Origin of the sequence: Halorussus marinus (assembly GCF_004521895.1) — an archaeon.
GTDB lineage: Archaea > Halobacteriota > Halobacteria > Halobacteriales > Haladaptataceae > Halorussus > Halorussus marinus.
This window is the reverse complement of record NZ_SBIR01000015.1, coordinates 55,669-103,420: the sequence shown is the minus strand read 5'-3', so window position 1 is coordinate 103,420 and position 47,752 is coordinate 55,669. Positions and strand designations below refer to the sequence as shown.

The following is a 47,752-nucleotide window of genomic DNA, read 5'->3' as shown; positions in this document are numbered from 1 at the left end:
GAGACCAACACCGAGGAGCGCTTCGAGTTCAAAAAAGAGGAGAGCTCCGCGCTCAAGTCCGGCAAGGGCCTCACCGAGGAGGTCGTGCGGCTGATCAGCGAGGACAAAGACGAGCCCGACTGGATGCTCGACCGGCGCCTGCGTGCGCTCGAGCACTACCAGAACATGCCGTTGCCCACCGACTGGCCCGGCCAGCCCGACCTCACCCAACTCGACATCGAAGAGATCGTCCCCTACATCCGCCCCGACGTCGACAAGCGCGAGGGCGCCGACAGCTGGGACGACCTCCCCGAGGACATCCAGGACACCTTCGAAAAACTCGGCATTCCCGAGGCCGAGCGCAAGGCCCTCTCCGGGGTCGGCGCTCAGTACGAGTCGGAGGTCGTCTACCAGAACATGCAAGAACAGTGGGAGGAGAAAGGCGTCGTGTTCTGCAACATGGACGAGGCCGTCCGCGAACACGAAGAGTTAGTGAAGGAGTACTTCATGACCTCCTGTGTCCCCCCGTCGGACAACAAGTTCGCCGCGCTCCACGGCGCCGTCTGGAGTGGCGGCAGTTTCGTCTACGTTCCCGAGGGCGTCACCGTCGAAATGCCCGTCCAGGCGTACTTCCGCATGAATTCGGAGGGCATGGGCCAGTTCGAACACACCCTCATCATCGCCGAAGAGGGAAGCGAGGTCCACTACATCGAAGGCTGTAGCGCGCCCAAGTACGGCAGTCACAATCTCCACAGCGGCGGCGTCGAGGTCTTCGTGGGCGAGGACGCTCACGTCCAGTACTCGACCGTCCAAAACTGGAGCAAGAACACGTTCAACCTCAACACCAAGCGCGCGCTCGTCGAGAAGGGCGGACGCATGGAGTGGGTGTCCGGAAGCATGGGGTCGAAGGCGACGATGCTGTACCCGTGTTCGGTGCTGAAGGGCCGAGGCGCGTCGGCGAACCAGATTTCGATCGCGTTCGCGGGCGAAGGCCAGAACATTGACACCGGTGCGAAGGTCTATCACAACGCGCCGCATACGAACTCGACGATCGAGTCGAAATCCATCAGCAAGGACGGCGGGCGCACCAACTACCGGGGGCTGGTCCACATCTCGGAGGGGGCCGAACACTCCTCGACGTCGGTGGAGTGTGACGCTCTGATGTTCGACAACGAGTCGACGTCGGACACGATGCCGTACATGGAGATCGACGAGTCGAAAGTCGACGTGGCCCACGAGGCGACGGTGGGGAAGATCGGCGACGAGGACGTCTTCTACCTCCAGTCTCGAGGGCTCGACGACGACGACGCAAAACAGATGATCGTCTCGGGGTTCATCGAACCCATCACTGAAGAACTCCCGATCGAGTACGCGGTCGAACTCAATCGGCTCATCGAACTCGAAATGGAGGGGAGCCTCGGATAGTCTCCGAGTCGGCCTCGTCGCCCGGTTTCCTCACGCGGTACGAGGACGTTTCGCTTCTTCTACGGCCAGTTACGCGCGTGTTTCTCGCTCGGGTGATCGCCGACAGAATGCGATAACCGTTTAGGCGAGAAAGAATTTGAGTCGTGTATGCCAGACGACCCCGCCACCGACGAACCCGAGCAGACCGACGGCGGGGCGGACCTCGAACTCGACGAGATCCTCTCGTTACTGAGCGAGCGTTACCGCCGCCACGCGCTCGCGGTCGTCGACGGCCAGCCCGAGCCGATACCCATCGAACGGCTCACCGATCAGGTCGCCGGCCGAGAGTTCCAGCGGCCGCCCGACGACGTCTCGATGATAACTCGGACCCAGATCGCCACCGCGCTCCACCACAACCACCTCCCGAAGCTCGAGGAGTCGGGCGTGCTCACCTACGACAGCGACGAGGGAGAGGTGACGGCGGTCGCGGTGAGCGGCACGCTCGCGAGCTTCCTCGACAAGATTCGGCGCCACGAGGGGTGAAAAGCGGGGTCGGGACGCCCCAACCCCAAAGTCACTCTCGTCCGTGGGCTACGACATGGGAGATCAGACCCACGACGAGGCGGGACGCTCGTCGGTCGGCCGACTGCTCGCGCTCGCGCTGGCGTTCGGGATCGGATACGCTGTGGGATCCCGGAGCACCGGCGACGCCGGAACGCGAGACCGCGCCGCGCGGGAACCGACCGAGATCACGATCGACGGGGACGCCGGGGAGCCGGCGGGCGACGAGGAGGCGGGCGTGTAATCAGTAGCCGGACGCAGAGCCGTCTTTTCTCGGTTCGGTCGCGCCCGACAGCGTCTCGCCCTCCCGGCGGGTGATCTGGGCGCCGCCGAACGAGACCGGCGGGAGCACCCGCACGTCGTGGCCCATCCGGGCGAGCTTCGACTGGACGTTGCCGTCCATTCGTCCTTCGACCGCGAGCGAGCCGTCCTCGCGGTAGCGCCACCGGGGCTGGTCGAGCGCGGCCTGCAGGGGCATGTCGTAGTCGACGATGTTCGAGATGACCTGAACGTGGCCTTGGGGTTGCATGTACCCGCCCATCACCCCGAACGCGGCCCAGTCGTCGTCTCCGAAGTCGGCGACAGCGGGGATCAGTGTGTGGAAGGGTCGCTTGCCGGGTTCGAGGCTGTTGGGGTGGTCGGGGTCGAGCGAGAACGACGAGCCGCGGTTCTGGAGCGCGATGCCGGTGTCGCCCGCAACCAGCCCGGAGCCGAAGCCCGCAAAGCGGGAGTTGATGTACGAGACCACGTTGCCCTCGTCGTCGGCGACCGTCAACAGGACCGTATCGGCGTCCTCGGCGTTGGCGTTCGGAACCCCGAACGAGACGTCCGAGGCGGTGTCGTCGACGTCGGCCGCGCGCTCGGCGGCGTACGACTTCGATGCGAGCGGCGGGATCTCCTCGTACTCGGGGTCGGTGATGTAGCGGTGGCCGTCGTGGAAGGCCCGCTTGGTCGCCTCCGCGAAGTAGTGGACGCGCTCGGGCGAGTCGATCGGGTGCTCGCCCGCTCCGAGCTCCTCGGCGATGTTGAGCGCCTCTAAGGCGATCAGGCCCTGATTGTTCGGCGGGAGCTCGTAGATCTCCGCGCCGTTGTACGTCGTCGACACCGGATCGAGAAACTCCGGCTCGAAGGCCGCGAGGTCCTCGACGGTCATGAACCCGCCGTGGGACTGTATCTCGTCGGCGATCTGCTCGGCGATCTCGCCCTCGTAGACGGCGTCTGCGCCCTCCTCGGCGATCCTGCGCATCGACTCGCCGAGCTTCGGGAGCCGAGCGGTCTCGCCGACGCTCGGGGCCTCCCCGTCGAACAGGTAGGCCTCGCGGGCGTTCTCGTCGGTGAAAAGCTCCTCGGCGCCCTGCCAGTAGGAGGCGATGACCTCCGACACCGGGTACCCCTCGGTGGCGTATCCGATCGCGGGTTCGAGCGCGTCGGCGAGCGTGAGCCGGCCGAGCTCTTGGACGGTCGCCTCCCACCCCCGGGCGGTGCCGGGGACCGTGACCGCGTGGGGGCCGTAGAAGGGCATTCCGGCCTCCTCGGTGTCGTCGACGGCGTAGCCGCCGTCGTCGGGGTAGTACGAGGAGATGTCGTCGGCCTCGCGCAGCGACTCGCGGACGTTCTCGATGGTGGCGTCGGCGGGCGCGCCGCCGCACGAGCGCATCGCGCCCACCTCGCCGTCGGCGGTCCGGTAGAGCGCGAACACGTCGCCGCCGAGGCCGGTGCTGGTGGGTTCGACTACGTTCAGCGCCGCCGCCGTGGCGACGGCGGCGTCGAAGGCGTTGCCGCCCGCCCGGAGGATCTCGACGCCCGCCTCCGCCGCGAGCGGTTGACTCGTCGCGACGAGGCCGTTGGGCGCGTACGTCGTCGATCGTCTGGACGCGAATCTGTCGAGATCGGGGTCGGACATGGGTAACGATTAGCGAGACGGGGCTAAAAACGACCGGGAAGGGGCAGAGAACGAGTCGCCGGGCGACTCAGACGCGCCGGAGGACCGCGAGCGACCCCGGAACGTCGGTGTCGTTGGTCTCGAACCGAACCTCACGCAGGTCCCGGACGCGCCACCCGTCGGCGAACGCCTCGCGAACGTCGGCGCCGGCGACGGGGGCCGGCCCCCAGTCGGCGGGCGCTCGCTCGGCGAAAGAGAGGACGTACGCGCGCCCGCCGGCCGGGAGCACGCCCGCGAGGCTATTGGGCGTAGGCGTCGCGCTGGACCGGATCGAGCGCGTGGAACAGGCCGCAGTCGAACGCCGCGTCGAAGGGTCCGAGGTCGGGGTCGAGGTCGAGCGCGTCGCCGACCCGGAAGGTCGCGTCGAGATCGCGCTTGCGGGCCGTGGGGCGCGCCCGCTCGACCGCGCGCTCCGAGACGTCCACGCCGACGACCGAGCGCCCGCGCGCGGCGAGATAGCAGGCGTGGGTACCGGCGCCACAGCCCGCGTCCAGGATCCGGCCGTCGAGAGCGCCGGCCTCGACGAGATCGACGAGCGCCGGTTGCGGGCGGCCGTTCTCCCACGGGGGGTCGCCCTCGTACGCCTCGTCCCACCACGTCGCGGGATCGTCGGTCATGTCGCCGAAACGTTTTCCGAGCCACTAAAGCCGGGCGATCACGCGGCGCTCGGTCGGTCTGGCGCGCGGTCGTTGTCGGCGAGGGTGAGGTCGGTCGCGCCGAGCGCGGAGACGCAGACGAGGTTGTCCGCGATAGTGGCATTCGGGACGGTCGCCGAGCCGTGCTCGACCGCGACGCCGGTGGTGTGGCTCTCGGCGCGGCCATCGAGGACGTGGCCGCCGCCGTCGAACGTCACGTCGGCGACGCGGATCTCGACGCACGACTGGGAGATGGCGGTGTCGCCCGCGCGCTCGACGTCGGCGGTCAGCAGGTACGTGCCCGAGTGGGTGATGGTGGTACGGGAGTCGACGGTCAGCTGGGTCGGCGCGGCCGCGTCGGGGCCGGAGACCGAGAGGGCGTGTCCTAACGACGACCCCGCCGAGGCCGAACGGTGAGTCGGGGTTAGCGCGGGGTACGGGAGCGTCTCGGCCGCAGGACGCGAGCGGGGACGACGGGTCGGTGCGATCGACCGGTGTTAGAGGAACTCTCGAGCGCGGTCGCCGAGCGAGCCCGCTCACCGGCCGTCAGTGCGACACGACTCGCAGACGGCGACCGACGCGGAGATCTGGTCGTTGCCGGCCGCGACTTCGACGACGGTTATCGGCACCCACTCTCGGCAGTACGCACACCGCTCGATGGCCGCAGTTCCCGTTTCCATACTGGCTCACTCAAACTCGGGGTATTCAAATGTTACCCTGACTGTCAGCTAGTATATATAAGCCTTGTGGCCTCGTGTCGGCGAGGCAACGGGCGGATCCCCGCGACGGTTCGGAAGCTGAGACGGCCGGCGACGGCCAGAGCGCAAGCCGTTTGTCCGTGCCGGCCCTACCGCGTGCCAGTGACCGACACCGGAGACGAGGCCGGCGGCGAAGTCGCCGACGGGGACGAGAGCGCGGTGGACGATGCCGAGGGCGAGCGCGCCGAGGCGGTCGACGTCTCGGCGTTCCACGACGCCGTCGAGGAGTTCGGACGCCCGGTCGTGACCGCCGAGGAGGTCGCGCGGGCGCTCGATCGCACGCAGGCCGAGACCGCCGAGGAACTGGCAGGGTTGGCGGGCGAGGAGGGCGTCGAGCGCCTCGACGTCTCGACCGACCCGGTGGTCTGGTATCCGACCGACTGGGGGGCGGTCGCCGACCGCGAGCGCGTGGTGGTGTTTCCGAAGCGCCGCGAGCTGGTGGTCGACCAGCCGACCCAGTTCACCCGGGCCCAGCTCTCGCAGTTCGCCCACCTCGTCGAGACGACCCACGAGGGCGGGTACCTCTATCGAATCCGACAGGAGGACGTCTGGGCCGCCCCGTACGACGACCTCGACGCTCTGCTCGGGACCGTCCGGGACGTGGTTCCCGAGCGGTCGGCCCACCTCGAAGACTGGATCGAGAGCCAGTGGAAGCGCGCCCGCCAGTTCGTCCTGACGACCCACGAGGACGGCTACGTCGTCCTCGAAGCCGCAAGCGAGGACCTGATGGGCAACGTCGCACGCCAGAAGCTCGACGAGGGCCAGCTCCGGGCGCCGATCTCGGACACCGAGAGCTGGGTCGCCGAGGGGGCGGTCGCCGAGATCAAGCGCGTCCTCTACGAGGCGGGCTACCCCGTGCAGGACGAGCGGGACCTCGAAACCGGCGAGCCCCTCGACGTGGCGCTGACTCTCGATCTCCGGCCGTACCAGCGCGAGTGGGTCACCGAGTTCGTCGAGACCAAATCGGGCGTGCTGGTCGGGCCGCCCGGGTCGGGCAAGACCGTCGCGGCGATGGGCGTGCTCGAAGCGGTGGGCGGCGAGACGCTGATCCTGGTCCCCAGCCGGGAGCTCGCCACCCAGTGGCGCGAGGAACTGCTCGCACACACCACCCTCGACGAGAGCCAGATCGGGGAGTACCACGGCGGCACCAAGCAGGTCCGGCCCGTCACGATCGCCACCTACCAGACCGCGGGGATGGATCGGCACCGCCAGCTGTTCGACAAGCGCGAGTGGGGGCTGATCGTGTACGACGAGTGCCAGCACATCCCCTCGAACGTGTTCCGGCGCTCGGCGGACCTCCAGAGCAAACACCGGCTCGGGCTCAGCGCCACGCCCGTCCGGGAGGACGACCGCGAGGAGGAGATTTTCACCCTCGTCGGTCCGCCGATCGGCACCGACTGGGACGCGCTGTTCGAGGCGGGCTACGTTCAGGAGCCGGAGGTCCAGATCAGATACGTCCCGTGGGACGACGAGACCTACCGGAACGAGTACGGCACCGCCCACGGCCACGAGCGCCGCCGGGTCGCGGCGAGCAACCCCGCGAAGTTCGACGAGATCCGCCACCTGCTCGCCCAACACCCCACCTCGAAGGCGCTGATCTTCGTAGAGTACCTCGACCACGGGACGGCGATCGCCGAGGCGCTCGACCTCCCGTTCATCAGCGGCGAGATGCGCCACGCCCGCCGGGAGCTGTTGTTACAGGAGTTCCGGACGGGAGAGCGCGACGCGCTGGTGGTCTCGCGGGTCGGCGACGAGGGGATCGACCTGCCCGACGCCGAACTGGCGATCGTGGCCTCGGGGCTCGGCGGGTCGCGCCGGCAGGGCTCCCAGCGGGCCGGCCGGACGATGCGCCCGACCGGCAACGCCCGGCTGTACGTGCTCGCGACGCTGGGCACCACCGAGGAGGAGTTCGCGCGCCAGCAGATGTCTCACCTCTCCTCGAAGGGGGTCCGGGTGACCGAGCGCGACGCCGAAGCGGTCGGCGAGCGCGACCGGACCGAGTAGCCCGCCGGCCACCCCCGACCGTACGGCGCGGTTACCGAGCCGGTACGCGCGGCGTTCGATCAGTTCTTGCAGGAGCTACTCGCGCGTAGCCGATGCCAAATTCTCCGACAGCAAGTCCATAACAAAGGGAAACAGCGGAATACGGTCGGTATCATCGCATGCGCGTAGATAAGATAGCGAGCGTCGCACTGACACTGCTGGTCGTCGCGTCCGTCCTCCCGACGGGCATGGTCGGAACCGCGGGCGCACAGGAGGCTTCGAACCGGTACGTGATCACACAGGGCGACGAGTGCTGGGAAGTGACACCGTTCGAACCGGGCGATCAGAACCCCGAGTACCCCGAGGAGACGATCCGACCGCACGTCGAGATCGTCGACGAGACCGAGGAGTTCGGCTACGTGCCGAACCGAAGCTGGGACGGCTCGCCGACGATCGAGTCCGTGATGGACTACCGGTACCGGGATCCCGAGGGCAACGTGAGCGACAACGGTCAGGCGTGGGGCCAGATACCCCACTACGCGCCGTGGCTCTCCGAGCCCTACTGGAAGGAGCCGTGGGCGTACGGCACCTACGGACTGTGGAACTGGTCGACGAACCAGGAGAGCCACATGTTCTTCTACGACGGCCCGGAGGGCGACAGCCTCGTCGTCCGCCACGACAAACTCTACGACGACACCGGGATCGGATCCCACGGCCCGTACAACGGGGAGCACTTCCATAGCACTCGCGAGGGGTTCATGAGCCCCCAGCCGGGCGGCGGGGCGGTGTCGTTCGTCTTCCGCGACCTGCCCGCGGGCGAGTGGGCGTACATGGACGACCTCTACCCCGAGGACATGGACGCGCTCTACTACGACTCGGGCGAGTTCGACTACGACGAGGACCGCCACACCCGCTACGGCCACCGCGACAACAACTACGGAGCCGTCCCGATCGAGAGCTACGACGGCAACAGCGACTTCACCGCCCACTGGCGGTGGGGCGATCACGGAACGGACGGCGGCGCGTACCGCGGGCTACAGAACCTCGGATACGGCGAGAGCATCACCATCGAACCGTACTTCAACGAGGAGTCGTACCACTGGAGCAACTACTGGTGGCGCTACGACGAGCAAAACGACACCGTCACCGACTGGGTCGTCCGGCGGAAAGGCGACGACAACGTCCGCCTCGACATGGACGAACCGGTCACCATCACCCGCGGGGGCGAATGTACGAACGCGGACCTGAGCGCCGACTACGACGACCCGGAGGTCGGCGGGCCAGTCACGTTCGACGCGGGCACGGACGCCGCCGAGTTCTACTGGGACCTCGACGGCGACGGCGAGTACGAGCGAAACCGGACCGACCGAACGATAACCCACCGATACGACGCGAACCGGACGGGCGAACGGACCGTCGAGGTGCTGGCAGAGTCCGCGGAGGGCACCGAGAGCACCGACTCGATACCGATCACCGTCCGACCCGCCGAACCGCCGACCGCGGCGATGAGCGTGGCGTCCGGAGACGTCGGCCTCCCCGACTACCACGTCGAGGGCGAACGGCTGGTGTTCGACGCGAGCAACAGCACCGACAACGGCCGCATCGACCAGAGGTCGGTGACCTGGACCTTCGGCGACGACAACTCGACGGTGACCGGCGAGACGCGCACCGCCCATCGGTTCGACCAGAACGGGAGCTACGAGGTGTCGCTGACGGTCGCCGACCGCGGGGGACGCGAGGCCACCGTCGAGCGGACTATCGAGATCGAGGCGCCCGACACCGCGGACCCCGAAGCGTCGCTCGACGCCTCGCCGACCGCGTTCGAGGCGGATACGACGGTCGAGTTCGACGCGAGCGCCAGCGACGACAACCGCGGCATCGCCGAGTACCGGTGGGACCTCGACGGCGACGGCGAATACGAGAACGCCACCAGCGACCCCGTGACGAGCGCCGTCCCGCCGTACCGCGCGAACGGCACCTACGAGGCCGCCGTCGCGGTCGAAGACGGCAACGGGAACACCGACAACGCGACGGTCGCGCTCGACGTGACGCCGGCCGAGGACCCCACGATCGGGAACGTGACCGCCGACGGCGACGCGCCCGCCGCGGCGACGATCACGGCGGGCGACGTGGTGGACCTCTACGCCAACGCCACCGACAACGTCGGGATCACCGAGTACGCGTGGGACCTCAACGGCGACGGCGAGTACGAGCGGACCACCGCCGGCGCGACGCTCTCGCGGGAGTTCGACGCCGGGACGTACGACGGGAGCGTCCGGGCGAGCGACGCCGCGGGCCACGCCGCCACCCGCGGGTTTTCGTTCACCGTCGACCCCGGTCCGGACGCCGAACTGGCGGTCAACGCGAGCGAGGTGAACGCCACCGACCCGCTCCGGTTCGACGCGAACGGCTCGACCGCGCCCTCGAACGTGACCGAGTACCGGTGGGACTTCGACGGCGACGGCGACCCCGAGCGGACGACGGGCGCGGGCGAGGACGCCGTGATCCACCGCTACGACGCGAGCGGGACCTACACCGCAACGGTCACCATCGGGACCGAGCGCGGGAACGCCAACGAGGCCGCGGTCGAGGTCACCGTGAACGAGGGCGAGCGCGCCATCGACGACGAGGACGACGGCGGCTCGACGGGCGGCTCCATCGGCGGCGGTGGCGGCGGTGGCGGCGGTGGCGGTTCGGCGAGCCCGCCGGCGGTCGTGACCCAGATAGAGCGCGCCGGGGCGAACGCGACGCTGGTCGACGTCAGAAACGGCCGCGCCGACGAGACGGTGTCGGCCGATCTGCGCGAGACCGGCGTCGCGAACGCGACCGGCGTCCGTTTCGACCGCCTCGACGTGAACCTCGACAGCGACGACGCCCACGTCGCCTTCGAGGCGGTCGCGAGCGCCAAAGCGCCGGGCGAAGCGCCGGCGCCGACCGCGAGCGACCGGACGCTCGCGTCCCTCGACGTGAGCGCGAAGTACCTCGAAGGCGGCGTCGAGAACGCGACCGTGTCCTTTGGGGTCGAGCGCGCCGCGCTGGGCGAACTGCGCGGCGCCGCCGACGTGTCGGTGTACGGCTACGACGGCTCGTGGGAGCGCCTCGACGCGACGATGGTCGAGGAGGCCGACGACGGCTACCGCTTCGAAGCGACGACCGACCGGCTGGGCGCGATCGCGGTCGGCGCCGACCGGACCGTCGAAGTGGCCGACGCCGCGCTCGCCGAGACCGCGGTCGGCCCCGAGGGCGCGGTCGAAGCGACCGCGACCCTCCGGAATCCGGGCGCGTCCGACCGCACCGTCCCCGTCAGCCTCGCGCTCGACGGCGGGACGGTCGCGACCGAGCGCGTCTCGGTGCCAGCCGGCGAGCGGACGGAGGTGACCCTGCGTGCCGACGACGTCGAGCCCGGCACTTACGAGGCGACCCTCGGCGGGGACGAACTCGGCGACCTGACCGTCGAGGAGGGCGCGACCGGCCCGGCCGACGTCTCGGTCGTCGATCTCTCGCTGTCGTCGTCGAGCATCGAGGCCGGCGAGACCGTCGCGGTCACCGCCACGGTCGAGAACGCCGGCGGCGAGCCCGGCACCGTCGATCTCACCCTGTCGATGTTCGGCGAGGACCTCGAAACCGAGACCGTCGAGGTGCCCGGCGGCGAGCGCCGTGAGGTCACCTTCGAACAGCGCGTCGACGCCGGCGGAACCTACACCGTCGGCGTCAACGACGAGACCGCGCGCCTCGAAGTGACCGGCGAGGACGACTCGGACGCGGACGGCCAGACGCCGAGCGTGCCCGGATTCGGCGTCGGGACCGCGGCGGTCGCGTTGCTCGCGGCGGCGCTGCTCGCGCGACGAGGCAAGTAACGGCCCCGCGACATTGAAACAGCTCGCGCCCCAACTACCCCACGAATGCACTCGAACGACCCCGACGAACCCGCCTGCCCGGTCTGTGGCGAGCCGTACGACGAGCGGCTCCTCGTCGAACGGGGCGACCGGTGGGCCGACGTCTTCGGCGGCCAGCCGCTGTCGTTCCTGAAGCGCTACCGGCGGCGGTGCGCGAGCAGGCAGGACGTCGAGCGCGAGACAGCGACCGGGGAGGGCGAGCGCGTCGTGTACTTTCACAACGACGGCGCCCCGGCGGGCGCCCGGTAGTCCGACAGCGGCTCACCGCCCCGCCCAGTCGAACTCCGACGCGAGGAGTTCGACGTCCCGTCGGAAGTCCGCCGCGGTCTCGAACCGGGCGCGCTTGTCGGCCGCGAGCGCCCGCGCCACCAGATCGTCGACCGCCGCGGGGACGCCGGGCGAGCGGTCGGTGACCGGCGGCGGCTCCGCGACGGGCGAGTCGCGGACGATCTCGCCGGCGGCGTCGACGAACGGGGGCCGACCGGCGAACAGCGCGTACGCGAGCGCGCCCAACTGGTAGACGTCGGTGGCCTGATCGGGGCGGCCGAACGCCTCGGGGTCGAAGTGCTCGGGCGCGGCGAACGCGGGCGGGATCGGCGGGGAGGCGACCGCGGCGAGGGGCTCGCCCAGCCCCCAGTCGCCGACCTTCGGCGCCGGCCACGCTCCGAGCACCGTCGAGAGCCCGACCGCACCGGGCCGAAGCGCGCCGTGGACGACTCCCCGAGAGTGGGCGTGAGAGACCGCCCGCGAGAGGCAGTGGACCGTCCAGAGCGCCCGCTCGAAGCCGACGGAGCCGACCGCATCTCGGAGCGTGCCCGCGTCCATGAACTCGGTCGCGATCCACGGCCGGGGCCGGTCGCCGCGGGCGAGGACCGGCGCGACGTGGTCGTGGTCGTCGATGCGGTCCCACGCCCGGAACGCCTCCGCGACCCGGTCGGCGTCGACGCCCGCCTCCGATCGGGCCGTCCGGAGCGAGACGACGACGGGCCGGTCGTCCGCGCCCGCGGCCGGCGCTCGCGCCTTCCGAGCGGTCGTCACGGGGTCGCCGCCCCGGTCGGCGAGCCGCTCGAACCCCCGGAAATCGACGTCGATCGGCGGCGGCGAAGGGATCGCCTCGGGCGGGCCGGTCTCGTCGGGCGAGTCGCGGGCGTCGGAATCGACCGCCGATTCGTCGTCCGCCGCGGCGTCGGTCCGGACCCGGATCGACCCGGTCGCGCCGCCCTCGTCGGTCACCGCGACCACGCCCGCGTCGTCGGGCAGGAGATCCGCGATCTCCCCGCCGGCCTCGACGGTCTCCGGGAAGCCGTCCTCGTCGAGTTGGCCCACGAGCCGTCGGAGCGCCTCGGCGGCGTACTGCCGGACGAGCCCGTCCCCGTCCCGGACGAGGTCGGCGAGCCGCGACAGCGCGGGCTCGGCGGCGTGGGGGTACTCGGCGGCCACGGCCGAGAGCGCGAGGACGTTGTTCTCCCGGACGAGCGGGTCGTCGTCGGTCAGCGCGCGCGCGAGCGCCTCGGCCGCGGGGCGGCCGCGCTCGGGGCGGCGGTCGGCGACGATCGCCAGCGCCCACGAGGCCCCGCGCCGGACCCACTGGTCGTCGTCGTCGAGAAGCGGAGCGAGCCGCGACTCGACCGGGAGCCGGACCGATCGGTCGGGATCGGACGCGAGCTCGGCGAGTCCCCACACCGCCTCGGCCCGGACCTCGGGATCGTCGCTGTCGAGGCGCGAGGCCAAGGCGTCGGCGTCGTCGTCGGCCCCGCTCCAGCGCTCGCGGGCCGCCTCCCGGAGCCGTCGGATCCGCTCGCGCTCGTCGGTCTCCTCGGCCATCGTCGGACGGGAGGTGACCCGGACACAACAAAAGTGTTCCTTCGGCGCCCTACTCGTCGAGGAGCGCCGCCAGCAGTTTGCGCTCGCCGACCCGGAGGTGCTGGTGGAACGTCGGCGCCGAGACCCCGAGCGACTCGGCGACCTCCTCGCCGGTGCTCTCGCGGGGCCACTCGAAGAAGCCGGCGTAGAACGCCGCCTCCAGCGCCGAGCGCTGGCGGTCGGTCAGATCGTCCTCGATCGCGGCCCGGAACTCCTGGACGGTGCGGTCGGGACGCTTGCGCTCGCGCTGGGCGACCACCTCCGCGCCGGGGATCCGGTCGGTGATCGACTCGATGGCCGCCCGCACGTCGGCGTTCATCGGGAGCTCGACCACGCTCCGGCCGCCGTCGGCGGTGAACCGCGACTCCCGGAGAGTCCCGCCGTGATCGAGCAGGGTCGAGAGCAACGACGGCCCCGTGTACACGAGCTCGAACAGGTGGCCGTCGTCGTGTTCGTTGACGAGACGGGCGCGCTCGATGTCGGGGTCTGGCTCGGCGCGCTCGCGGAGTCGGTCGGGGTCGATGCCGTCGACGGTCACGAAGTGGACGAACGACCCGTCGGTGTTGATCGTCACGCCTTCGAGGGTGAACGTGCAGTCTTCCTCGCGGGCCGCCCGCGAGAAGAACCCCTCGCCGTCGGTGACGTCGAACTCGACCTCGACCACGTCGTCGGCCAGCAGGGCGCGCTTGTTCTCGACCGCGTTGATGGCGTGGCCGATGGTCTCGCCGAGCTCGGAGAGGACCGCGGTCTCGCGGTCGTTGAGCGCGTTCGCCCGGTCGGCGTAGACACAGAGGACCCCGTAGGTGGTGTCGCGGTACCGGAGCGGGATCGCCGCCATCGACCGGAAGCCCCGCGCGAGCGCCGGCTCGCGCCACGGTTCGAACACCGCCGAGTCCGCGATCGACTCGATCACCTGCGTCTCGCCGGTCCGGACCGCCCGCCCCGCGGGACCGGTCCCGTGGTCGTCGTGGTCGACCGGGACGGTCACCGCGTCGAGGTAGCCGTCCGCGGGCCCCGTCGAAGCGGTCGGTTCGATCCGGTTGCCGACGATGGTGGTGCCGGTCCACGCGAACCGGTAGTGGTCGGAGTCGGCGAGCCGGTCGCAGACCGCCTGCTCGATCTCCTCGCGGGTGCCCGCCCGGACCAGAAGCTGGTCGATGTCCCTGATGACCTCGTTGATGCGGTCGAGTTCGGCGAGCTGTTCGCGCTGGTCGGCGAGTTCGGCCTCGTGTTCGGCGCGGTTGAGCGCGACCTCGGCGTTGGCCGCGAGCACCTTCGTGAGGTCGATCTCGTAGTCGTCGAACGCCCCGGGCGTCGTCGACACGATGGTGAGCACTCCCCAGTCGCCGAGCGGAAACACCGCGAACGCCCGGACTCCCGACGCGCCGTCGTCGTGGGCGCGCGGGTCGTCGTAGGCGTTGTCGAAGTGCTCGGGGTCGCCCGACTCGAAGACGCTACCGACGATCCCCTCCCCGGGCGCGAAGTCCGGCGTCTCGCCGATCTCGACGGTCGTCTCGGGCGGAACGATGTAGGGTTCGAGCACCCCGGCGTCGTCGTTCCACCGGAGCACCGTCGTGTGGGGGATGTCGAGCACCTCGGCGGCGGTCTCGACCGCGGTCTCGGCGATCTCGCGCTGGCTCTGGGCCGCCATCAGCCGCCGGCTCGCGCCGTGGAGCGCGTCGAGCATCTCCTCGCGCTCGGTGCGTTCGGTCACGTCGTAGTAGAGCTCGACCCGACCGCCGGCGTACAGCCCCGACTCGATGGGGCGGCTCCGGTGCTGGAGGTACCGCTCGGCCCGGCCCTCGGCGGGCGTGACCCGACAGGAGAACTGTTCGACGCCGGTGTTGTCCTCGTACGTCCCGACCACCGTCTCGGCGAAGTGCGCCGAGTCCTCGACCGTCGGGGCGATGCGCTCGTCGACGAGCGTCGCCTTGTCGCGGCCGAGCAGGTCCTCCCGGTCGACGCCGAAGTACTCCTCGACCGTCGCGTTCGCCCACGCCACGTCGAACTCCTCGTCGAGGACGAAGATACCCACGTCGGTGTTGTCGAGCACGTCCTCGGTCATCGACCGGTGGCGGCGCTCGCGTTCCTTGCGCTCGGTGATGTCGGTGTAGATGACGTAGTTGCCGGGGCTCCCCGAGACCTCCGCGTTGCGCAACAGGAAATCGCGGATCCCGTCGGCGGCCTCCCGGCGCACCTCGGCGTCGACGCGCTCGCCGGCCCGCACCTGCTCGTTGAGCCGCTCGGCCGCCCCGCGTTCGCCGTCGGGGGTGATGAGGTCGTCGAGCGACCGGCCGACCGCCCGGTCGGCGTCGTAGCCGAACACCGCCTCGAACGCCTCGTTGACCGACCGGACGATGGGTTCGCCGTCCCGGAACTCGTAGTCTGCGATCGGTTCGGGGACGTTCTCGAACAGCGCGGCGAACCGGTCGCGCTCGGCCCGGAGCGCCGACTTCGACTCGACCCGGACCAGCGCCTGGACCGCGTGTGAAAGGAGCAGTTCGGCCAGCCGGGCGTCCTCGCCGTCGAACTCCCCGACCGACCGCGAGGCCGCCTGAAACACCCCGCGGTCGCCGACCGGGACGCTCAGGAACGACCGGTACTTCTCGTCGAGCACCTCGGGGCCGTCGGGGCTCTGGGCGTCGTCGACGACGTAGGTCTCGCCGGTCTGGTAGGTCTTGCCGGCGAGCCCCGCGTCGGTCCGGAAGTCGGGGTAGTCGTCGGTTTCGAGCTCCGAGGACGTCGCCCTCGCGACGAACCACCCGTTCTCGTCGACGTCGATGCTACAGCTGTCGAACTTCAGGATCTCCTCGGCGGCGTCGACGGTGCGCTGGTAGATCTCGTCGGGCGACTCGGAGCTTTCGAGCCGGACCGCGACGTGGTGGAGCCGCTCGATCTTCTCTTTCTCGCGCGAGAGGTCTCGCTCCAGTTGCTTGCGGTCGGTGATGTCGGTGTAGATGAGATAGCCCGCGTTGTCCTCGCCGGGCATGTCGGCGTTTCGCAACAGGAAGTCCCGGTAGCCCTCGGCGGTCTCCCGGCGCACCTCGGCGTTGATCTGCTCGCCCGCCTTGACCTTCTGGATGTGGTGTTCGGCCTCCGCGCGGGCCTCCTCGGGGACGATCAGCTCCTCGGCCGCCTCGCCGACCGCCTCCTCGGCGTCGTAGCCGAACACCGCCTCGAAGGCCGGATTGACCGCCTCGATGAGACAACGGCCGTCGCGGATCTGGTAGTCGACGGTCGGTTCGGGGATGTGCTCGAACAGCGCGGCGAACCGGTCGCGCTCGGCGGCCAGCGCGCGCTCGGACCGGATGCGCGCGAGCGCCTCGCGCATGTGAGCCACCAGCAGTTCGGCGAGCTCGCGGTCGCTCTCGTCGAAGGAGTCGGACTCCTTCGAGACCGCCTGAAACACGCCGGTCTCGCCGATGGGAACGGTCAGCGCCGACCGGTAGCCGGTCGCGGCCGGGTCGACCCCGGCCTCGCGGAGGTCGCCGGTCCGGATCGTCTCGTCGGCCCGGAGGGCCCGCGCCGCGAGCTTGTCGTCGGCGTCGATCGGGGTGGTCGTGTAGTAGCCGTCGGAAGGTATCCCTTTCGAGACGGCCCGCGGGACGAGCACGTCGTCTTCGACTATATCGACCGCCGCGATGTCGAACTCGAGCAGTTGCTCTGCGGTCTCGACCGCGAGCCGACACACCTCGTCGGCGGTGTCGCAGGCTTCGAGCATCACCGCCACGTCGTGGAGGTCGCGGGTCTTGCGCCGCTCCTCGCCGAGGCGCTCTTCGAGGCGCTTTCGCTCGCTGACTTCCCTCACGATACACGAGTAGTAGCGCCGGCCGTCCCGGACCGACTCGGTGACCGAGACCGCGAGCGGGATCTCCTCGCCCTCGCGGTCCCGTCCCGGGAGCTCGACGTACTCGCACTCGGCGGTCGCGTCGGCCTCGCGCAGTTCCGCGATCGCCGCCCTGACCGACCCGCGGACCCGCTCGGCGAGCAGGCGACCGACCGAGTCGCCGACCAGCTCGGAGGGGTCGTAGCCGAACACCCGTTCGGTCGCCGCGTTGGCGAACAGGATCGTGCAGTCGTCGTCCAGCGTGAGCATCGCGTCGGGCGAACACTCGACCAGCGTGCCGAACCGGTCGGCGAGCAGGTCGCGAGACCGCTCGGTCTCGCGGCGATCGAGCACGCGCGCGACACGGCGAGCGAGCCGAGCCGGCCGGTCGTCGGACGGCCGGGCGGAGACGAACTCGACGCCGTCGGGCGCGTCGGCCACCGAGTCGGCCACGAGGACGCGCCCGACCGCCGGGAACAGCTCGCCGACGGTTTCGAGCAGGGTGATGCCGTCGGTCTCGGGGAGGTCGGGCCCCGCGATCACGCAGTCGAACCGCTCGGCGTCGAGACGGCCCAGCGCGTCGGCCGCCCGCGACTCGGTTTCGAGCGTGAACGACGGGGCGTCCGCGACGCCGTCTCCGTCGCCGGCGTCGACGTACAGTACGCGACGCAGGTCCCCGTCGTGAGGGCCGCGTTCTACCGACTGCGGGAGCATGTTAGTCGTGACAGATCCGCCACGGTTGTAACGGTTTCGTCTGCACCGGGGCGACCGGCTCTTGTGCAAACGTTAAGGCCCGCCGGCGTCACGCCTCGGACATGCGACTGCAGGAGTACTGGGGCGTCGGGCCCAAGACGAGCGAGCGCCTCGAAGCCGCGCTTGGCACCGAGCGCTCGATCGAGGCCATCGAGTCCGGCGACGTCGGCGCGCTGGTGGCGGCGGGGCTGGCCCGCGGGCGCGCGACCCGCATCCTGCGCCGCGCGAACGGCGGCGAGGGGATGTCGGTGCTCGCCACCAGAGACGCCCGGTCGGTGTACAAGGACCTGCTCGGGATCGCGAGCGACTACGCCCTGACCGAGTCGGCGGCCGACCGCATCCGGGTGCTGACCCCGCTCCGCTCTCGGGGCGACGCCGAGGCGCGCCTCGACGCGGTGGTCGACGCCAGAGCGTCGTGGGAGGCCCTCGACGGGACGACCCGCGAGGCGGTCCGCGCGGCGTTCGAGACATACGCCGACGACGGCCTCGACCGCGACGAGGCCGCGGTCCGGACAGCGCTGGCGATCCGGGACGCCGGCGTCTCCGGCGGGGCGTTCGCCGACGTGACGGCGATCGACCGCGACGCGCTCGAAACCGCGGCCGACGCGCTCGCGGACCTCGACGGCGGCGAGGTGGCCCGCGGGGTCGACGACGAACTCGACTCGCTCCGGGACGCCCGCGACGCGACCGAGGCGCTGTCGGCCGACTCGCTCGACGCGATGGAGGAGATCCGGTCGGAGGCCCGGGCCGGCGCGGAGTTCGGCGAGGTGGTCGTCGACTACGTCGCGAGCGAGACCGGCGCGGGGTTCCAGCGGGTCAGAGACGCCGCCCCCGACGACGCCGCCGACGCCGCTGACTTCGTGAACGCGACGCTCCGGGAACTGCTCGCGGCGCTTCGGGAGGCCGCCGACGAGCGCGAGCGGTCGGTCGCCCGCCGCCTCCGGGGCCGGATCGCCGACGCCCGGGCGGCGATCGACGCCGCGGCCGAGGCGGTCGAGGACCTCGCGTTTCACCTCTCGCTCGCTCGGTTCGCGGTCGCGTTCGACCTCTCGCGGCCCGAGTTCGTCGACGACGGGTTCGCGGTTCGGAACGCCCGGAACGTCGGACTCGAAGCCGCCGGCGAGGACGTCCAGCCGGTGACCTACGCGATCGGCGACCACGACGTTGCCGACGGGTCGGCGGCCGACAGCGAGCGGTCCCCGCCGGCCGGCGACCGGGTAGCGGTCCTGACCGGCGCGAACTCCGGCGGGAAGACGACCCTGCTGGAGACGCTGTGTCAGTGCGCGTTGCTCGCCCAGATGGGCCTGCCGGTGCCCGCCGAGCGCGCCGCGATCTCGCTGTCCGACGACATCGTGTTCCACCGGCGCCACGCCAGCTTCAACGCCGGCGTGCTCGAATCGACGCTCCGGAGCATCGTCCCGCCGCTGACCGGCGGGGAGAACACCCTGATGCTGGTCGACGAGTTCGAGGCCATCACCGAGCCGGGAAGCGCGGCCGACCTGCTCCACGGGCTGGTCCGGCTCACGGTCGACCGGGGCGCGCTCGGGGTGTTCGTCACCCACCTCGCCGACGACCTCAAGCCCCTGCCCGAGAAGGCCCGCAAGGATGGCATCTTCGCCGAGGGGCTCGACGACGACCTCGAACTCGAAGTCGACTACCAGCCCCGCTTTGACACGGTCGGCCGGTCGACCCCGGAGTTCATCGTCTCGCGACTGCTCGCGGGCGCCGACGGCCGGGCCGAGCGGGCGGGCTTCGAGACGCTGGCCCGCGCGGTCGGCGAGGAGGCCGTCCAGCGCACCCTCGACGACTGGTCGCCCGAGGCGGCCCGCGAGGCCGAGGACTGAGCGTCGCGACGCTCCCGATTCGCCCGTTCGACGACCGCCGACCACACCATGACAGACGACGCCCCGCCCTCTCCGTGGCCCGCACGCATCGTCCTCCTCGCAGGCGTCCTGCTCGGCATCGCCGGCGCCGAGGCGACGCTCGCCCGCCGAGCGTCGCTCGTCGGCGTCGACCTGAAGGTGTACCATCTGGCGGCCGAGACCGCGCTGGCCGGCGGGGACTTCTACGCCGCCTCGCCGGCCGGCCACCCGTACAGCTACGTCTACCCGCCGGTCACGATCCCGGCGTTCTACCCCTACGCGCTACTCGACGGGTGGGAAGCCGCGTTCGCGGTCCACACGCTCGTCAACGTCGCGGCCGCCGTGGGCGTGGCGGCGTTGCTCGTGGCGTTCACCGAGCGGTATCGCGGGACCGAGCTACCGTGGGTCGACCGCGCGCTCGTCGGGGCGTTCGCGGTCGCGTCGCTCCACTCGGTGCCCTCGATCCTGTACGGCGAGACCAACTTCCCGCTGTTGCTCGCGATCGCGGCGGGGTTCTGGTGGCTCGAAGTCGACGGCGAGCAGACGAAGGCCGGCGTCGCGTTCGCGCTCCCGGCGGTCGTCAAGCTCTTCCCCGCGGCGGTGGGGCTCTGGCTCCTCCGCCGGCGGGCGTGGCGGGCGATCGCGGCCGCGACCGCGACCGGCGTCGGGGCGTTCGCGGTCGGGGTGGCGGCGTTCGGCGTCGACACCCACCTGACGTACGTCGAACGGGCGCTGGTCCCGCGGCTCTCGAACGACCAGTTCGTCGGCGGGCTCGACCCCGCCGCCCAGCTGGTCACGGTGCGCCGGCCGCTGTCGGTGCTGTTCCCGTCGCTCCCGTCGAGCGCCTACACCGCGCTCGGGTTCCTCGCACTGGCGCCCGTCGTCGCGTACACCTTCCGGCGGATCGAGACGCCGATCGAGCGCCTCGTCGCGATCTTCGTCACGATGGCGGTGATGGTCGTCGGGTTCCCGTCGCTACTGCTGTACTTCGCGTTCCTGTTTTTCCCGTTGGTGCCCCTGCTCTACCTGTTCGAGGCCGGGCCCGAGCGGGCGCTGTTCGCGACCGGCGCGTTCGTCTCGAACGTCGCGCTCACCGCGTCGAACGTCGAGATGCTGGTGACCGAGACGCCGATCCCCGACGCGGCGTTCGAAGCGCTGGCGCCCGCGCTCGCGCTGGCGACGCCGCCGCTGTACGGGACGGCGCTGATGCTCGCCGGCTGTGTCCTCGCGGTCAGAAAAAGAGCACCCACGCCAACAGCCCCATCGTGAGGATCGAGAGGATAGCGGGTAGCAACGCCAGCAGGGTCGAGACGAGCCGGCTCAGTCGGCGCTCGTTGTCGACGGGCGTGAGCACGCTGTACCCACACGAGACACACTGCTTGCGGTCGGTGCTGTGCTTTCGCCCGCAGTCTTTGCACTGCCACTGCTTCGGTCCGAGCGCCATCAGTGTTGGCAGACACCACGAACCCGGGGGTGTTATGCTTTGGGTCCGGCCGGCGCGCGCTCCGCCCGTGAGCCCGCCGAACCGCGGGTCGCGCGGCGCGGTCACACGTCCGGGCGCGGGTGGATCGGCCCCTCGCCGCGGGTGAGCCGACCGCCCTCGCGGCCGTTCGCGACGGCGAGCGCCTCCGCGACGACGCTCAGGCCGACTTGCGCGGGGTCGTCGCTCCCGAGGTCGAGGCCGACCGGCGAGGCGATCCGGTCGCGGTCGGCGTCCGAGAGGTCGCGTCCGTCCTCGGCGAGCGCCTCGGCCAGCGCCCCGAAGCGCTCGCGGGGCCCCATCACGCCGACGTAGGGCACGTCGGTGTCGAGCAGGGACGCCAGCGCGAGTCGGTCGGCCTCGAAGTCGTGGGACAGGAGCACGGCGTAGGTGTCGGCGGGCCGCCCGACAGCGTCGGCGAGGTCCGCGGGCCGGATCGCGAGGACCCGGTGGGCGGCCGGAACGTCGCCGGCGTCGATCCCGGTCCCGGCTCCGGTCGGGGTCGCGACCGTCACCCGAAAGCCCGCCTCGCGGGCGAACCGCGCGACGGGGCGCACGTCGAGGTCGCCGGCGAGCGCGAGGAGTTCGGGCGCGGGCGCGTAGCCGTCGACGAACACCGTCGCCGTCCCGCGGTCGGTCTCGGCGGTGATCCGGGCGGATTCGCCGGCGGCCGCGAGGTCGCCGGCCGTCGGCCGAACGTCGGCCAGCACGTCGTCGGGGATCGGTGGCCTCGCGTCGGCGGCCTCGACGCCGCCGTCGGGGGTCGCGATCGCTCGCGCGCCGACCGGCGCCCGGTCGCCGCCCGTGACCGTCACCACGGCGACCCGCTCGCCCGCCGCGATCCGGTCGAGCGCCGGCTCGACGCTCGCGTCGATCGGTTCGACCAGCAGGTCGACGACGCCGCTGTACCCCAGTCCCCGGCCGAGCGTCCCCCCGTCGGCCGTCAGGTCGAACGTCCGGGCGAGCGGGCCGTCGTCGAGCGCCGCCGCCGCGAGGTCGGCCAGCGGGTCCTCGGTGTCTCCGGCTCGCGCCGCGTCGGACTCGACCACCCGCTTTGCGCCCGGGCGGCGGTAAGCCGCCCCCTCGGCGCCGGCGACGGTCGCGAGGACCGCCGGCGAGTCGGCGTCGAGGGCGGCCCGGAGCGCGTTCCGGGCCGCGAGACCGCCGGCCAGCCACGGATCCGTGTCGGCGTCGCTCATGGCGTTCGCTATCGAGCGCGTCCACTTAGCGCTGGCGTCGATGCCGAAAAATGAGCGCCTGCGCGTGACCGAACTGCGAGGGCTACTCGCTCTCGGTCGTCGTCATCTCGCCGTCGCCCTCGGTCGTCATGCTCTCGCCTTCCGCCGTCGTCGTCATCTCGCCGTCGCCCTCGGTCGTCATGTCCTCGCCCTGGGGCGCCGATATCTGCTCGCCCTCGCCGGCCGGGACCATCCGGTAGACGACGCCGGTCTCGCCCTGGGGCACGCCGCTGTCGTTGCCCATCACGTAGAGGCGGCCGTCGTTGTCCCGTCCGAACGAGAGGACGTACATGTTGAGCTGTCCGTTCGGCGAGCCCTCGAGCTGGACCTCCTCCAGCGACCAGAGTTCGCCCTCGCTCTCGGACGGCGTCGCCGCGAAGATCCGGCCCGCGGGGTCGGCTCCCGTCTGGCTGTAGTCGCCGAAGACGTACTTGCCGTTCAGCCCGGAGATGGCGTCGTTGTTGTACATGTACCCGCCGATGATCGACACGCCGACCCCGCGCCCCTCGTAGGTGTGGGGGTACTCGATGACCGGGTCGAGCAACGGCTCGCCGCCCCGGACGTCGTCGGGCGTGCTGTCCGGACAGTCCTCGGGCGGGTCGTTGGGGCTGTCCGTGCTGAAGCAGTGGGTCGCCTCCTTGACGTTCCAGCCGTAGTTGCCGCCCTTCTCGACGATGTCGACCTGCTCGAAGAGGTTCTGCCCGTTCGACGCGACGTAGAAGTCGCCGTCGTTGAACGACGCCTTCCACGGGTTGCGCAGTCCCCACGCGTAGTACTCCGGCAGTCCGTCGTAGTCGGCGAAGTCGCCGCCCTCCGCGAACGGGTTGTCCTCCGGGATGGCGTACGGCAGGTCTTCGCCCTCGTTGTCGACGTCGATGCGGAGCACGCCGCCCATCAGGTTCTGGGTGACGTCCTGCCCGTTGCCGCCCTCGTTCGCGTCGTACCAGTCTTCGACGTGGCCGAGCCCCGTGTCGTCGGCGTCGCCGCCGTCGCCGGTCGGCACGTAGAGGTAGCCGTCGGGTCCGAAGGCGACCGCCCCCGCGTCGTGGTTGAACTGGGGCGAAGGCATCTCGAGCAGTCGCGTCTCGGACTCGGAATCGGCGCTCGAGAGGTCCTCGCTTGCCTGGAACTCCGAGAGCACCTCCATGTGGTCGAACTCGCCGGGGCGCTCGCCCCACTCGGCGGAGCTCACGTACGGCGGGTCACCGAGCGGCACGCTCAGCCGCAGGAAGAACCGACCGTTGTCGGCGAACTCGGGGTGGAACGCCAGCCCGAGCAGTCCGCGCTCGTCGAACGGGCCGCTCTCTCGGCCGCCGACGTCGACCAGCATGTCCGAGACGTCGAGGAACGGCTCGTCCTGAAGCTGTTCGCCGTCGTGGACGTAGAGCCGGCCGGGCTGGTCGAGGATGAACACCCGCCCCGAATCGTCGGGCGCGGGTTCGAACCCGACCGGTGAGACCAGCCCTTCGGCGACCTTCTCGACGCCCGCACCGGCGCCGAACGGCATGAACCGCTCCTGGGACTCCTCGGCTTGGGTCGTCTCCCCGCCGAAGCTGATCGAGCCCCGCATCGACGCGGGGTGGACCTCACAGACGTACTCGGCCATCTCCTCGGTCGCCGAGAACTGCAGGGTCTGTGTCGCGCCCTCCTCGTTGATGATCTCGGTCGATTCGAGCGCCTCGCCCTCGCCGTCGAGGATGGCGACGTTGTGGGGTCGGCCGTCCGTGTTCTCCCAGGTGAACGCATACTCCTGTCCGGGTTCGAGTTCGAGCGTCGGGTTCGTCGTGTCCGCGATCTCCGAGGGCTCTCGGCCCATCCAGCCCGCGACCTCGCCGCCGAATACGAACTCCTGGCGCTCCTGTCCCGCCGCGACGCCGCCTACCCCGACGAGCGCTCCCGCGGCCGCGGTGGCCTTGAGGAACGTTCGCCGCGAGGACGGGTCGCCGATTCCGCTCGTCTGTTCGTTGTCTCGTGACATCCACTCATCCGCCGACGCCGACCCATATAGTCTCCGAATACCGTTTCCGAGACAAACACCTGATTTCCTGCCCGTCAGCCATATTACGGCGGAGCTACCGATTCGCAACACGAGATTTCGGCCGACCGAACTTTCCCGGTTCGGCGGCGGGACTCAGGAGACGTCGAACGCCCGAGAGAGCCCGACCGCCGGGAGGAGAAACGCGAGCGCGACCGCGGCCCACTCGGCCCCAGCGACGGCCGCGAACGCCGCGTCGAGGGCGACGAGCCCGAGGACGCAGGTGCCGACCGCGGGGCCGACGGTCTCGGGCGTCGGGTCGCGGTACGCCGCCCGGAGAGCGCCGCCCGTCCACGCGAGGAAGCCGACCGCGGCGAGCCCGCTCGCCCCGACGGCGACCGCGCCGGGCCCGACCGCCCAGACGAGCGCGGGGGCCGCGACGCCCGCCGCGACGGCGCCCGCGCCCGCGAGCGCGACCGCCCGCCGGTCCCCGCCGGTCGCCTCGTCGGCGGCCATGGACGTCACCGCCGCGATGTAGCCGGCGACGACGACTGGGACCGCGAACAGCCACGCCGGGGCCGCCGAGGGCGCGAGCCCGGCGGCAGTCGTGCCCAGAAAGACGTTGAGCCCGCGCGTCGATCCCATCGTCAGAAATCCCGGAGCGCTACCCTTCAGCCCGGCGTCGTACAGCACCACCGCCGCCGCGAGCGCCGCCGCGACCAGCCCCCCGCGAGCGCCGCCGGCCGCGGCCGCCACCGCGACGCCGCCGCCCAAAAGCGAGAGGCCGACGCCGAGCGCGGCCGCCCGCGAGACCCGTCCGGAGGGGATCGGGCGCTCGGGGCGCTCGGCGGCGTCGACCGCGGCGTCGAAGTAGTCGTTCAGCGTGGTGCCGCCGGCGTAGAGCAGGGCGGACGCGACCGCGAGCCCCGCGGTCGCACCGAGCGGGACCGTCGCGCCGGCGGCCGCGGCCAGCGCCGCGCCGACGACCACGTCGGGCGGCGCGGTAAAGAGGTTCGGAACCCGGAGCAGTTCGGCGTACGCGCCGACCGCGGCCCGGAGGCCGGTCGCGTCGCTCCGGGTCACGCCCACCTACGCCCACCCGCGCTCGTCGAGGTACGCGTACGCCTCGCGCGCGGTCTCGGCGGCGGTCTCCCGATACGGGTAGAGCTCCACCGTGACGAACCCGTCGTAGCCCGTCGACGCGACCGCGTCGAGAAAGCCCTCGATGTCCATCGCGCCCTCGCCCAGTTGGGTGTGCTCGTGGCTCCGGTCCTCGGGGATGTCCTCGACGTGGTAGTGGCCGGTGTGGGCTTCGAGGCGCTCGACCGCGGCGGCGGGGTCCTCGCCGACGCAGAACAGGTGGCCCGCGTCGAAGTTACAGCCGACCGCCTCGGAGTCGATCCGGTCGACGAAGTCGAGGAAGTGGTCGGTGGTCTCGATCAGGAGGTCGGGTTCGGGCTCGACGAGCACGTCGACGCCGAGTTCCTCGGCGGCCGGGACCACCTCGCGGATGCTCTCGGCGAACGTCTCCATCCCCCACTCGCGGGACTTGCCCTCGGGGATCGGCCCGCCGGGCTGGACGGAGATGTACTCGGCGCCGAACGCGTCGGCCAGTTCGAGCGCGCCCAGCGTGTACTCGACGCGCTCGCGGCGGTACTCGGGGTCTTTCTCGATGTACGACGGATGCTGGAAGTCCTCCTCGGACACCATAAACGCGTTGCAGTTGCTGATCGCGAGCCCGGTCTCCTCGAGGGCGTCCTCGACCGCCCGAATCTCGTCGGGGCCGGTGTCGTCGGGGTGGAGGTGCGAGCCCCCCAACAGCAGTTCGACGCCGTCGTAGCCGATGGCCGCGAGCTCCTCGACGGTCTCGACCGGAGTGTACTCCTGAAACGCGTTGGCTGAGAATGCGAACTCCATCGTCACCGCTCGTAGTCGAAGTTCGGCGACTGGTCGAAAAACTCGTAGGGGTTGTCGAAGACGACCTTCCGGACCGCATCGCGGTCCCAGCCCCGATCGAGCATCTTGTCGCGGGCCTTCGGGACCGCCAGCGGGTCGGAGGGGTCCCAGTCGGCCGCGCTGTTGAGGATCATCTTGTCGGTGCCGTGCTCTTCGAGCAGGTCGATGGCGGCCTCGGCTTCGATCTTGCCGGGGTAGAGAGTGAACCCGACCCAGCAGTCGGTCGCCACCGCGGTTTCGACGGTGTCGACGGTGTTGTGGTCGATGATGATCCGCTCTTGGGTCGCGCCCTCGTCTTCGATCAGTTCGACGAGGCGCTCGGTCCCCTCGGGCTTGTTCTCGTGGGGCGTGTGGACGATGACCGGGAGCTCGCGCTCCTCGGCCATCCGGAGCTGGCGCCGGAACGCCTCTTCTTCTTCGTCGGTGCCCTGATCGAGTCCGATTTCGCCGACTCCGACCACGTTCTCGCGGTCGAGGTACTCGGGAATGCGTTCCATGACTCGGTCGGCCATCTCGGGGTAGTTGGCCTCTTTCGGTTCGAGCGCGATGGTGACGTAGTGGTCCATCCCCGCCGCCCGCTCGGCGCGGTCGGTCTCGAAGTCGATGATCTGCTCGAAGTAGTCGAAAAACGACTCGGCGTGTCGCTTGTCGGTGCCGCTCCAGAACGCCGGTTCGATACAGCACTCGATGCCCGCGCGTCGAGCGCGCTCGTAGTCGTCGCTCGACCGGGACACCATGTGCATGTGTGGGTCGATGATCCGCATCGTCGGGATACCGGCCCGTAGCCACTTTGTTATGGAGTTGTTTCCTCATCGTAGTGATACTATACTGCCGGCAGGAACGGCCGCGACTTGCCGGGGTCGTATTTTCCGCCCGGAAAAACATCTCAGGTAGCCCATAAGAACGAAGGGGCTCGCTGGCGTACTCGGTTGGGATGACGAAAACAGGGGTCTGGCTGATCGGGGCGCGCGGCAACGTTGCGACGACTGCGATGGCGGGCGCGCGCGCGATCGCGCACGGTCGGACGGACGAGACGGGGATGGTGACGGGCCGCGAACCCGCGTCGCGCCTCGACCTGCCCGCGGTCGAGGAGTTCGCGTTCGGCGGCCACGACATCCGGGAGACGGGGCTGGTCGAGACCGCCCGGTCGCTCTCCGAGAGCGGGGTCCCGACCGCCGAGACCGTCGAGGCGGTGGCCGAGGACCTCCGCGAGATCGACGGCCGGATCAAGACGGGGACCGCCGTCAACTGCGGCGAGGCGGTCGCGGACCTCGGGGACGGGCCGCCGCTCGAAGACCGCTTCGGCGTCGAGGAGGTCGTCGACCAGATCCGGGACGACTACGAGTCGTTCCGCCGGGCGGTCGACGCCGACCGACTGGTCGTGGTCAACGTGGCCTCGACCGAGCCCGAGCTCGCGGCCCCCGACCGATACGACACCCGCGAGGCGGTCGAACGCGCCATCGCGGACGACGATCAGGACCTCCCCGCGAGTTCGCTGTACGCCTACGCCGCGATCGCCGACGGCCACCCGTACGTCAACTTCACGCCCAGCACCGGGTCGGCGCTCGACGGGCTCGACGACCTCGCCCGCCAGGAGGGCGTCCCCCACATGGGTCGAGACGCGAAGACCGGCGAGACGCTCGTGAAGTCGGCGCTCGCGCCGATGTTCGCCGGGCGGAACCTCCGGGTCATGTCGTGGGAGGGCCACAACATCCTCGGCAACACCGACGGGCAGGTGCTCGAAGACGAGGCCAACGAGGCCGGTAAGCTCGCCAGCAAGGGCGGCGTGCTCGACTCGATCCTCCCGGACATGGGCCACAACCGGGTGCGGATCGACTACACGCCGTCGCTGGGCGACTGGAAGACCGCGTGGGACTACATCCACTTCGAGGGGTTTCTCGACACCCAGATGACCATGCAGTTCACCTGGGAGGGCTCGGACTCGGCGCTGGCCGCGCCCCTCGTCCTCGACCTCGTACGGCTCGCGGCCCACGCCGACGAGGCCGGCGAGTCGGGGGTCCAGCCCCAGCTCGCGTCGTTCTTCAAGTCGCCGCTCGGCGTCGACGAGCACGACCTCTCCCGGCAGTTCGACCTGCTCGAAGCCTACGTCGAGCGCCACGCGGGCTCGTCCGGGACGGAGGCCGACCGATGAGCGGGGCCGGGGGCGCCGCGGGTCGGGCGATCGTCCTCGACGTGGTCGGGCTCCAGCGCGACCACCTCGGCGGCGGTCGCGCGCCCAACCTGACCGAACTGCTCGACGGCGGCCCGACCGCCGACCTCCGGCCGCCGTTCCCGGCGGTGACCGTCCCGGTCCAGACGACGCTCGCGACCGGCCAGTCGCCCGCGACCCACGGCGACGTTTCGAGCGGCGAGTACGACCGGGCGACCGACGACGTGGCGTTCTGGGAGCGCGACCGGGGCGACCGCGATCGGCTCTGGGAGACCGCCAGCGACGCCGGGCTCACGACCGGCGCGCTGTTCTTCCAGCACCTCATCGGGACGTCCGCCGACGTGGCGGTGACTCCCTCGCCGATCGAGGACGAGAACAACGACCTGATCGAGATGAACTGCTGGACCAACCCCGACGACTTCTACGACCACCTGGAGGCCGACCACGGTCACTTCCCGCTCCACCACTACTGGGGGCCGGGCGCCAACGAGCGGGGCACCGAGTGGATCCTGACCGCCGCCCGCGAGGCGGTCGAGCGCTACGACCCCGATCTGCTGTGGGTGTACGTCCCCCACCTCGACTACGACGGCCAGCGGTACGGCCCCGACTCCGACGAGCAGGCCGCGGCGGTCGAGACCGTCGACGCGATGGTCGGGGAGTTTCTCGAGTTCCTCCGGGGCGGCGACCGGTGGGACGAGACCGCGATCAACGTCGTCAGCGAGTACGGCTTCCACGCGGTCGAGACGCCCGTCTTCCCGAACCGCGCGCTCCGGGCGGCCGACCTGCTCGCCGTGCGGGACGACGGCGAGGGCGGCGAGGAGGTCGACGTGGCCGGGTCGGCGGCGTTCGCCATGGTCGACCATCAGGTCGCCCACGTCTACGCCGACGGAGGGGCGATCGGGGACGCCCGCGAGGCGCTCGCGGACCTCGACGGGATCGATCGGATCGCGACCGGCGACGACCGGGCGGAGTACGGCCTCGACCACCCGAACGCGGGCGACCTCGTGGTCGTCGCCGAGCCGACGGCGTGGTTCCAGTACTACTGGTGGACCGACCGCGCCGACGCCCCCTACTACGCCACGGACATGGACATCCACGCGAAACCGGGCTTCGACCCCTGCGAGCTCTTTTTCGGCGACGAGGGGCTGGCGTCGCTCGACCCCTCGAAGATTCAGGGCTCGCACGGGCGGATCGACGACGCGACGCTCGGCGTCTACGGGTTCGGCGGCCCGGCCGCGCCCGACGAGTCGGTCGCCGACGGGGCGGTCGACGCCCGGGCGGTCGCGCCGACGCTCGCCGACCTGCTTGGCGTGGAGGGCCTCGACGCCGGCTTCGAGGCGCCGTCGCTACTCGATCGAGCGTGATCGCCGGACGGTCCCGGCCTGCCGGTTCAGTGTGTTTAATGGGACCACTGTTCGTTCGTGGAGCCATGGCGACGACCGACTCCGAGAGCCGGCTGATCCGGCTCCGGCGAGACCTGCACGAACACCCCGAGCTCAGCTGGTGTGAGTTCTACACCACCGCCCGCATCGTCGAGGAGCTCGAATCGATCGGCGTCGACGAGCTCCACGTCGGCCCCGAGATGCTGACCGAAGACCGGCTCCGACCCCCCGCCGACGAGGACCTCGAGCGCGAGCGCGAACGGGCCCGCGAGGCGGGCGTCGACGAGGCGTTCCTCGACGAGGTCGGCGACGGCTACACCGGCGCCGTGGCCGTGATCGAGCGCGGCGAGGGGCCGACCGTCGGGCTCCGGGTCGACATCGACGCGTTGCCCCAGCGCGAGTCGACCGACGACGACCACTACCCCGCGGCCGAGGGGTTCCGGTCGCGGTTCGACGACCGGATGCACGCCTGCGGCCACGACGCCCACGCCGCGATCGGAGTCGGGGTCGTCGAGGCGATCGCCGACAGCGACTTCGAGGGCACGCTCAAGGTCTTCTTCCAGCCCGCCGAGGAACTGGGCGCCGGCGCCGCCTCGATCGTCGGGAGCGGTCACCTCGAAGACGTCGACTCGCTGTTGGCGGTCCACGTCGGGCTCGATCGGGAGGTCGGGACCGTCATCCCGGGCATCGAGTCGTTCCTCGCGATCAACGGCTTCGACGCGGAGTTCGACGGCGAGCCGGCCCACGCCGGCAACGACCCCGACGGCGGGGCCAACGCCGTCCGGGCGATGGCGGCGGCGGTCGAGGACCTCTACGGCATCCCGCGCCACGGCGACGGCGCGACCCGGGTCAACGCGGGGGTCGTCGGGGGCGGCACCGCGACCAACATCGTCGCCGAGGAGGCGTTCATCGAGGGCGAGGTCAGGGGCGAGACCACCGAACTTCGAGACTACATGCAGGACCGGGCCGAGACCGTCCTGCGGGCCGCCGCCGAGAAGCACGGCTGTGAGGCCTCCGTCGAGTTCGGCGACGGCGCGCCGAGCGCCGAGTGCGACGACCGACTGGTCGATGCGGTCTCGGCGGCCGCCGAAGACCGCGGGGCGACCGTCCTCGACGACGACGAGGACGCGCTCGGCGGGAGCGAAGACGCCACCCGGCTGATGCGGGCCGTCCAGCAACGCGGCGGCGAGGCGACGTACGTCGGCGTCGGATCGAGCAACCCGACCGGCCACCACACCGCGACGTTCGACGTCGACGAGGACAGCATTCCGCTGGCGGTCGACGTGCTCGCCGACGCGATCCGGTCGGCCGCCGCGGAGTCGTAGGTCAGACGTACCGGTTCAGTTGCTCCATCGACTCGCGGGCCGCCCGGTCGGGCTCGTCGGGGTAGGTGTACAGCTCCATCGTCACGAAGCCGTCGTAGCCGGCGTCGTCGAGCGCGTCGAAGATCGCGGCGAAGTCCAGATCGCCCTCGCCGGGGATCCGGTGGTAGTGTTTCCCGCGCCGGCCGCCGACGATGTCTTCGAGGTGGACCCCGGTGACGCGGCCGGCGGTGCGCTCGATGGTCTCGGCGAGGTCCTCGCCGTACACCGCGGCGTGGCCCAGATCGAGGTTCACCCCGAGCGCGTCGCGGTCGACCGTCTCGATCAGTTCGAGCACCTCGTCGGTGCACTCGATCAGGAGTTCGGGCTCGAACTCGATGCCGACCTCGACGCCGCGGGGCTCGGCGTAGTCGAGGATCTCGTCGAGCGACGCTTCGAGGTGCTCGCGGGCGCGCTCGGGCGGGTTTCCGGGCAACGGCCGCCCGGTCGCGACGCAGACCGCCGGCGATCCGACCGCGTCGGCGAGGTCGATCGCGCGCTTGGTGTACTCGACCCGCCACGACCGGCGGTCGTCGTCGGCGGTGATGAGGCTCGGCTCGAAGAACGCCGACGGCGGGGCGTCGTCGTAGTACCCCATCGCGGTGTTTGCGTTGACGTTCGACACCGCGAGGTCGGTCGCATCGAGCGCCGCCGTCAGGGCTCGGCGGTCCTCGTCGCCGAACTCGGGGAAGTACGCGTGGGGGGCGTCGCCGAGCAGTTCGACGCCGGCGTAGCCGTGGTCGGCGATCCGGTCGACGGCCTCGGAAAGCGAGTGGTTCGTGTAGGCGTTCGTCGAGAACGCGAGGTCGGCCATAGCCCACCCACGACGGCCTCGGACAAACCAGTTGTCACGGGCTCGGCGCCGAGCAGGCGGCCGACGGGCTCGGCGGGCTCACCGGAGGTCCCGCACGTCGTAGACGCCCGCGATCGGCGTCGCCTCGACGGTCGCGGTCACCTCCTCGCCCTCCTCGGGGTCGGCGTCGGCCACGAGCGTCACGGGTTCGATCGGGTCCCGGAGCAGGAACGACCGGACGCGCTCGATCAGCGAGGGCGCACCGCCCTTTCGACAGACGAGCACGTACCGGGACTCGGCGAGCCGCCTGAGGTCGTCGTCGAGGTCGTACTCGTCGAGCTTCTCGGGCGGGACGACGTGGAGCACTTCGCCGGTGAGCGTCTCGGCCATACGGGTCGAAGGGGCTCGACGGAGATGTGGGTTACTGGTCGGTCGCCTCGCGGCGGTGGACGGTCATCGGGATCTCGTGTTTCGGCCGGGCGGTGACCGTCGCCATCAGGTCGAGGTCGGTCCCGGGGACGAGTTCGAGATGATACCGCTGGTAGACGGTCGCGAGCAGGAGTCGGGCCTCCAGGAGCGCGAACCGATCGCCGATACACCGTCGCGGGCCGGCCGCGAACGGGAAGTACGCAAGTTTCGGGAGCGACTCCTCGAAGCCGTCGGTCCACCGGTCGGGGTCGAACGCGAGCGGATCGTCGTACCACCGTGGGTCGCGGTGGACGACCCACTGGTGCATCCGAACGGTCGCGCCCGTCGGAATCTCGTAGCCGCCGATCACGTCGGGCTTGACCGGCTCGCGAACGATGCCCGGCACCGGCGGGTAGAGACGCATCGACTCCTTGACGACCCGCTCGGTGTAGGTCAGCTCCGATAGGTCGGCCATCGTCGGCGTCCGGCCGTCGAGCACCGAGTCGAGCTCCGCGACCAACTGGCGCTCTACCTCGGGGTGCTGGGACAGGGCGTACATCGTGAGCGTCAGCGAGAGCGCGGTCGTCTCGTGGCCGGCCAACAGTAGCGTCGTCACCTCGTCGCGGATCTGGTCGTCGGACATCGCGGTCCCGTCGTCGCCGGTCGCCGACAGCAGCATCGAGATGACGTCGTCCTCGCCGGGGTCCTCGCGGCGCTTGGCGATCATCTCGGTGACCACGCGGTCGAGGCGCTCGCGCGCGCGTCGAATCCGGCGACGCGACGGCGTCGGCACGCCCGGGGGCAACACGACGTTCGAGAGGCTCTCGGTCGCGACCATGAACTCCTCGAGCGCCGATCCGATGGTGTCGACGTGCTCGTCGATGTCGACGCCGAACAGCGCGCGGGCGACGATCCGGAGCGTGACCGACATCATGTCCTCGTGGACCGGGCGGGTCTCGCCGTCGGCCCAGTCGCCCAACAGCGCCTCGGTTTCGTCGGTCATCATCTCCGCGTAGTTCCGGATCCGGTCGGGGTGGAACGCGGGCTGGATCCGGTGGCGGTTGCGCCGCCAGACCTCCCCCTCGCTGTTCAGGATGCCGTTGCCGGTCACGGGCCCGAGCGTCCGCTGGAACTGCTCGCCTTTGACGTAGTTCTGATTGTTCTGGACCAGGACGCGCTCGATGTACTCGGGGTGGTTGAGCTGGTAGACCGGGCCGCCGGGGTCTTCCCAGTGGGCGATGTCGCCGTACTCTCTGGCGGTACGGGTCATGAAGTCGTACGGGTCCCGGACGTAGGCCAGTTGGTTGCCGACCAGCGGGAGGCCGTCGGGGCCGGGCGGCGTCTCGCCGGGGGCGCGAGTCGTGTCGTCGCTCATTGGTCTCGAATACCGGCCGGAGACACCTACGTGTGTATCCGAGCATCCTAGGTGTCTTTTTACGGGGCGGGGCCGTATCGTCCCGCGATGCGCTACGCGACCGTGACGCTGACGTGGACCGACCTGTCGGTCCTCCCGCTCGACGACGCGTTCGCATCGTCCGACGCGATGTCGGTCGAGGCGATCCGGTACGTGAGCCCGATCCGCGACGAGGCGTACGCCGAACTGCTGGAGCTCCGAGGCGATCTCGAGGAGGCGCGGCGACTGCTCGCCGACGACGAGGACGCCATCGCGTACGACGTGGCCGGCGACGGCGAGCGGGGCGTGGCGTACGTCCAGTGTCGGACCGCGGCGGTCGCCGGGGAGTTGCTCTCGATCCTCCACGAGCACGAGATCGTCGTCGACTGGCCGCTGTCGGTGATCGACCCGCCGAGCGGTCGGGGGTTCGAGCTCACCGTCATCGGGACCAGCCGGGCGATCCAGCGGGCGGCCGCCGACCTCCCCGAGGGGTTCCGACTCGACCTCGAGCGCACGGGCGAGTACGACCCCGGTACCGGCCGGCTGTCGTCGGTCCTGACCGACCGACAGCTCGAACTGTTCGAGCTCGCTGTCGCCGAGGGGTACTACGAGGTGCCCCGGGAGACGACCCACCGCGAGCTCGCGGCCGACCTCGATCTCTCGCCCGCGACGGTGAGCGAACACCTCCAGCGGGTCGAATCGAAGCTGGTCTCGACGTACGTCGACGGGCCGTAACCCCGGCCGTCGGCTCCGGTCGCGCCGGCCGACCACCGACCGTCGGTCGGGGTCGCCCGTCGGCGTGCGAACGCTAAAGAGAGCCGGTTCCGTTGTCCGGCGTATGACGGTAGCTCGAACGGTCGAACTCGAAGGCCACATCATCGACTCGGGGACGATGCAACAGTGCTTCGGCGCGGTGATGGACCTCGGGGGCGACTTCGACGTCGAGGTGTTCGACGTGGGCAAGCACAAGGAGGCCGAGTCGTTCTGTCGGATGACGGTGAAAGCCGACGACGAGCAGACCCTTCGGGAGATCCTCCACGAACTCCACCAGCACGGCGCCCACCTCGCCGAGCCCCCGGACGCGACTTTAGAGCCGGCCCCGGCCGACCGGGTCGTCCCGCACGGCTTTTACTCGACGACGAACCACCCCACGCAGGTTCGCTACGAGGGCGAGTGGCTCGACGTCGAGAACATCGAGATGGACTGTGCGGTCGTGGTCGATCCCGACGCCGACGGCGGCCCGCGGGCGTACACCAAAGTCCTCAACGCCATCGAGGAGGGCGACCTCGTCGCCACCGACGAGGCCGGCGTCCGGGTCGACCCGCCCGAGCGACCCCGGGGGTCTGGCGGCCCGTTCGGCTTCATGCAGGGCGGGGTGTCGGCCGAGCGGCCCTCCGGGTCGCTGATCCGGGAGGTCGCGGAGGCACTCGAGGAGACGAAAGCCGAGGGCGGGTCGGTGCTCGCGGTCGTCGGGCCCGCGCTCATCCACTCCGGGGCGGGCGACGCGCTCGCGCGGCTGGTCCGGGAGGGGTACGTCGACGCGCTGTCGGCCGGAAACGGCTTCGCGGTCCACGACCTCGAACGGGGTCAGTACGGCACCTCGCTCGGGATGGACGTCGAGACCCTCGAGAGCCCGCGGAAGGGCCACAAACACCACATCTACACGATCAGCGAGATCATCCGGGCGGGCGGGATCGAGCCGGCGGTCCAAGAGGGCATCGTCGAGGACGGCGTGATGTACGAGTGCGTCGACAACGACGTGCCCTACGTGCTGGCGGGATCGATCCGCGACGACGGCCCGCTTCCGGACACCATCACCGACGCGGTCGAGGCCCAGAACGCGATCCGCGAGCAGGCCCACGAGGCCGACATGGTGTTGATGCTGTCGACGCTGCTGCACTCGGTCGCGGTCGGCAACTGCCTGCCGTCGACCACCCGGGTCGTCTGCGTCGACATCAACCCCGCGACGGTCACCCAACTGCTGGACCGCGGGAGCGCACAGGCCATCGGGATGGTGACCGACGTGGGCACCTTCGTCCCGGCGCTCGCCGAGAACATCCTCGACGAGTGAACCCGCCGGCCCCGCGACTCGCGGATCGCCGCGACCCGCCGATTTAACCGCTCGGTCCTCCAACGCCCGCCCATGGAGGCCGCAGTCCTCGACGCGTACGGCGAACCGCTCGACATCCGCGAGGTACCCGACCCCGAGCCCGACCCCCGCGGGGTCGTGATCGAGACCGAGGCCTGCGGGATCTGTCGGAGCGACTGGCACGCCTGGCAGGGCCACGGCGAGTGGGCCGACGATCGGGTGCCGATCGGCCAGATCCTCGGCCACGAGCCAGCCGGTACGGTGCTCGCGGTCGGCGATCGGGTCGAGCGCATCGGCGTGGGCGATCGGATCGCCGTCCCGTTCAACCTCGGGCGCGGCGACTGTGCGCACTGCCGGAACGGCCACGGCAACGTCTGTTCGGACGGGTTGGCGCTGGGGTTCGAGGCCGACGCGCCGGGGGCGTTCGCCGAGCGTGTCGCCGTCCCGTACGCCGACTACAACGCGGTCCACCTCCCCGAGGGGGTCTCGCCCGCCGAGATGGCGAGCCTCGGCTGTCGGTTCGCGACCGCCTACCACGGGCTGGCCCACCGGGTCGACGTGGAGGCCGGCGACTGGGTCGCGGTCCACGGCTGTGGCGGGGTCGGCCTCTCGGCGGTCCACGTCGCGGACGCGCTCGGCGCGAACGTGATCGCGGTCGACCTCGACGACCAGAAACTGGCGAAAGCGACCGATCTCGGGGCCGACGAGACCGTGAACGCCCGCGAGGAGGCCGACGGCGGCGTTCCCGAGGCGATCCGCGGGCTCACGGACGGGGGCGCCCACGTCTCGGTCGACGCGCTCGGCGTCGCCGAGACCTGCCGCAACTCGGTCGCGTGTCTCCGCAAGCGCGGGCGCCATCTCCAACTCGGGCTGACCACCGACGAGGAGCGCGGGGCGGTCTCGCTCCCGACCGACGCGATGACGATGCGCGAGATCACGTTTCTCGGCTCGCGCGGGATGCCCCCGAGCCGGTACGACGAGCTCCTCCGGATGATGGATCGCGGGACGGTCTCGCCCGCCGAACTGGTGACCGCGGAGGTGTCGCTCGGCGACGTTCCGGACCGCCTCGCGGCCATGAGCGACTACGGCACCGTCGGCATCGAGGTCGTGACAGAGTTCTGAACCGCGTTTGCGCAGACGCAAACGCGCCCGAGGCGACGTGCTAAAACTTAACACCCCCGCCCGAGCAGTTGGGTCCAGCAATGGAATCGGACCGACGACTCGACCGCACGCTGACGCGGTGTGAGATACACCGGGCGCCAGATCCCCGGCTCACGGCGTTCGACGTCGCCGCCGAGCGCGGGCGGGACGCGGTCGTCCTCTCGGGGAGCGTGCTGACAGACCACCTGAAGACCCGCGCGATCGAGGCCGTCGCCGCGACCGCCGACCGCCCGGTCGCGGCGACCGATCTGACCGTACTCGAAGCCGAGGCCTCGACCCGGACCGTCACCGCGCCGGTGGTGTCGGTCCGCGCCGACCCCGACCGCGACGCCGAGCAGGTGACACAGGCGCTGTACGGCGCGTCGATCACCGCCTACGACTCCGAGACCGACGCCGACGGGGTCGAGTGGCGGCGGGTCCGGACCCCCGACGGGTACGTCGGCTGGATCGAGCGGGCCCACCTCGGCGTGGGGGCCGAGATCGACGCCGACGCCGCGGTCGGGGCCGGCCGACTCGACGTGGCGACCGACCCCGGAACCCTGTACGGTGGCACCGAGTGCGAGGTGCTCGACCGCGGCGAGCGCGTCCGGGTGCGATTTCGCACCGGCGCCGAGAACGACCTCCCCGCGGACGCGCTCGAACCGCTCCCCGACGCGCCGGCCGAGTCGGTCGGCGAGGCCGCGGTCGAGACCGCCCGGGCGTATCTGGGCACCGAGTACGTCTGGGGCGGGCTGACCGTCGAGGGAATCGACTGCTCGGGGCTGACGTGGATCGCGTACCGCCGGAACGGGGTGGCGCTCCCGCGGGACGCCGACCTCCAGCGCCGGGTGGGCCAGCGCGTCGAACGCGAGGCGCTCGCGCCGGGCGACCTCCTCTTTTTTCCGGGTCACGTCGCGCTCGGCCTCGGCGGCGACCGCTTCGTCCACGCCGACGGCGACGCGAGCGAGGTGGTCGTCGACAGCCTCGATCCCGACGACGACCGGTACAACGAGGCCCGCGCCGAGTCGTTCGAGTTCGCGACCCGGCCCGCGTGAGTCGGGATACGTCGGCGGTAACTCGGTTCAGTCGGATTCAGCCGAGTTACGCGGCGGATAAGCGACGTATACCTTTGTCCGAGCGCGTTCCAGTCGTCGGTATGGGGAATCGAGAGACACGACGCGCGTTCTTGGGTCGGAGTGCGGCGGCGGCCGGGATCGCGGTCGCGCCGGTCGGAACGATCGCGGCGACGACCGACCAGTCGAACCGGCTCCGGATCGAAAGCGAGGGCGGCGGCGTCGCCGCCTACGAGTTCACGGTGAGCGGATCGGTCCGACAGGAGGACGGCGGCGATCGAGCCACCGGGGGCCGCGCGTACGGCCACGTCGGTCCCGACCGCGGGGTCGACGCGTTCGCCTACTCGGGCGAGATCACCGGGCTGTCGGTGGCGGGCCCGGCGCGAGTCCGCCGGGACGGTTACCGGCTCCGCCCGGCGACGTACCCCGCGCCCGAAGGAGTGGCGGCCACCCGGGACTTCCCGGCTCACGCCGGGACGAGCCGGCTCGAAATCGAGAGCGAGGGCGGGGGCGTCGCCGCCTACGAGATCGAGGCCGGCCGGTCGGTGCGCCAGCTCGACGACGGCGACCGCGTGGCTGGCGATCGGGCCGCCGGCCACGTCGGCCCCGATCGGGGCGCCGACGCGTTCGAGCTCGCGGGGGGCGTGACCCGGTTCAGGCTCGCGGGCCCGGCGTCGGTGCGCCTCGACGGCGAGGCGGTGGTCGCGGGCGGCGGCGCTCGCGAGGTCGTCCGGGCCAGCCCTCGGTCGGAGATCACCGCGGCGCCCGGGACGACCGTCGTGTTTCAGGCGCTCGCGCGGGGGTTTCGCGGGGACCGACCGATCGGAGCGTGGTACGTCGACGGCCGGCGTCGCTACGGACCGGACGCGTTTTACACCCACCTCAACACCGACGGTCGCCACACCTTCACCCGGACGTTCGAGTCGACCGGCACCCACCGGGTCCGGGCCGACCTCTACGACGGGGACGCGCGTCCGGACGACGGCGACTCACCGATCGGCACCGCGAGGTGGACGGTCGAGGTCTCGCCCGACGGGAACCGAGCGCCGACCGTCGAGCGCGTGCGCCCCGCGACCGACGCGATCACCACCGCTCGCGACGCCGTCGATCCGCGGACCTTCGCGGTCAGGGCGACCGATCCCAACGGCGTGCTCGACCGGGTCGTCTGGTGGATCAGTCAGGGCGACTCGGTGGCGGCGGTCTCGCCGGTCGACGGGCCCGCCGCGCGAGCGAGCGCGGTCCACGACCCCGATCCCGGTCTCCCGTTCGGCGCGCGGGCGATCGACGAGGCGGGCGCGCTCTCCGCGCTGGCGTTCTGGACCGTCGACCGGGCGTAAGCGTTTGCGTTTGCGTTAACGTTACGTCTTCGACCCCCAGTCGGAGATCCCGAGCACCGAGTCACAGTCCGGGCAGGTCCAGACCTTCGGCGAGCTCGCGGCCACGCCGCTCTCCAGTCGCTCGGCCCAGTCGGTGATGTCGGACTCGCAGTGAGGGCACTGTGCCATGGGCGTCGATACCACGGGCCGAGAATTGAACGTTACGGCGGCGACTCAGACGTCGCCGGCGACGATGTCGGCGACGCGCTGGCGGTCGAACAGGTCCGCCTCGACGCCGTAGACCTGTTGGGCGGCGCGCTCGGTGAGGACGAGGTTCGTGATCGGCCCCTGATACAGCGGGCCGCCCCGGTAGACGTCGCCGTTCTGGACCGCGCTCAGACTGCTCGCGACGTCGTGGTCCGCCATGAACGAGACGACCGTGTCCCGGAACTCCGCGGCGGTTTTGGTCTCGTGGCCCCGGAGGAGCAACACGTCCGGGTCGATTTCGAGCAGGGTCTCGTAGTCGATCTCGCCGCGGTTGTCGTGGAAGTCCTCGACGTCGGTCTCCGCGAGCGCGTCCCGGACCCCGAGGTCGCGCCACTGCTTGAAGCTTGTCCCCTCGCTCACGACGTACGGCAGGAACGTCTCCGGTTCGTCGGCGCCCGCCCAGGCGATCGCGACCGCGGGGCGCTCGCCCTCCTGCGGGACGATTTCGGAGACCGACGACTGGAACTCCTCGTGGAGCGCGCTAAACGCCTCGTAGCGGTCGGTGCGTTGGAACGCCCGCGCGAGCTTCTCGAACGCCTCGTAGAGGTCGTAATACCGGTAGTCCTCGTGCCAGCCGTACCCCTGCGAGAAGATGCTGTTGCCGAAGAACGGACCGACCCGGTCGCGGATCTCGTCGATATCGGCCTGCTTCCAGCCGCCGAACCGATTCATCAGGAAGTTGGGGTCGATGACGTGGACGTCGGCGTCGAGGTCGTAGAACAGCTCCTTGCTCACCCCGTCCTGCGAGAGGTCGACCATGTCGCTCTTGTCGACCGAGACGCCGTCGATGGCGTCGTAGTACTGGGTGTGATACCGGCTCGTCAGCCAGACCGCCTTCGGCGGTTCGACGCCGAGCGCCGCGCCCATGTCGGCCCAGCTCCCGTTGTTCGCGACCCACGTCTCGGGCACCGACTCGAAGGTCACGTCGCCGACCGGCGCCATCGAGACCGTATACGAGGAGTCTTCGGTGGTCGTCCGGTCCCCGGAGTCGCTCGCGCCGGTACAGCCCGCGATGGCGGCTGTCGCGGCGGTTCCGCCCGCGATCAGGAATCGGCGGCGCGTCGGGCTCTCGGCGTCGTTGTCGTCTGCCATAATTTTTAGGCCAGCCTAAAAGTTGAAAGCGGTTTCGGTTTAGGTCGGCCTAAAACATGCGTCGATCCGAAAACGACCCGACCGCTACTCGTCGTCGAGCGCCCGCTTCGGGAGGATGGTCACGCCCGAGTCTTTGGTGACCGCGGCGTCGACCGCGAACACGTCCGCGAGCAGTTTCTCGGTCACCACGTCCTCGGGCGGCCCCCAGTCGTACACCCCGCCGTCGTCGAGCGCGACGAGGTAGTCGGCGAACCGAGCGGCCTGCGAGAGGTCGTGAAGGACGACCGCGACCGTGACTCCCTCCTCCTCGTTGAGCCGACGGACCGTCTCTAACACCCTGAGCTGGTGGTGGAGGTCGAGGAACGTCGTCGGTTCGTCGAGAAACAGCACCTCGGTGTCCTGAGCCAGCACCATCGCGATCCACGCCAGTTGCTTCTGGCCACCGCTGAGCGAGCCCACCTGCTGGTCGCGGAGGTGGTCGACGCCCGCGAGGTCGATGGCGCGCTCGACCGCCGCCCGGTCGGCGTCCGTGACCGACTCGAAGAACCCCCTGTGGGGGTAGCGACCGTGGTACACCAGCTCCTCGACGGTGATGCCGCCGGGCGAGTCGTTCTCCTGAGACAGGTGGCCGAGCTCGCGGGCGAGCTCTTTCTGGCCGAACTCTCCGATCTCCCGGCCGTTGAGCGCGACCACGCCCGCGTCGGGTTCGAGGTGGTCCGAGAGCGCCTTCAACAGCGTCGACTTTCCGGAGCCGTTCGGCCCGACGAGCGCGGTGATCTCGCCCTCCGGGACGTCGATCCGCGCACACTCCACGACCGGCTCGTCGGTCGTGGGGTAGCCGATCCGGAGGTCCTCGCCCAGGACCGCGCTGTGCAACTCCGCCGTGTCGTCGGCGCCGGTCCCGTCGCGGGGGATCGTCGCGTCGATGCCCCGGTCGCCGGCCGCCGCGCGTTCTGCGTCGTTCGTCATAGCTCCCTCCGTGAGTCGGCTCGGACGCTCGCCGGACGTGTCGCTCGCATCCGTTATTAGGTACGCCTAAAACAACAGATATGGATTTCGGTTTGGTCACGTTCCGACCGCTCGCGCTCGGGGCTCCGACGCCCGCCGGGGACAAGCCTATGGGCCGACTGTGAGTATCCCGCGCGTATGGCCGGGTTGTTACCCTCCAGTTCGGACGCCGAGGCCGACGACGGCGATCCGCGCGTCATCGGCGTCGACAGCGAGGAGGCCGACGTCCTCCTCGGCGCCCTCCAGTCCGAGACCGCCCGAGACGTCCTCGCGGCGCTGTACGACGAACCCCGGACGCCCTCGGCCCTCGCCGAGGCCGCCGACACCTCGATCCAGAACGTCCGATACCACCTCCGAAAGCTCGAAGACGCCGACCTCGTCGAGGTCGTCGACACGATCTACTCGGAGAAGGGTCGCGAGATGAGCGTGTACGCTCCGGCGGCCGCGCCGCTCGTGGTGTTCGCCGGGAGCGACGAGGACGCCCCCGGCGTCGAGTCGGCGCTCTCGCGACTGCTCGGAGCGCTCGGGATTCTCGGGCTGGCGAGCCTCCTCGTCCAAGGGACCGTCGGCGGCGGCCTCGTCCCGCGACTCGGTTCCGGCTCCGGAGGCGACGCCGGGGCCGCGCCGACCGCCGCCGAGAACGCCACGGCGGGCGGCGACGCCGACTACCGCTCCGAGACCGTCACCGAGAGCGCCGAGGCGACGCCGGCCCCGGAGTCCACCGCCCACGACGGGACCGTCGCCGAGGAGTCGGTCCGGACGGTCGCCGAGGCGACAGAGTCGGCCGACGGCGCTGGTACAGTGGCCGACACCGTCGCCCAGTCGACGACGACGGCCGTCGAGGCCGCCGGTAGCGCGGCGGGCGGACCGCCGCCGGGGCTCGTGTTCTTCGTCGGCGGCGCGGTCGCGCTCGCCGCCCTCGGGGCGGCATGGTACGTGCGAACGCGGTGACGCCGGAGCGCCGCCACCGCCGCCAGCGGCGGGGAACGCCCCGAATCGGTGGGGCTTATGTATTATGCGGTGGAAGTGAGCGTATGCAACAACTACTCGAGAGCAGGGAGACCGCCGCCGACGTGGACCTCTCGCGAGACGCCGACAACTTCGACTCGCGACTGTTCTGTGGCAAGTGCGGCGAGCGGTTTCAGGCCTCCGAGGCGACCGACGACGGCTGGTACTACCGCTGTCCGAGCGCCGACTGCGACGCGGAGGGCATCCACGAGGAGCTCTACCCGGTAAAAGACGTGCTCCCGTCCTCGACGTAGGCCGACCCCTCACGATTGCCGAACGACCGCCGCTGGACGCCGATTCGGAGTCGTCGGGACGGCGACGCCGATCAGTTTCTCCGACGGACGAACCGATTTCGGCCGGCGTCAGGCGTTTATACGACCGCCGCCTACGCCGGGTACATGATGGCGACCACCCACGCGCTGGTCGGGGTCGCGCTCGCGACCGCGGTCGCGCGCGTCGCCCCCGAGTTCACCGTCGTCGCGATCGCGGGCGCAGTCCTCGGGAGCGTGTTCCCCGACTTCGACCTCTACGCCGACCACCGAAAGCGCCTCCACTTCCCGGTGTACTACTCGATTCTCGCGGTTCCCCTGATCGGGATCGCGCTCGCGGCCCCCGGGCCCGCGAGCGTCGCGGCCGCGCTGTTCGTCGTCGGCGCGGCGCTCCACTCGCTTATGGACGCGCTCGGCGGCGGGCTCGAACTCGAACCGTGGCGCGGGACCTCCGAGCGCGCGGTGTACGACCACTTCCGGGGGCGGTGGGTCCCGCCGCGACGCTGGATTCGATACGACGGCGCGCCCGAGGACGCCGCGTTCGCGGCCCTGCTCGGGCTCCCGGCGCTCGCGGTCCACGAGAGCCCCGTCCGGGAGTTCGTCGCCGGGGCGGTGGCGATCTCGGCGGGCTACGCGCTGGTCCGCAAGCCGCTGGCGCGGGTGTGGCGCCGGACGGTCGCGCTGGTCCCGGACGCGGCCCGGCCGTACGTCCCGGCGCGGTTCACGGAGGCCACAGAAGCCGAGCCCGATCGCGACGGGGAGGTCGCGAGTGCCGACTGACCGGCCGGCCGGTTCGGAGAGATTTATAAGGGACGACCGATCCATCACACCCATGCGACTGGAGAACTCCTTCATCCCCGCTCGCGGGGTGGGCGAGAAGACCGAGCGGACGCTCTGGCAACAGGGAGTCACCCACTGGGACGAGTTCGAGGACGGACTCCTCGGGCCCAAGACCTCCGAGAACGTCCGAACGTTCATCGCCGACGCCCACGACCACCTCGACGACCCCGACGCCTCGTTTTTCGCCGACTTCCTGCCCAGCGGGAGCCTCTGGCGGGCCTACGACAACTTCGCGGCCGACGCCTGCTTTTTCGACATCGAAACCACCGGCCTCGACAGCGGTCGCCACGAGGTGACGACGGTGAGCCTCCACCGCGCCGGCGACACCCGGACGTACGTGCAGGGCGAGGACCTCACCGCCGAGCGACTCCGCGAGGAGTTCGCCGAGTCGAGCATGCTCGTTTCGTTCAACGGCAAGCGCTTCGACCAGCCGTTCCTCGAGGACAACTTCGATCTCGATGTGACTACGCCCCACCTCGATCTGCTGTACCTCTGCAAGCAGGTCGGCCTCTCGGGCGGGCTCAAGGCCGTCGAGAGCGATCTGGGCATCGAGCGCGACGACGAGGACGTCGACGGCCGGGAGGCGGTCCGGCTCTGGCACCGCTACGACCGCGAGGAAGACGACGCCGCGCTCGACCGCCTCGTCCGGTACAACCGCGAGGACGCCCAGAACCTCCGAACGCTACTGGAGACGGTCCACGGCCGCCTCCGGTCGGACGTCTTCGAGCCCCACGTCTGAGCGACTACCGTCGCGGTCGCCCGCTCATCGCGGGCCGGACGCGTCTGGGTCCGCGACGCTGGACTCGCTGTCCTCGTCGGGCAGGCGCGATACACGGATGTGCGGGAGCGATCCGAACAGTCGCTCGACTCGCCGGTCGTCTCGACCCGAGTCCGATTCTGCGGGCATACCGATTCAGACGGCCTGCGGGGGCTTCAATCCACCTTACGGGTGGTCCGTACCGCCGGGGAGCACTCCGGAGCGCTATTGAGACGTCGCCTTCAGACCCGCTTCCCGCACCGATCGGCGGCGTCCGAGGAGCGTCGAGGGCCGCTACTCAGACCGGAACGTCGAATTAGCGTCGGGGTCCGGGACCGTGGCTCAGTTCGACACTCGACGCCGGCCGTACTCCTCGCGGAGGTGGTCGAACACGTCGGCGACGACGCCGTCGTCGAACGTCCAGAACCCGCAGAAGACGTTCGGTTCGCGCTCGTCGGCGACCAGCGCGCAGTCGCCGTCGGGCTCGGGCGACTCGAACGCCACGAACCACGCGTCCCGGATCTCGGCGTCGTCGCTGGCGTGGACGGTGATCGAGTCGTTCGCCGGCGGCTCCCAGTCGGGTTCGCCGTAGACGTGGACGTCGACCCCGCGGTCCGCGATCCGGGTGTAGAGGTCCCACTGCTCGGCCAGCAGCGAGAGGCGCTGGAACCCCGAGTGGAGTTCGCCGCCCCGGGCGTACCACGACCGCTCTTCGACCTCGCGAGACGCGAGGATCATCCGGCGCTTGCCGTACGCCGTGAACGTCTTGTCGTCGACCGCGCCGATCAGGTCGGGGTAGGCGATCTCGTCGAAGCCGGTCGCGTCGAGCACTCCCGAATCGAGCGTGACCGCCGCCTGAAGCTCCTCTACGTCCGCGGCCGCCAGAAACTCCCCCTCGTCGTGGAGCACCGCGAAGCCCTCGGGTCCGTCCGCGGTCTCGGCCTCCTCGACGGTCACGTTCTGGACCTCGAAGTAGTCGGCGATCTGTGAGACCGCGTTCGGATCGCTCGGATCGTAGACGGTAAGCGTCTGCGAGCTCCCGGTTACGTCGTCGACGATTGTAGAAATCGTCATATCACTTTGTCCGAGGAATGCGACTGGTTCACAATAAAGGTACGACATAGAATCAGCCGCAACTCCGACGAACGATAGGGGTGGCGCCGACCGGGACCGCGGTAGGCAAGCGACAGGTATTCAACGACGCCGTCCAAGACTCAACTATGACAACAGGGGTCGTCGTCCTCAACTTCGGAGAGCCGTCCGAACCGACCCGAGAGAACGTCGTCGCGTACCTCGAACGCATCTTTCTGAACAACGCCTCGCTCGAAGAGGCCGACACCGAGGAGGAGGCCCGCGAGCGGGCCCGCCAGCTCGCCGAGCGCCGCGCCGCCGGGCTCATCGAGGAGTACGAGGAGATCGGCGGGTCGCCGCTGAACCCGCAGGCCGAGGCCCAAGCCGACGCGCTGGCCGCCGAGCTCGACGACCGGGGCTACGACGTCGAGACGTACATCGGGATGCAGTTCACCGAACCGTTCATCGACGACGCGGTGGCGGCCGCCCGCGAGGACGGGGTCGACCAGCTGGTCGGGCTCCCGGTCTACCCCCTCTGTGGGGCCTCGACGACCGTCGCGGCGCTCGAAGAGCTCACCGGCGCGGTCGACGAGCGCGACTGGGACGTCGACGTCGCCGAGATCACGGGCTGGCACCGCCACCCGCTGTACAACGAGATCCGGGCCGACAACGTCCGGCGGTTCGCCGACGCCCACGGGCTGGATCTGACCGACGAGGACACCGAGTTGCTCTACTCGGCCCACGGCACCCCGCGTCACTACCTCGACGAGGGGAGCCGGTACGACACGTACGTCGAGGAGTTCTGCGAGGTGATCGCCCGCAAGCTCGGGGTCGACTCGTACACCCTCGGGTTCCAGAACCACGAGAACCGCGACATCCCGTGGACCGAGCCCGACGTCGAGGACGCCATCGAGACCGTCGAGGCCGACCGCGTGGTGGTCGAGCCGATCAGCTTCATGCACGAGCAAAGCGAGACCCTCTCGGAGCTCGACGACGAGCTCGCCGAGGAGGCCGCCGAGCTCGGGCTGGACTTCTATCGGGTCCCGGTCCCCCACGACGACGATCGGTTCGGCGAGGTCCTGGGCGACATCGTCGAGCCGTTCGTCGGCGAGTTCGACCCCGGCTACTACCAGTTCCGGCAGTGTCAGTGCGCCGACTCGCCGAACGCGATGTGTCTGAACGCGCCCCGATGAGCGCCGGCGGCGGGTCGGAGCCGTCAGTCGGCGTCGTCGGCGGCGGCATCACGGGATTGGCGCTCGCCCACTACCTCGACCGCGAGGGCGTCGAGGCCGTCGTCTTCGAGGCCGCGCCCGACCCCGGCGGCGCGATCCGGAGCGAGCGCGTCGACGGCCGCGTGATCGAGTGGGGGCCACAGCGAATCCGGCGGACCGACCGGATCGACGACCTGATCGAGGCCCTCGGACTCGACGACGAGGTTCGGACCGCCGACCCCGACCTGCCGGTCTGCGTCTACGCCGACGGCGACCTCCACGCCGCGCCGTTCTCGATAGCGGCGTTCGGCGAGACCGACCTGCTGTCGGCCGAGGCAAAGCGCGAGGTGCTCGCCGAGCCGTTCACCGACCCCGGCGACCCCGAGGAGTCGGCGGGCGAACTGTTCGTCCGGAAGTTCGGCGCCGAGACCTACCAGAACCTGCTCGGACCGCTGTTCGGCGGCATCTACGGCTCGGACCCCGACGCGATGCCGGCCCGATACGCCCTCTCGGGACTGCTGAAGCTCGAAGCGCGCCACGACAGCCTGTTGAAGGCCGCGATCGCGCGCACGGCGGGCGGAAGAGCGACCCCGCCGGCGATCTCGTTCGACGACGGCCTCCAGCGGCTCCCCGAGGCGCTGGCGGCCGCCCACGACGAGGTCGTCCGGCTCGACACCCCGGTGACGGCCGTCCGAGAGACCGACGGCGGCCGATACGCCGTCGAGACGCCGGAGGGTACGACCGCGTTCGACGAGGTCGTGGTGACGACGCCCGCGGACCTGACCGCCGACCTCGTCGCCGACCTCGCGCCAGCGTCGGCCGACGCGCTCCGGGAACTCAGGTACAACCGCCTCGGGATGGTCGCGCTCGAAGCCGACCTCGCCGACGGCGACGTAGACCCCGACGCGCTGGGCTATCAGGTCGGCTTCGGCGAGGATCTCCGGACGCTGGGGGCCTCGTGGAACGCGAGCATGTTCGACCGCGAGGTCGTGA

At 70.6% G+C, this 47,752-nt stretch carries 44 protein-coding genes (1 of these 44 cut by a window edge); 23 read left to right on the top strand and 21 right to left on the bottom strand.

The annotated features are described in order from the left end of the window. The 3 genes from sufB to EPL04_RS17200 all read left to right on the top strand — a co-directional run. On the top strand, positions 1-1,404 hold a 1,404-nt coding region (gene sufB, locus EPL04_RS17210), incomplete at its 5' end, for a Fe-S cluster assembly protein SufB (protein ID WP_134672414.1). 147 nt (positions 1,405-1,551) lie between these two features. Then, the gene (locus EPL04_RS17205) at positions 1,552-1,926 is read left to right on the top strand and encodes a DUF7344 domain-containing protein (RefSeq protein ID WP_134672413.1); all 375 of its coding nucleotides are present in this window, start codon (positions 1,552-1,554) and stop codon (positions 1,924-1,926) included. A gap of 55 nt (positions 1,927-1,981) precedes the next feature. Next, the gene (locus EPL04_RS17200; RefSeq protein ID WP_134672412.1) at positions 1,982-2,188 is read left to right on the top strand and encodes a hypothetical protein; all 207 of its coding nucleotides are present in this window, start codon (positions 1,982-1,984) and stop codon (positions 2,186-2,188) included. Here EPL04_RS17200 and ggt read toward each other — a convergent pair whose 3' ends face one another. The 4 genes from ggt to EPL04_RS17185 all read right to left on the bottom strand — a co-directional run bounded on the left by ggt (position 2,189) and on the right by EPL04_RS17185 (position 4,739). Continuing rightward, positions 2,189-3,847: a gamma-glutamyltransferase gene (gene ggt, locus EPL04_RS17195; protein ID WP_134672411.1), complete on the bottom strand. Its 1,659-nt coding sequence runs from the start codon at positions 3,845-3,847 to the stop codon at positions 2,189-2,191. A 67-nt stretch (positions 3,848-3,914) separates the two neighbouring features. Further along, on the bottom strand, positions 3,915-4,115 hold the full coding sequence (locus EPL04_RS19095; protein WP_209019658.1) for a hypothetical protein: 201 nt from the start codon (positions 4,113-4,115) through the stop codon (positions 3,915-3,917). Positions 4,116-4,125: 10 nt separating this feature from the next. Continuing rightward, the gene (locus EPL04_RS19090) at positions 4,126-4,503 is read right to left on the bottom strand and encodes a class I SAM-dependent methyltransferase (protein WP_209019657.1); all 378 of its coding nucleotides are present in this window, start codon (positions 4,501-4,503) and stop codon (positions 4,126-4,128) included. 38 nt (positions 4,504-4,541) lie between these two features. Continuing rightward, entirely contained in the window at positions 4,542-4,739 is a 198-nt protein-coding gene (locus tag EPL04_RS17185; protein ID WP_134672410.1) for a hypothetical protein, read from the bottom strand. Between the two features lie 34 nt (positions 4,740-4,773). On the opposite strand from EPL04_RS17185, the gene EPL04_RS18920 reads away from it, so the two are divergent. Next, positions 4,774-4,938, top strand: coding sequence for a hypothetical protein (locus EPL04_RS18920; protein WP_167599512.1), 165 nt, complete (start codon positions 4,774-4,776; stop codon positions 4,936-4,938). A 119-nt stretch (positions 4,939-5,057) separates the two neighbouring features. Here the strand turns inward: EPL04_RS18920 and EPL04_RS18915 are convergent, their stop codons facing one another. After that, a complete protein-coding gene (locus EPL04_RS18915; RefSeq protein ID WP_167599511.1) occupies positions 5,058-5,201 on the bottom strand; it encodes a hypothetical protein in 144 nt (47 codons plus the stop codon). A 180-nt stretch (positions 5,202-5,381) separates the two neighbouring features. On the opposite strand from EPL04_RS18915, the gene EPL04_RS17180 reads away from it, so the two are divergent. The 3 genes from EPL04_RS17180 to EPL04_RS17170 all read left to right on the top strand — a co-directional run bounded on the left by EPL04_RS17180 (position 5,382) and on the right by EPL04_RS17170 (position 11,407). After that, positions 5,382-7,283, top strand: coding sequence for a DEAD/DEAH box helicase (locus EPL04_RS17180; protein ID WP_394345880.1), 1,902 nt, complete (start codon positions 5,382-5,384; stop codon positions 7,281-7,283). Positions 7,284-7,441: 158 nt separating this feature from the next. Beyond that, positions 7,442-11,119 carry a PKD domain-containing protein gene (locus EPL04_RS17175; protein ID WP_134672408.1) on the top strand — a complete coding sequence of 1,226 codons (3,678 nt, stop codon included), beginning with the start codon at positions 7,442-7,444 and terminating at the stop codon, positions 11,117-11,119. A gap of 45 nt (positions 11,120-11,164) precedes the next feature. Further along, entirely contained in the window at positions 11,165-11,407 is a 243-nt protein-coding gene (locus EPL04_RS17170; RefSeq protein WP_134672407.1) for a hypothetical protein, read from the top strand. A 12-nt stretch (positions 11,408-11,419) separates the two neighbouring features. Here EPL04_RS17170 and EPL04_RS17165 read toward each other — a convergent pair whose 3' ends face one another. Both EPL04_RS17165 and EPL04_RS17160 read right to left on the bottom strand, forming a co-directional pair. Then, entirely contained in the window at positions 11,420-12,982 is a 1,563-nt protein-coding gene (locus tag EPL04_RS17165) for a HEAT repeat domain-containing protein (protein WP_134672406.1), read from the bottom strand. 49 nt (positions 12,983-13,031) lie between these two features. After that, entirely contained in the window at positions 13,032-17,561 is a 4,530-nt protein-coding gene (locus EPL04_RS17160) for a GAF domain-containing protein (RefSeq protein WP_134672405.1), read from the bottom strand. A 101-nt stretch (positions 17,562-17,662) separates the two neighbouring features. On the opposite strand from EPL04_RS17160, the gene EPL04_RS17155 reads away from it, so the two are divergent. Further along, positions 17,663-19,444 (top strand): MutS-related protein, encoded by a 1,782-nt coding sequence (locus tag EPL04_RS17155; RefSeq protein ID WP_134672404.1) that lies wholly within the window; start codon positions 17,663-17,665, stop codon positions 19,442-19,444. Positions 19,445-19,492: 48 nt separating this feature from the next. Beyond that, complete coding sequence (locus EPL04_RS17150) at positions 19,493-20,731, top strand: glycosyltransferase family 87 protein (protein WP_134672403.1); 1,239 nt, start codon at positions 19,493-19,495, stop codon at positions 20,729-20,731. Here the strand turns inward: EPL04_RS17150 and EPL04_RS17145 are convergent. The 6 genes from EPL04_RS17145 to EPL04_RS17120 form a co-directional block, all read right to left on the bottom strand. Next, positions 20,694-20,906 carry a hypothetical protein gene (locus EPL04_RS17145; RefSeq protein WP_134672402.1) on the bottom strand — a complete coding sequence of 71 codons (213 nt, stop codon included), beginning with the start codon at positions 20,904-20,906 and terminating at the stop codon, positions 20,694-20,696. The two genes, EPL04_RS17150 and EPL04_RS17145, sit on opposite strands and share 38 nt — an antisense overlap. A 101-nt stretch (positions 20,907-21,007) precedes the next feature. Then, positions 21,008-22,141 carry an XdhC family protein gene (locus EPL04_RS17140; RefSeq protein ID WP_134672401.1) on the bottom strand — a complete coding sequence of 378 codons (1,134 nt, stop codon included), beginning with the start codon at positions 22,139-22,141 and terminating at the stop codon, positions 21,008-21,010. A gap of 82 nt (positions 22,142-22,223) precedes the next feature. Next, positions 22,224-24,158: a PQQ-dependent sugar dehydrogenase gene (locus tag EPL04_RS17135; protein ID WP_134672400.1), complete on the bottom strand. Its 1,935-nt coding sequence runs from the start codon at positions 24,156-24,158 to the stop codon at positions 22,224-22,226. Between the two features lie 153 nt (positions 24,159-24,311). Further along, on the bottom strand, positions 24,312-25,238 hold the full coding sequence (locus EPL04_RS17130; RefSeq protein ID WP_245154606.1) for a UbiA family prenyltransferase: 927 nt from the start codon (positions 25,236-25,238) through the stop codon (positions 24,312-24,314). A gap of 6 nt (positions 25,239-25,244) precedes the next feature. Then, positions 25,245-26,072 (bottom strand): sugar phosphate isomerase/epimerase family protein, encoded by an 828-nt coding sequence (locus tag EPL04_RS17125; RefSeq protein WP_134672398.1) that lies wholly within the window; start codon positions 26,070-26,072, stop codon positions 25,245-25,247. Positions 26,073-26,074: 2 nt separating this feature from the next. Then, positions 26,075-26,875, bottom strand: coding sequence for a TatD family hydrolase (locus EPL04_RS17120; RefSeq protein ID WP_134672397.1), 801 nt, complete (start codon positions 26,873-26,875; stop codon positions 26,075-26,077). A 170-nt stretch (positions 26,876-27,045) separates the two neighbouring features. Between EPL04_RS17120 and EPL04_RS17115 the strand changes: the two genes are divergently transcribed. From EPL04_RS17115 to EPL04_RS17105, 3 genes are all read left to right on the top strand, one after another. After that, positions 27,046-28,263: an inositol-3-phosphate synthase gene (locus EPL04_RS17115; RefSeq protein WP_134672396.1), complete on the top strand. Its 1,218-nt coding sequence runs from the start codon at positions 27,046-27,048 to the stop codon at positions 28,261-28,263. Next, positions 28,260-29,645 carry an alkaline phosphatase family protein gene (locus tag EPL04_RS17110; RefSeq protein ID WP_134672395.1) on the top strand — a complete coding sequence of 462 codons (1,386 nt, stop codon included), beginning with the start codon at positions 28,260-28,262 and terminating at the stop codon, positions 29,643-29,645. The genes EPL04_RS17115 and EPL04_RS17110 overlap by 4 nt, the downstream gene beginning before the upstream one ends. A gap of 65 nt (positions 29,646-29,710) precedes the next feature. After that, positions 29,711-30,988 (top strand): amidohydrolase, encoded by a 1,278-nt coding sequence (locus EPL04_RS17105; protein ID WP_134672394.1) that lies wholly within the window; start codon positions 29,711-29,713, stop codon positions 30,986-30,988. A gap of 1 nt (position 30,989) precedes the next feature. On the opposite strand, the gene EPL04_RS17100 is transcribed toward EPL04_RS17105, so the two are convergent. The 3 genes from EPL04_RS17100 to EPL04_RS17090 all read right to left on the bottom strand — a co-directional run bounded on the left by EPL04_RS17100 (position 30,990) and on the right by EPL04_RS17090 (position 33,600). Next, positions 30,990-31,838 carry a sugar phosphate isomerase/epimerase family protein gene (locus EPL04_RS17100; RefSeq protein WP_134672393.1) on the bottom strand — a complete coding sequence of 283 codons (849 nt, stop codon included), beginning with the start codon at positions 31,836-31,838 and terminating at the stop codon, positions 30,990-30,992. Positions 31,839-31,916: 78 nt separating this feature from the next. Further along, a complete protein-coding gene (locus tag EPL04_RS17095; RefSeq protein WP_134672392.1) occupies positions 31,917-32,207 on the bottom strand; it encodes a DUF7526 family protein in 291 nt (96 codons plus the stop codon). 31 nt (positions 32,208-32,238) lie between these two features. Beyond that, positions 32,239-33,600 carry a cytochrome P450 gene (locus EPL04_RS17090; RefSeq protein ID WP_134672391.1) on the bottom strand — a complete coding sequence of 454 codons (1,362 nt, stop codon included), beginning with the start codon at positions 33,598-33,600 and terminating at the stop codon, positions 32,239-32,241. 87 nt (positions 33,601-33,687) lie between these two features. Between EPL04_RS17090 and EPL04_RS17085 the strand changes: the two genes are divergently transcribed. From EPL04_RS17085 to EPL04_RS17065, 5 genes are all read left to right on the top strand, one after another. Then, positions 33,688-34,353, top strand: coding sequence for a helix-turn-helix domain-containing protein (locus tag EPL04_RS17085; protein ID WP_134672390.1), 666 nt, complete (start codon positions 33,688-33,690; stop codon positions 34,351-34,353). Positions 34,354-34,456: 103 nt separating this feature from the next. Beyond that, positions 34,457-35,689, top strand: a complete 1,233-nt coding sequence (locus tag EPL04_RS17080) for an ornithine cyclodeaminase (protein WP_134672389.1) — start codon at positions 34,457-34,459, stop codon at positions 35,687-35,689. Positions 35,690-35,761: 72 nt separating this feature from the next. After that, a complete protein-coding gene (locus EPL04_RS17075; RefSeq protein ID WP_134672388.1) occupies positions 35,762-36,829 on the top strand; it encodes a zinc-dependent alcohol dehydrogenase family protein in 1,068 nt (355 codons plus the stop codon). An 80-nt stretch (positions 36,830-36,909) separates the two neighbouring features. Further along, on the top strand, positions 36,910-37,902 hold the full coding sequence (locus EPL04_RS17070) for a C40 family peptidase (protein ID WP_134672387.1): 993 nt from the start codon (positions 36,910-36,912) through the stop codon (positions 37,900-37,902). 101 nt (positions 37,903-38,003) lie between these two features. Further along, complete coding sequence (locus tag EPL04_RS17065) at positions 38,004-39,257, top strand: hypothetical protein (protein ID WP_134672386.1); 1,254 nt, start codon at positions 38,004-38,006, stop codon at positions 39,255-39,257. 21 nt (positions 39,258-39,278) lie between these two features. Here EPL04_RS17065 and EPL04_RS18910 read toward each other — a convergent pair whose 3' ends face one another. From EPL04_RS18910 to EPL04_RS17055, 3 genes are all read right to left on the bottom strand, one after another. Further along, positions 39,279-39,425 (bottom strand): hypothetical protein, encoded by a 147-nt coding sequence (locus tag EPL04_RS18910; RefSeq protein WP_167599510.1) that lies wholly within the window; start codon positions 39,423-39,425, stop codon positions 39,279-39,281. 45 nt (positions 39,426-39,470) lie between these two features. After that, positions 39,471-40,595 carry an ABC transporter substrate-binding protein gene (locus EPL04_RS17060; protein WP_134672385.1) on the bottom strand — a complete coding sequence of 375 codons (1,125 nt, stop codon included), beginning with the start codon at positions 40,593-40,595 and terminating at the stop codon, positions 39,471-39,473. A gap of 84 nt (positions 40,596-40,679) precedes the next feature. Continuing rightward, a complete protein-coding gene (locus tag EPL04_RS17055; protein WP_134672384.1) occupies positions 40,680-41,564 on the bottom strand; it encodes an ABC transporter ATP-binding protein in 885 nt (294 codons plus the stop codon). A 177-nt stretch (positions 41,565-41,741) separates the two neighbouring features. Between EPL04_RS17055 and EPL04_RS17050 the strand changes: the two genes are divergently transcribed. The 4 genes from EPL04_RS17050 to EPL04_RS17035 all read left to right on the top strand — a co-directional run bounded on the left by EPL04_RS17050 (position 41,742) and on the right by EPL04_RS17035 (position 44,459). After that, positions 41,742-42,554 (top strand): ArsR/SmtB family transcription factor, encoded by an 813-nt coding sequence (locus EPL04_RS17050; RefSeq protein WP_134672383.1) that lies wholly within the window; start codon positions 41,742-41,744, stop codon positions 42,552-42,554. Between the two features lie 83 nt (positions 42,555-42,637). Continuing rightward, a complete protein-coding gene (locus EPL04_RS17045) occupies positions 42,638-42,865 on the top strand; it encodes a zinc ribbon domain-containing protein (protein WP_134672382.1) in 228 nt (75 codons plus the stop codon). A gap of 144 nt (positions 42,866-43,009) precedes the next feature. Then, positions 43,010-43,660, top strand: a complete 651-nt coding sequence (locus EPL04_RS17040; RefSeq protein WP_134672381.1) for a metal-dependent hydrolase — start codon at positions 43,010-43,012, stop codon at positions 43,658-43,660. 52 nt (positions 43,661-43,712) lie between these two features. After that, complete coding sequence (locus tag EPL04_RS17035; RefSeq protein ID WP_134672380.1) at positions 43,713-44,459, top strand: ribonuclease H-like domain-containing protein; 747 nt, start codon at positions 43,713-43,715, stop codon at positions 44,457-44,459. A 24-nt stretch (positions 44,460-44,483) separates the two neighbouring features. On the opposite strand, the gene EPL04_RS18905 is transcribed toward EPL04_RS17035, so the two are convergent. Further along, entirely contained in the window at positions 44,484-44,627 is a 144-nt protein-coding gene (locus tag EPL04_RS18905) for a hypothetical protein (RefSeq protein WP_167599509.1), read from the bottom strand. Positions 44,628-44,819: 192 nt separating this feature from the next. Next, on the bottom strand, positions 44,820-45,551 hold the full coding sequence (locus EPL04_RS17030) for a DICT sensory domain-containing protein (protein ID WP_134672379.1): 732 nt from the start codon (positions 45,549-45,551) through the stop codon (positions 44,820-44,822). Between the two features lie 146 nt (positions 45,552-45,697). Between EPL04_RS17030 and hemH the strand changes: the two genes are divergently transcribed. Together hemH and hemG are read left to right on the top strand one after the other, a co-directional pair. Further along, positions 45,698-46,741, top strand: a complete 1,044-nt coding sequence (hemH, locus tag EPL04_RS17025; RefSeq protein ID WP_134672378.1) for a ferrochelatase — start codon at positions 45,698-45,700, stop codon at positions 46,739-46,741. Continuing rightward, positions 46,720-47,752 carry the 5' portion of a protoporphyrinogen oxidase gene (gene hemG / locus EPL04_RS17020; protein ID WP_245154605.1) on the top strand. The gene runs 290 nt beyond the window's last position, so only the first 1,033 of its 1,323 coding nucleotides appear in the window; its start codon is at positions 46,720-46,722; its stop codon lies beyond the right edge, outside the window. The genes hemH and hemG overlap by 22 nt, the downstream gene beginning before the upstream one ends.

Bases quoted from the DNA above. Each gene is read 5' to 3' on its own strand.
- EPL04_RS17105 (WP_134672394.1), top strand. From the start codon at position 29,711: ATGGCGACGACCGACTCCGAGAGCCGGCTGATCCGGCTCCGGCGAGAC.
- EPL04_RS17075 (WP_134672388.1), top strand. From the start codon at position 35,762: ATGGAGGCCGCAGTCCTCGACGCGTACGGCGAACCGCTCGACATCCGC.
- EPL04_RS17045 (WP_134672382.1), top strand. From the start codon at position 42,638: ATGCAACAACTACTCGAGAGCAGGGAGACCGCCGCCGACGTGGACCTC.
- EPL04_RS17030 (WP_134672379.1), bottom strand. From the start codon at position 45,551: ATGACGATTTCTACAATCGTCGACGACGTAACCGGGAGCTCGCAGACG.
- EPL04_RS17170 (WP_134672407.1), top strand. From the start codon at position 11,165: ATGCACTCGAACGACCCCGACGAACCCGCCTGCCCGGTCTGTGGCGAG.
- EPL04_RS18915 (WP_167599511.1), bottom strand. From the start codon at position 5,201: ATGGAAACGGGAACTGCGGCCATCGAGCGGTGTGCGTACTGCCGAGAG.
- EPL04_RS19090 (WP_209019657.1), bottom strand. From the start codon at position 4,503: ATGACCGACGATCCCGCGACGTGGTGGGACGAGGCGTACGAGGGCGAC.
- EPL04_RS17205 (WP_134672413.1), top strand. From the start codon at position 1,552: ATGCCAGACGACCCCGCCACCGACGAACCCGAGCAGACCGACGGCGGG.
- EPL04_RS18920 (WP_167599512.1), top strand. From the start codon at position 4,774: ATGGCGGTGTCGCCCGCGCGCTCGACGTCGGCGGTCAGCAGGTACGTG.
- EPL04_RS17140 (WP_134672401.1), bottom strand. From the start codon at position 22,141: ATGAGCGACGCCGACACGGATCCGTGGCTGGCCGGCGGTCTCGCGGCC.
- EPL04_RS17200 (WP_134672412.1), top strand. From the start codon at position 1,982: ATGGGAGATCAGACCCACGACGAGGCGGGACGCTCGTCGGTCGGCCGA.
- EPL04_RS17065 (WP_134672386.1), top strand. From the start codon at position 38,004: ATGGGGAATCGAGAGACACGACGCGCGTTCTTGGGTCGGAGTGCGGCG.
- EPL04_RS17110 (WP_134672395.1), top strand. From the start codon at position 28,260: ATGAGCGGGGCCGGGGGCGCCGCGGGTCGGGCGATCGTCCTCGACGTG.
- EPL04_RS17155 (WP_134672404.1), top strand. From the start codon at position 17,663: ATGCGACTGCAGGAGTACTGGGGCGTCGGGCCCAAGACGAGCGAGCGC.
- EPL04_RS17070 (WP_134672387.1), top strand. From the start codon at position 36,910: ATGGAATCGGACCGACGACTCGACCGCACGCTGACGCGGTGTGAGATA.
- EPL04_RS17145 (WP_134672402.1), bottom strand. From the start codon at position 20,906: ATGGCGCTCGGACCGAAGCAGTGGCAGTGCAAAGACTGCGGGCGAAAG.
- EPL04_RS17095 (WP_134672392.1), bottom strand. From the start codon at position 32,207: ATGGCCGAGACGCTCACCGGCGAAGTGCTCCACGTCGTCCCGCCCGAG.
- EPL04_RS17060 (WP_134672385.1), bottom strand. From the start codon at position 40,595: ATGGCAGACGACAACGACGCCGAGAGCCCGACGCGCCGCCGATTCCTG.
- EPL04_RS17080 (WP_134672389.1), top strand. From the start codon at position 34,457: ATGACGGTAGCTCGAACGGTCGAACTCGAAGGCCACATCATCGACTCG.
- EPL04_RS17175 (WP_134672408.1), top strand. From the start codon at position 7,442: ATGCGCGTAGATAAGATAGCGAGCGTCGCACTGACACTGCTGGTCGTC.
- EPL04_RS17135 (WP_134672400.1), bottom strand. From the start codon at position 24,158: ATGTCACGAGACAACGAACAGACGAGCGGAATCGGCGACCCGTCCTCG.
- EPL04_RS17055 (WP_134672384.1), bottom strand. From the start codon at position 41,564: ATGACGAACGACGCAGAACGCGCGGCGGCCGGCGACCGGGGCATCGAC.
- EPL04_RS17115 (WP_134672396.1), top strand. From the start codon at position 27,046: ATGACGAAAACAGGGGTCTGGCTGATCGGGGCGCGCGGCAACGTTGCG.
- EPL04_RS17035 (WP_134672380.1), top strand. From the start codon at position 43,713: ATGCGACTGGAGAACTCCTTCATCCCCGCTCGCGGGGTGGGCGAGAAG.
- EPL04_RS17160 (WP_134672405.1), bottom strand. From the start codon at position 17,561: ATGCTCCCGCAGTCGGTAGAACGCGGCCCTCACGACGGGGACCTGCGT.
- EPL04_RS17090 (WP_134672391.1), bottom strand. From the start codon at position 33,600: ATGAGCGACGACACGACTCGCGCCCCCGGCGAGACGCCGCCCGGCCCC.
- ggt (WP_134672411.1), bottom strand. From the start codon at position 3,847: ATGTCCGACCCCGATCTCGACAGATTCGCGTCCAGACGATCGACGACG.
- EPL04_RS17050 (WP_134672383.1), top strand. From the start codon at position 41,742: ATGGCCGGGTTGTTACCCTCCAGTTCGGACGCCGAGGCCGACGACGGC.
- EPL04_RS18910 (WP_167599510.1), bottom strand. From the start codon at position 39,425: ATGGCACAGTGCCCTCACTGCGAGTCCGACATCACCGACTGGGCCGAG.
- EPL04_RS17120 (WP_134672397.1), bottom strand. From the start codon at position 26,875: ATGCGGATCATCGACCCACACATGCACATGGTGTCCCGGTCGAGCGAC.
- EPL04_RS18905 (WP_167599509.1), bottom strand. From the start codon at position 44,627: ATGCCCGCAGAATCGGACTCGGGTCGAGACGACCGGCGAGTCGAGCGA.
- hemH (WP_134672378.1), top strand. From the start codon at position 45,698: ATGACAACAGGGGTCGTCGTCCTCAACTTCGGAGAGCCGTCCGAACCG.
- EPL04_RS17165 (WP_134672406.1), bottom strand. From the start codon at position 12,982: ATGGCCGAGGAGACCGACGAGCGCGAGCGGATCCGACGGCTCCGGGAG.
- EPL04_RS17100 (WP_134672393.1), bottom strand. From the start codon at position 31,838: ATGGCCGACCTCGCGTTCTCGACGAACGCCTACACGAACCACTCGCTT.
- EPL04_RS17125 (WP_134672398.1), bottom strand. From the start codon at position 26,072: ATGGAGTTCGCATTCTCAGCCAACGCGTTTCAGGAGTACACTCCGGTC.
- EPL04_RS17150 (WP_134672403.1), top strand. From the start codon at position 19,493: ATGACAGACGACGCCCCGCCCTCTCCGTGGCCCGCACGCATCGTCCTC.
- EPL04_RS17040 (WP_134672381.1), top strand. From the start codon at position 43,010: ATGATGGCGACCACCCACGCGCTGGTCGGGGTCGCGCTCGCGACCGCG.
- EPL04_RS17085 (WP_134672390.1), top strand. From the start codon at position 33,688: ATGCGCTACGCGACCGTGACGCTGACGTGGACCGACCTGTCGGTCCTC.